Origin of the sequence: Kitasatospora sp. CM 4170 (assembly GCF_032110285.1) — a bacterium.
Lineage (GTDB): Bacteria > Actinomycetota > Actinomycetes > Streptomycetales > Streptomycetaceae > Kitasatospora > Kitasatospora aburaviensis.
The window spans coordinates 2,968,268-3,023,906 of record NZ_CP134877.1 but is presented as its reverse complement, the minus strand read 5'-3'; the positions used below and the strand labels follow the sequence as shown (position 1 = coordinate 3,023,906).

Below are 55,639 nucleotides of genomic sequence, written 5' to 3'. Positions count from 1 at the left end.
CGTCACCGGCATCGGCCGGGACAAGGCCGCCGCGATCTGGTACCGCGCGCTGACCACCTACATGACCTCCACCACCAACTACGCCGCGGCCCGCACCGCGACGGAGAAGGCGGCTACCGACCTCTACGGCGCGGGCAGCGCCGAGCTCACCGCGGTCGGCACCGCCTGGGCGGGCGTCAACGTGGGCACCGCGCCGAACCCGGGCGGCGTCACCGTCACCAGCCCGGGCAACCAGAGCACCAAGGTCGGCACCGCGGTCAACCTGGCCATCAAGGCCAGCGGCGGCTCCGCCCCGCTCAGCTACTCGGCCACCGGCCTGCCGGCCGGCCTGTCGATCAACGCCTCCACCGGCGTGATCACCGGCACGCCGACCACCGTCGGCACCTCCAACGTCACCGTGACCGCGAAGGACTCGGCGAACAAGACCGGGACCACCAGCTTCACCTGGGCGGTCACCGACACCAGCAGCACCTGCACCCCGGCGCAGCTGCTCGGCAACGCGGGCTTCGAGTCGGGCGCGGCCACGCCGTGGACGGCCACCAGCGGCGTCGTCGACAACAGCTCCTCGCAGGCCGCGCACGGCGGTTCGTGGAAGGCCTGGCTGAACGGCTACGGCTCGACCCACACGGACAGCCTCTCCCAGACGGTCACCATCCCGTCCGGCTGCAAGGCCACCCTCAGCTTCTACCTGCACATCGACACCGGTGAGTCCGGCTCGACCGTGTACGACAAGCTGACCGTGACCGTCAACGGCACCGCGCTGAAGACCTACTCCAACGTGGACGCCGCCGCCGGCTACCAGCTGCGCACCTTCGACCTGTCGGCCTACGCCGGCCAGACCGTCACCCTGAAGTTCAACGGCACCGAGGACTCCTCGCTGCAGACGAGCTTCGTGATCGACGACACCTCGATCGCCACGAGCTGAACCCGGCCGGCAGGACCGGCTGAAACCAGGTGAGACAGGGAGCAGGGCCCGGCAGCACGGCTGCCGGGCCCTGTGTCGTGCGCTCCCGCCCTCGGCCCCTCGGCCCGGGTCCGGCCCGGGTCCGGCCGGCCCGGGCCGGCTCCGGACGGATTCCGTTCGGTGCCGCGCTGCGTCGTCCTCGTCCGGCCCGCCGGGGCGGCGTACGATCACGGCGTCCTCGGACACGGCACGACCCGCCCACGCCACCGCCCGCGCCACCGCCCACGCCACCGCCACCGTGCACCTGCACCCGTCCGACAGGGCCTCCCCATGAAGCTCATCACCGCGATCGTCAAGCCGTTCAAGCTGGACGAGGTCAAGAACGCGCTGCAGGCCGTCGGCGTGCACGGACTGACCGTCACCGAGGCCAGCGGGTACGGCCGGCAGCACGGGCACACCGAGGTCTACCGGGGTGCCGAGTACCGGATCGACCTGGTGCCCAAGGCCCGGATCGAGGTGGTGGTGGAGGACGAGGACGCCGAGCGGGTGATCGAGGCGATCGTCCGCGCCGCCCGCACCGGGAAGATCGGCGACGGCAAGGTCTGGTCGGTGCCGGTGGAGACCATCGTCCGCGTCCGCACCGGCGAGCACGGCCCGGACGCCGTGTAGTCCGAAGGGCGGGTCGGACATCGCGTAACGCGAGGGGCGGGTCGCCGCCGGTCGCCGCCCGTGCCCACGCTCCGGGTCCACCGCTCCGGCCGGAGAAAGAGTCCGCATACGAGCTACCGGAGCTGCAGAAACGTTGCTTCCAAGGCCTTGACGGGCCCGGGTGCCGACCCTAGGTTCAGCGCTGCAAGTTTCCCGCAAGTTTCAGCAAGCTTTCACGCGCGGTACCCCAGGCTGCCCCCACCCCAGCCCCCAGGAGACAACGTGGTCACCACCGCCCCCACCCGCCGGCCTGCCAGAGTGGCCGGTGCGCTGACCGCCTCCGCGGCGCTCGCGCTCTCGCTCACCGCGGCCCTCGGCGCCGCCCCCACCGCCCAGGCCGCCCCGCCGGCCAACGGAAAGGACGTCACGGCGACCCTCTTCGAGTGGCGTTTCGACTCCGTCGCCAAGGCCTGCACCGACACCCTCGGCCCCAAGGGCTACGGCTTCGTCGAGGTCTCGCCGCCCCAGGAGCACATCCAGGGCAGCCAGTGGTGGACCTCATACCAGCCGGTGAGCTACAAGATAGCCGGGCGCCTCGGCGACCGGACGTCCTTCAAGAACATGATCGACACCTGCCACGCGGCCGGCGTCAAGGTGATCGCCGACTCGGTGGTCAACCACATGTCGGCCGGCTCCGGCACCGGGACCGGCGGCACCGTCTACAGCAAGTACAACTACCCCGGGTACTACCAGGACTGGGACTTCCACTCCTGCCGCACCGCGATCAGCAACTACGGCGACCGCGCCAACGTGCAGAACTGCGAGCTGGTCAACCTCTCCGACCTGGACACCGGCAGCGCCTACGTCCAGCAGACCATCGCGAAGTACCTGGACGACCTGGCCTCGCTCGGCGTCGACGGTTACCGGATCGACGCGGCCAAGCACATCGCCGCCGCCGACCTCGCCGGCATCAAGGCGAAGACGGCCAACCCGAACGCCTACTGGGTGCAGGAGGTCATCTACGGCGCCGGCGAGCCGGTCCAGCCCTCCGAGTACACCGGTACCGGCGACGTGGACGAGTTCCGCTCCGGCACCTGGCTGAAGAGCGCCTTCCAGGGCGGCCGGATCGCCGACCTCGCCTCCTGGGGCTCCGGGCTGCTGCCCACCGACAAGGCCCGCACCTTCGTCGACAACTGGGACACCGAGCGCAACGGCTCGACCCTGACCTACCGGGACGGCTCCGCCTACACGCTGGCCAACGTCTTCATGCTGGCCCACCCGTACGGCGCGCCCAACGTCTACTCCGGCTACGCCTTCACCGGCCACGACGACGGCCCGCCGAACGGCGGCACCGTCAACGCCTGTTACAGCGACGGCTGGAACTGCACCCACGCCTGGCGGCAGGTGGCCAACATGGTCGGCTTCCGCAACGCGGTGGCGGGCACCGGCATCACCAACTGGTGGTCCAACGGCAACAACGCGATCGCCTTCGGCCGCGGCGGCAAGGGCTTCGTGGCGATCAACCGCGAGTCCGGACCGGTCACCCAGACCTTCCAGACCTCGCTGCCGGCCGGCTCGTACTGCGACGTCCAGCACGGCGACCCGGCCGCGGGCGGTTGCACCGGCGCGTCCTACACGGTCGGTTCGGACGGGCGGTTCACCGCCACCGTCGGCGCGGGCGACGCGGTGGCCCTCTACGTCGGCGCGCCCGGCGGCTCCGGCACCCCGGTGACCGGCGGCGCCTCCTTCGCGGTCAACGCGACCACCGCGTTCGGGCAGAACATCTACGTGGTGGGCAACAACGCCGCGCTCGGCGGCTGGGACACCAACAAGGCCCTGCTGCTCTCCTCGGCCTCGTACCCGGTCTGGAAGCTCAACGTCTCGATGGCCGCCGGCACCGCCTTCGAGTACAAGTACATCCGCAAGGACGCCTCGGGCGCGGTGACCTGGGAGTCCGGTGCCAACCGGGCCGCGACGGTGCCGGCCTCCGGCTCGGTGGCGCTGAACGACACCTGGCGCAGCTGACCCGCCCCGGGCCCGCGGACCGGGCCCGGCCGACGGCCGCCCCCGCACACGACGGGGGCGGCCGTCAGCGTGTTGCGCGGGAGGTTCGCTCGGGCGAGTGGCTTCGCGGGGTTCAAACCCCCGGGTCGGGTGAACGCTGCCAGCATCGCGGCATGAGCACCACCCCCGTCGTCCTCGACATCGAACTCTGCGGCGGCCGCTGGGACGGCCACCGCAAGCGTGTGAACGCCGCCGCGCCGCCGCCCTCCCTGCGGATGGTGCTGCGGGCCGAGCTGCCCGTCACAGAGGCGGGCGAGTACTGGCCGACCACCAGCGTCTACCTGCTCGACGTGGAGGGCGGCCGGCGGCGCTACCGCCACTCGCACGACGACTAGGTCGTCCTCCCTCGGCGCCCGCTGGCACGGCGCCTCAGCCCCGGCCGATGTACGGCATGGCGGTGGCCATCACGGTGGCGAACTGCACGTTGGCCTCCAGCGGCAGCCCGGCCATGTGCCGGACGGTGCGGGCGACGTCGGCGACGTCCATGGTGGGCTCCACCGCGACCCGCCCGTCCGCCTGCCGCACGCCGACGCTCATCGCCGCCGTCATGTCGGTCGCGGCGTTGCCGATGTCGATCTGCCCGCAGGCGATCCGGTACGGGCGGCCGTCCAGCGACAGCGACTTGGTGAGCCCGGTGACGGCGTGCTTGGTCGCGGTGTAGGCGATCGACTGCGGGCGCGGCACGTGCGCCGAGATCGAGCCGTTGTTGATGATCCGACCGCCCTGCGGGTCCTGGGCCTTCATCTGCCGGAACGCGGCCCGGGCGCAGAGGAACGCCCCGGTCAGGTTGAGGTCGACCACCGCGCGCCACTCGGCGACGTCCAGCTCGTCCACCGGGGTCGGCGCGCCGAAGGTCCCGGCGTTGTTGAACAACAGGTCGACCCGGCCGAACCGCCCCGCGGCCGCGGCGAAGAGCGCGTCCACCGCCGCCGGGTCGGTGACGTCGGTCGGCACCGCGGCGGCCTCCGCGTCCGGAGCGGCCGCCCGGCAGTGGCCGGCGGTCTCGGTCAGCGGCTCCTCGCGCCGCCCGGCGAGCACCAGCCGCCAGCCGGCGGCGGCCAGCTCCACGGCCACGGCGCGGCCCACCCCGCTGCCGGCTCCGGTGACGACGGCGATCTGCTGGGGCATGGCGGTCTCCTCGGACGTGGTGCGACGGGCGAGCCGATCGTGCCCGATCCGGGGCGGCGCGTCACTGGTGCGAGGGCCCAAACCGTGGCGGCCCCGGCAGCGGTCCGGCTGTGCTCCCCGCCGTCCGGCGGGGTCCGGGCCCCGTCGGACGGCGGGCCGCGCCACACCCTTTACCGGATCGGGAACAAACATTGGAATGCCGCTGGCGGTAGCGCAACCGGCTTGACGCGACTCACGTCATAAGATCGCAGGGCGGCGCGCCCCCACGAGGGACGGCGCGCCGGTCCCCGGGGCCGCGGACGACGTCGCGCCCCGGTCATGTCCGGCCCCACCCGGGGGCCGCCGTCCGGCTCCCGAGGGGAGCGGGCGTGACACCGGTCGGAGAGTCCTCACCGTGCAGCCGCAGTCCACCCGAATCCGCGCCGTGCTGACCGGCGCCGCCGCCTTCACCCTGGCCGCCTCGCTGGCGGCCTGCGGCAGCACGGACGGCAGTGGGAAGGGGGACTCCGCCAAGGGCGGCGGCGCGGCGAGCGCGACCGGCGCTGCGGCCTCCGGCGCCCCGGCGGCGGGCGGCAGCAGCTCCGCCGCGGCACCGACCGCCACCCCGACCCCGACCCCGACGGCGAACCCGGCGAGCAAGGTGCTGATGCCGACCGGTCCGGACGCGCCGATGACCAAGGCCCGGGACACCGCCGCCGGAGCGATCATGACGACCACGCTGAACGGGCTCAAGTCCGGCGTGTCCGGCAAGGTCTGGGTCTGGCTGCCGCCCGAGTACAACGACCCGAAGTACGCCAAGACCGGCTTCCCCGTCCTCACCCTCTACGCGGGCGGCCAGAGCAACGGCTACAACACCTGGACCGACAACCAGCTGCCGATCCAGGAGGAGAACGTCGCGCTGGTCAAGGCGGGCAAGGCGCACCCGTTCATCATGGTCATGCCGGTGCAGAACTTCACCGCCGACGAGAAGAACGCCCTCGACTGCTCCGACATCCCGGGTCAGCCCAAGATGGGCACCTGGATGGCCGAGGACATCCCGGACTTCGTCCGGGCCAACTTCCGCACGATCAAGGGCCGCGACGGGTGGGGCGTGATGGGCGCCTCCACCGGCGGGTTCTGCAGCGCGAAGCTCGCGCTCCAGCACCCGGACAAGTTCAAGGCCGCCGTGCCGATCGACGGCTACTTCAACCCGGACTCGGGGCTCTGGAAGGGCCACGAGGCCGAGCGCCAGGCCAACAGCCCGGACGTGATGGTCAGCCAGGGCAAGGCCGACGTGAAGATGCTGGTCACCGCCGGCGGTGCCAACCCGTACGAGACCAAGCTGGTCAAGGCCTGGGTCGCCAAGGCCGCGCCGCCGCTCGCGCTGGAGTACTACGAGCAGCCCGGTGGCAAGCACCTCACCAGCGACTTCAAGAAGATGATCCCGGACACGTTGCAGTGGCTGTCCAAGAACCTGGCGGGTCCGCAGAGCGACTGACCCCCCTGCTGTGCGGTGCCACCGGCACCGCGTGCGACGCCCCGGTGGCCGGGCCCTGCATGGGCCGGCCACCGGGGCGTCGGCGTTCTCGGGGCGTCGGCGTTCCCGGGGCGGCGCCCGGGCGTCGGGAGGGGGGGCGGTGCCGGGGGTGCGGGGGCGTCCGGCGGAGTGCAGCGGGATGCACCGCCGGAAGGGCGGGCGCGGGGCTCCGCAACGCGCTGACCTGCACGTCAATCGGACATTGATTCATGCCTGATCGACTGTGGCCACTGTGGTGGGACTGCAATCCGCCGCCGCGCAGTCGTCCGTGGCGATGCCGCCAGCCGTGCCAAGTCGTGAAGAGAGTGCCATGCCGAGCCACCTGCTGCCCGTAGCGTCCCCGTCCGTTCCCACCCAGGGCGAGCCCTCGTGCGACCGGGCCGCCGACGGGGAGCCGCACGCCCTCCGGTTCGCCGGGCTGCGCCTGGTGCACGCCGCGCTCCGCCGCGACCTGGCGCGGCTGCCCAACTCACTGCGGCTGATCCAGCCGGGCGAGGACGAGAAGGGCGCGGCGCTGCTGCGGCACTGGACCTTCGTCACCGCGATGCTGACCTGCCACCACGAGCAGCAGGACACCCGGCTCTGGCCGCTCGTCCGCCGCTTCGCCCCGGAGCTTCGACTGCTGCTCAACTGGCTGGAGGCGGACCACCACAACCTCGACCACTCGTTCACCCGGGTCACCACACTGGTCCGGATCGCCAGCCGGGACGCCGGCAGCGCCTGGCCGGTCGCCTACGCGATGGAGGACCTGGCCGCCCGGCTGGAGACCCACCTGCGGATCGAGGAGCGCCAGCTGCTGCCCCGGATGGAGCTGGTCTTCGCCGGCTCCTCCCGGCTCGGCAGCCTGCCCGAGCTGCTGGACCTGTTGCGCGCCGCCGACGGGCCCGGGACGGCCGACGCGCTCGCCTGGCTGCTGGACGGCGTCGAGCCGGCGGTGGTCGAGCAGCTGATCGCGGAGTGCGACGACGACGTGGCCCGCAACTGGCCGCACTGGCAGGCCACCTACCAGCGCTGCACCGCCCCGCTCTGGGGCCCCGCCGACGTCCGGGAGCACCTCGCCGACTGACCGCCGGCCCTTTTGCGGGCCGTCGATCTACGCGCGTGGCATATGCCGCTCGACTATGCCGCGGCCCGGGGGGCGACGGGCGCCGGCCGGGCCGGGCGCCGGGCCGCTAGCGGATCCCCAGCCGGGCCAGGTAGCCGGGCAGGTCGGCCGGATCGTCGGTGGCCAGCCCCAGGTAGCCGTCGGGCCGGACGACGAACAGCCCCCGGCCGTACGCTTCGGCCGCCACCCCGCCGTCCACCCGGTGCGCCCGCACCCCGGCCGGCACGGCGGGCAGCTCACGGCCGACCGCCAGCACCGTGACGTGCGGCCCGCGGAACAGCTCGAAGAGCCGGGTGCCGGCGCCGTCCAGCGGTGCGTCGGGTGCGCGCTCGCCCGCGCGCAGCGCGTCCTCCGGCAGGTCCGTGCGGGCCTCGACGGTCAGCGGGCCGTCCTCGTAGCCGAGCCCGAGCTGCTCGGTCCACGGGCCGCGCCGCAGCCTGCCGTCCCGCACCCCGCCCGCGCGGTGCAGCCGGGTGGAGATCTCCAGCACGTCCGCGGCGACCGGCAGCCGCTCCGCCTCGTAGCTGTCCAGCAGTTCCTCCGCGGCGCCGTGCCGCAGCACCTGGCCGAGCTTCCAGCCGAGGTTGTAGGCGTCCTGGACGCTGGTGTTGAGGCCCTGTCCGCCCGCGGGGGAATGGACGTGCGCGGCGTCGCCGGCCAGGAAGACGCGGCCCTCCCGGAACCGCTCGGCCAGCGCCGCCCGCGGCCGGAACGCCGAGGCCCAGTGCACCTCGCCGATCGCCTCGGCGGGCAGGTGGGTGCGGGCCGCGATCACCCCGCGGACCGCCTCCGGCGAGGTGTCCGGCTCCACCTCCTCGCCGAACTGGGCGAAGAGCTGGAACGCGGTGGTGCCCGGCAGCGGGCAGAGCAGCAGGGCCCCGCCGGGCGCGTGCTGCCAGACGTGCCAGTTGCCCCGGTCGAGGCCCGCGACCTCGACGTCGGCGACCAGCGCGGGCTTGGGGTCGACCCGCTCGCCGGCCATCGGCACGCCCGCCGCGCGGCGGACGGTGCTGCGCCCGCCGTCGGCGGCCACCAGGTACCGGGCGGAGACGGTCCGCCCGGTGCCGTCCGGCCCGGTCAGCCGGGCGTCGACCCGGTCGGGGTGCTGCTCCAGCCCGGTGAGGGCGGTGCCGAAGCGGATCCGGCCGCCGAGCTCCGCCAGCCGGTCGGCGAGGAGCTGCTGGGTGCGCCACTGCGGGAGCATCCAGATGTTCGGGTGGGGGACGGTCGGGTGGGGCTCGTTCGACCGGATGAGGTCCCACTCGCCCTTCCGCTCGCCGTCCTGCCAGTTGAGCATCCGGGGGTAGCCGCCGCCGGCCGCCAGGACGGCGGGCAGGACGCCGAGGTCCTCGAACACCTCCAGGGTGCGGGGCTGCAGGCCCTTGCCGCGCGAGCCGGGGAAGAGCTCCCCGGCGCCCTCGACCAGCAGGGCGTCCACGCCGCGGCGGGCGAGGTCGACGGCCAGGGTGAGGCCGGTCGGCCCGGCTCCGACGATCAGGACGTCGGCGCGCTCCGGGATCCGCTCCGAGGGCTGGGTGTGCCGCATGAGGACTCTCCTTAACGACGTTAAGTTGGCCGATGTCCCGAGCATGGGCTTAACGGTGTTAAGTTGTCAAGGGAGAGGTCGCCCGAGGACCTGACGGATCGGAGAGGAGTCGGACATGCCGTCGAAGCTGGACCGCGCCCAGGTCGTCGACACCGCCCTGCGGCTGCTCGACGAGACCGGCCTGGAGGGCCTCACCCTGCGCCGGATCGCCACCGAGCTGGACGTCAAGGCGCCCGCGCTGTACTGGCACTTCGCCAACAAGCAGGCGCTGCTGGACGAGATGGCCACCGAGATGCTCCGCCGGATGACCACCCGGCCCGCCCTCGCGCCGGACAGCTGGCAGGAGGCGCTCGCCGGCACCTGCCGCGTCCTGCGCAGGGCCCTGCTCGGCTACCGCGACGGCGCCAAGGTCTTCAGCGGCACCCGGCTCACGGACCACGGCCATGCCGAGGGGCAGCACGCGGTGCTCGGCGCGTTCACCCGGGCCGGGTTCGAACTCGGCGACGCCGTCCAGGCGTTCACCACCGGCTACGCGTACACCATCGGCTTCGTGATCGAGGAGCAGGCCGTCCAGCCGATGCCGGGGGAGCGGGCCCCGGGCTACGACGCGGGGGAGCGGGCCGCCGCCATCGACCCGGCGTACGAGCTGGCCGCCGCGGCCGGACAGGACCTCTTCGGCGGCTTCGAGCAGCGCTTCGAGCGCGGCCTCGCCATCCTGGTGGCCGGTGTCGAGGCGGTGCTCCTGCCGCCGACCCGCCTGTCCCCCTAGGGGGTTGTCCCTGGGCCCGGTCTAGCCGGGCAGGCGGTTGAGCCAGGTCAGCGGGGTGACGTGGATCGCCTTGTCCGGCGAACCGTTCCACTCCACCGGCAGGCCGACCGCCTCCAGCGCCGCGACCACCTCGCGGCCGATCTCCACCGTCCGCCGTTCCGCCGACTCCTTCGGCTCGCCCGCGCCCCGGAACCCGCCGTACCGGAGCATCAGCCCGGCGCCGGCGGCCGCGCTCTCGGTGTCCTGCTGGTGGAAGAAGACGAAGCCGCGCGAGCCCTCCTCGGCCTCGCCGCCGATCTCCGCGTAGCCGCAGCTCGCACAGCAGGTGAAGTCCATGGCGGCCACGACGCCGCCCTCCTCCAGCGCGTCGAACGCCGCCGCCAGCCGGTCCACGTCGGTGGTCTCCGGCCAGGACGCCTGCTCGGCCAGCCGCTCCCGCCAGAGCGGGCCGACCACGGCCGCGGCGTCCTCCGCCGTGAGCCCCTCCTCCTCGAACTCGTCGACCAGCGACTCGGCTATCTCGTCCGATTCCTGGAAGCCGCAGCGGATGAGCTCGCGGGCGCGCTCCTCGGCCTCGCTCCGCACGTCGGAGGCGGGTTCGGGCGCGGTGGTCACGGTCTCCTGGTCCATGGCCGCATCCTCGCACCGGCCACCGACAGTCCCGCCGCCGGGCCCCGCGCTGCGCGCGGCCGCCGGCCTCAGCCCGAGGCGAGCCGGAACTCCAGGTTGCCGAACCGCACCTGGTCGCCGGGCCGGACCCGTACCCCGCCCGCGATCCGCAGGCCGTTCACATGCGTCCCGTTGGTCGAGCCGAGGTCGTACAGCACCCAGTCGTCGCCCTCCCGCCGCAGCTCGGCGTGGTGGCGCGAGACGGATATGTCGTGCAGCCGCAGCCCCGATCCGGGGACCCGGCCGATCGTCAGCTGCCGCTCGCCGCCCTGCGGCAGGCTCAGCCCCGGCAGCCGTTCGAGCCGCCACGCGCCGCGCAACCGCACGCCGAACGCCGAGACCTGACCGACCGTCCGCAGTACGAACCGCCCGATCGGGTTCCCGGCCGGCAGGTCCGCCAGCGCCGAGTCCAGCTCGGACCGGCTGTTGGCGTGCAGCACCAGCTCCATCCGTCCGAGGAAGGTGTCGTGCGAGAGCCGGCCGCTGCCCGCGCCTTCCCGCAGCACGTCGAGCGCGTGGTCCCGCTCGGCCTCGGACGGCCGGACCACGTGTGTCCGGATTTCAGGAGAGCTCATGGCCCGATTGTCGGCGCACCCGGCCCCGGCTGTCCAGAATCCCCCCGCGGCTGTCGACGACCCGTATCAGGACGGTTTCCGGGCCGCGGCCAGGATCTTGACGGTGGTGTGCAGGAAGCGGGCCGTGGCCGAGCCGCGGTAGGACTTGCCGAAGAGGTTGGCGGGGGCCGTCCAGCGGCCGTCCCGGAGATGGACCACCACGTACGCGGTGCCGGCGTCGGCGCCGATGACCTCGTAGTCCCCCTTGGGCGAGGTGTACGGGACGGGGAAGTCCGCCGGGAGCGGCTCGGTGAGGAAGTTGACGACCAGTCGGACGTCCGGGGTGGCCTCGATGCCCGCGAAGGGCTCGGCGGCGAGCACCGCCCCGACCTCCTCGACGGTGCGCAGCAGCACCGGCACCGGGAAGCCGAGCGCCTCCTCCAGGTGCTCCTCGATCCGCCGGGTGAGCGCGGCGCGGTCCGGCTCGTCGGTGGTGAAGAAGACGTTGCCGCTCTGGATGTACGAGCGGACGCCGTCGAGCCCGAGCTCGCCGAAGAGGGCCCGCAGCCGCTCCATCTTCACCGTCCGGCCGGCGACGTTGACGGCCCGGAGGAAGGCGATGTACGTGGTCGTGGTGGTCACCGGGCCAGTCTGGCACCAGCCTCCGACACGGCGCCGCGCGCCGGACCGCGGCCGTCGGTGCCGGGTGCCAGACTGGCGCCATGGCGACCTGGCAGGACTTCGAGTACGAGGCCCCGGATCTGGCCCCCGCCGTACGGGCGCGCTTCGAGGCCAACAAGCACCACGTCCTGGCGACGCTGCGCAAGGACGGTTCGCCCCGGGTGAGCGGCATCGAGGTGGACTTCACCGGCGCCGACCTCACCTTCGGGTCCATGTACGGCGCGATGAAGGCGCTCGACCTCCGGCGGGACGCCCGCTTCGCGCTGCACGCCCACCCGGGCGACGAGACCCTGGCGGGCGGCGACTCCAAGATCTCCGGCCGGGCCGTGGAGATCACCGACGAGGTCGAGATCGCCGCCTGGGTGGCCGAGCTGCCGGAGCCGCCGCCGGGTCCGTTCCACGCCTTCCGGCTGGAGCTGGAGCAGGTGGTGCACACGACGGTGGAGGACGAGCACGTCTGGATCACGTCCTGGCGGCCGGGGCAGCCGGTGCAGCGCGTCCGGCGGGAGTGACCGCGGCCCGCGGGCCCCGGCCGCTCGTCCGGCCGGGGCCGCGAGGCCGGGGCTGCGGGTCCGGACCGGGGGGCCGGGCCCACGGGTCCGAGCCCGGCCGGGCCCACGCGTCCGACGGTCGGACGCGCCCTACGGCAGAACGGACTTGAGTGCGTCCGGGGTGCGGGCCACCACGGCGTGGCCGTCGTCGGCGGTGATGATCGGGCGCTGGATCAGGATCGGGTGCTCGGCCATCGCCGCGATCCAGCGCGCCCGGTCGCCCGGCTCGCGGGTCCACTGCTTCATGCCCAGGTCCTTCGCGGCCTGCTCGTCGAGCCTGGTGATGTCCCACGGCTCCAGTGCCAGCCGCTCCAGGACCTGCTCCAGCTCGGCGGCGGTCGGCGGGTCCTCCAGGTAACGCCGCACGGTGTACTCGGCGCCGACGGACTCCAGCGCCCCCAGCGCCGACCGGCACTTCCCGCAGCGCGGGTTGATCCAGATCTCCATGCCGCCAGCCTACCGACCGCCCTTCCCGGCCGCCCCCTTCCGCCGTGCGTGCCCGACAGACCGGCCCGACGGGCCTCGCCGACGGGCGAACCGGCCACCCGTGAACGCCGTCCGGGGCGTCCGACGGGAACTCCGGACGGGACGGCGGCGGTTCACGGTGCAGGACGCGGGGTCTCGGGAGGGGAGAGCCGGATGGACGGCGAAGCGATCATCGGACAGCTGATGACCACCGAGGGCCGGGCCGACCCGTACCCGCTGTACGCCCGGGCGCACGAGCTCGGCGCCGCCGCCCCGGCCGGGCCCGGCGTCGTCCTGGCGATCGGCCACACCGCCGCCAACCAGGTGCTGCGCAGTCCGGCCTTCGTCATGGAGGACATCGAGGCCCGGCTGCGGGCCGACCCCCAGCTCGCCCGGCACACCTCGGTCACCCTGTTCGGCCGCTCGATGCTGCAGCGCAACGCGCCCGACCACGCCCGCGTCCGCTCGCTGGTCGCCTCCGCGTTCAACGCCCGCCGGGTGGCCGCGCTCCGGCCGGCGGTGGAGGCGGCGGTCGGCCGACTGCTGGACGGCCTGGCCGAGCAGGGCGCGGACGGCTCGCCGGTCGACTTCATGGACGCCTTCGCCTTCCGGCTGCCGGTCGAGGTGATCTGCGAGCTGCTCGGCGTGCCCCCGCAGGACCGCTACCGCTTCCGCACTCTCGCGGGGGACCTCGCCGTCGCCCTGGAACTGGTCCAGGACCTCGACGAACTCGGCGCCGCCGACCTGGCCGCCGACGAGCTGACCGGCTACTTCACCGCCCTCGTCGCCGAGCGCCTGGCCCGGCCCCAGGACGACCTGGTCGGCGACCTCGCCCGGATCGCCGCCGACGCGCCCGAGCGGATCTCCGGCGCGGAACTGCTGGCCAACCTGGTGCTGCTGCTGGTGGCCGGCTTCGAGACCACCACCAACCTGCTGGGCAACGGCCTCGCGCTGCTCTTCCGGCACCCGGAGGTGGCGGCCGGGCTGCGCACCGGTGCCGCGGACCCCGCGGCGTTCACCGACGAGGTGCTGCGCTTCGACTCGCCGGTCCAGCTCACCACCCGGATCGCCGCCGCCGACGGGCTGGACGTGGCCGGCGTCCCGGCCCCGGCGGGCACCATGGTGCTGGTCCTGCTGGGCGCGGCCAACCACGACCCGGCCCGCTACCACCGGCCGGAGCTGTTCGATCCCGCCCGCACCGACGTCCAGCCGCTCAGCTTCGGCGGCGGCGCGCACTTCTGCCTCGGCTCCCGGCTGGCCCGGACGGAGGCCGAGGTCGCCTTCCCGGCGCTGCTCGACCGCTTCCCCCGGCTCGCTCCCGGCGGCGTGCCCACCCGTCGGGACCGCCTGGTCCTGCGCGGCTACGACACCCTGCCGATCACCGTCCGCTGACCCGGCCGGCCACCGCCGCGCCGAGGCCGACCATCGAGTACGGCCCGGGGAGCGGCCCGTCCGCCTCGACGTCCACCGAGATGCACACGGTCGGGGTGGTCTTCGTCCTGCTCGCCAGGGCGCCGATTCGGCACGCCGAAGCCCCCGCCCCGGCAAGCGAATTCGGGACGGGGGCCGCGGTGCGCGGAACCGGCGCTGGGCCGATGGGCGGTACGGCCTACAGGTCGTAGTAGAGCTCGAACTCGTGCGGGTGCGGGCGCAGGGCGATCGGGGCGATCTCGTTGGTGCGCTTGAAGTCGATCCAGGTCTCGATCAGGTCCGGAGTGAAGACGTTGCCCGCGAGCAGGTACTCGTGGTCGGCCTCCAGCGCCTCCAGCACGGCCGGCAGCGAGGACGGCACCTGCGGGACGTTGGCGTGCTCCTCCGGAGCGAGCTCGTAGAGGTCCTTGTCGACGGGCTCCAGCGGCTCGATCTTGTTCTTGATGCCGTCGAGGCCGGCCATCAGCATCGCCGAGAAGGCCAGGTACGGGTTGGACGACGGGTCCGGCGCGCGGAACTCGATGCGCTTGGCCTTGGCGTTCGAGCCGGTGATCGGGATGCGGATCGCGGCCGAGCGGTTGCGCTGCGAGTACACCAGGTTGACCGGCGCCTCGAAGCCGGGCACCAGCCGGTGGTAGGAGTTCACCGACGGGTTGGTGAAGGCCAGCAGCGACGGGGCGTGCCGGAGCAGACCGCCGATGTAGTAGCGGGCCGTGTCGGAGAGCCCGGCGTAGCCCTGCTCGTCGTAGAAGAGCGGGGATCCCGCGCTCCAGAGCGACTGGTGGACGTGCATGCCCGAGCCGTTGTCGCCGAAGATCGGCTTCGGCATGAAGGTGGCGGTCTTGCCGTTGCGCCACGCGACGTTCTTGATGATGTACTTGAACAGCATCAGGTCGTCGGCGGCGTGCAGCAGGGTGTTGAACTTGTAGTTGATCTCCGCCTGGCCGGCCGTGCCGACCTCGTGGTGCTGGCGCTCGACCTCCAGGCCGGCCGCGGCCAGCTCCAGGGACATCTCGGAGCGCAGGTCGGCGAAGTGGTCGACCGGCGGGATCGGGAAGTACCCGCCCTTGTACTTGACCTTGTAGCCGCGCACGTCGCCCTCGGCGGCGCCGGTGTTCCACGCGCCGGCCTCGGAGTCGATGTGGTAGAAGGACGCGTTGGCGCTGGTCTCGAAGCGGACCGAGTCGAACACGTAGAACTCGGCCTCGGGGCCGAAGAACGCGGTGTCGGCGATGCCGGAGGAGGCGAGGTAGGCCTCGGCCTTCTTGGCGACGTTACGCGGGTCGCGGCTGTAGGCCTCGCCGGTGACCGGGTCCTGGATGAAGAAGTTGATGTTGAGGTGCTTGTCCTTGCGGAACGGGTCGAGCCGGGCCGTGGCCAGGTCGGCGACGAGCGCCATGTCGGACTCGTGGATGGCCTGGAAGCCGCGGATCGACGAGCCGTCGAACATCAGCGTGTCGGCCGGGTCGAAGGTCGCGGCGGGCACGGAGAAGTGCTGCATGACGCCCGGGAGATCGCAGAACCGGACGTCGATGAACTTCACATCGTTGTCCTGGATGAACTGCTTCACTTCGGCGGCGTTGTTGAACATCCATCCTCCTCGGCGTGCGAATGGGGCTCACCCTAGGAATGGCCCGTTTCCAACCGGTGACCCGGTCGTTTCCTGAATGTTAACCGCCGTCGTTGGACGGGTGGCAAAGCCGTACGCTCCGGGGCAAATCGCTTCGCCCGCCCAGGCGGCGCTTCCGAAGTGGTCTGGACCACTTGGCAGCCTCGGTGGAAAGCCCGGGGCGGCCCGATTCACCCTCCGGGGGAGTCGGTGGCGGTTCCCGGTGTACGCCCGGTTAGTGTGGATTCGTGGACACCAGAGAAGCGTTGGGATCGTGGATCGACGGCCCGAAGGCGGCCGCCGAGAAGATGGGCGCCGACTTCGGCTACCGCGGTGAGCGCCTCGGGCTGCCCAAGGAGGGCACCGGTTCGGTCGCCGGACCGGGCCGCCGGCTGGGCGCGCTGTTCGTCGACGGCTGGCTGGTCGCCCTGGTCGCCTACGGGCTGATCACCAAGGGCTCCGCGGGCACGGCCAACCTGTGGACCACCCCGCTCCTCTTCGCCGTCACCGTGGTGCTGCTCGCCACGACGGGGACCACGGTCGGCAAGCGGCTGTTCGGCCTGCGGGTGGTGCGCCTGGACGGCAGCCGCGCCACCATCCCGCAGGTGATGCTGCGCACCGTGCTGCTCTTCCTGCTGGTGCCGGCCCTGGTCTGGGACCGGGACACCCGCGGCCTGCACGACAAGGCGGTCGGCACCGTCGAGGTCCGCATCTAGGGAGCGCTCTGGCTCCCGTTGGCGCGGCGGTACCCGAGCGGGCGCCCCACCCGGGCGAGCGTGGCCCTGAGTGGCCCTGAGTGGCCCCACCCGGCCCGGCCGCCCGGCCCCCGAAACACCGAACGGCCCCGCCGCGGAGGATCCGCGGCGGGGCCGTCTCGTCTCGATGGGGAGGGGGGTCAGCGGGCCTGGCCGCCCTTGGGCATCCGGGCACCCTTGGGCATCGGGCCCTTGGGGATCGGCGCCTTGGAGAGCAGGTCGCCCAGCGCGCGCAGCCGGTCGTTGGTCTCGGTGACCTGGGCCGGGGTGATGGCGCGCGGCAGCCGCATCAGGTGGATCTGCAGCTTCTTCAGCGGGACCTCGTCCTCGCCGTCGCCCACGACGATGTCGTAGACCGGGACGTCGCCGACGACCCGGGACATCTTCTTCTTCTCGGAGGCCAGCAGCTGGCGCACCCGGTTCGGGTTGCCCTCACCGATCAGCGCGATGCCGGCCCGGCCCACGGCGCGGTAGACCGCGTCCTGGTTGCGGGTCACCGCCACCGGGGTGGAGCTGGCGCTCCAGCCGCGGCGGATGTTGTTCAGCACCGCCGCGACGGCCCCCGGCTGGCCCTCCATCTGCCCGAACGCGGCGCGCTCGGCCCGGCGCCCGAAGACGATCGCCATGGCCAGGAAGGCCACGATGAAGCCCAGGATGCCCAGGTAGACGGGGTGGTCGATCGCGAAGCCGATGGCGAGGAACACGCCGAAGGTCAGCAGGCCGACGCCGGCGATGATCAGGCCGATCTTGGTGTCGACCTTCTTGGTCATGGTGTACGCCAGGCGGATCTGCTTCAGTCGCCCGGGGTTCTCGGATGTTTCCCTCGCCATAACGCTCATGGTACGTGCCGTGGGTACGGGATATCCAAGCCCGGGTACCCGTTCGCCCCGAACGTGACCCTGGTGAACCCGCGCGGTCGCGCAGCGGTACAGCCTCTCAGCGCCGCGCGGCCTCCGCGGCCGGCCCGGCGGGCAGCGCGTCGCGCTCCCGGGCCGCCGCGTACCGTCGGTTCTCGCAGACCGCGGCCCAGGCGTTGCGCCGCGCCTGGCGCTGGCCGCCCGCCAGCAGAACGCTCTCGGCCAGCCGCAGCGCGGTGCCCACCGACCGGATGCCGACCTGCATGTCGAACAGCTCCCCTCGTGGTGGAAATGCTTCGAACGCCCCCATCGTCACCACCCCGTGTTACCAGGCCGTGACCTGCCAGTCAAAGCCCGATGAACCGGAAGGGGCGGAGCCGTGGCTCCGCCCCTTCGGATGGCTCAATCCGGCCGCTGCGAACGGACCGGCCGGCCCTGCGGCCGTCAGACCGCGGTCTGCGCCCGGTGGTCCAGCGCCTGCCGGTACAGCCGCCCGGCACGGTACGAGGAGCGCACCAGCGGGCCGGACATGACCCCGGCGAAGCCGAGCTCCTCGGCCTCCTGCTGCAGCTCGACGAACTCCTGCGGCTTCACCCAGCGCTCCACGGGGTGGTGGCGCAGCGACGGGCGCAGGTACTGGGTGATGGTGATCAGCTCGCAGCCGGCCCCGACCAGGTCGGCCAGCGCCTGGCTGACCTCCTCGCGGGTCTCGCCCATGCCCAGGATCAGGTTGGACTTGGTGACCAGCCCGGCCGCGCGGGCCTGGGTGATGACGTCCAGCGAGCGCTCGTAGCGGAACGCGGGCCGGATCCGCTTGAAGATCCGCGGCACGGTCTCGACGTTGTGCGCCAGCACCTCGGGGCGGGACGAGAAGACCTCGGCCAGCTGCTCCGGCACCGCGTTGAAGTCGGGGATGAGCAGCTCGACGCCGGTGCGGCCGGCGGCGCGCCCGGCCGTCATCTCGTGGACCTGGCGCACCGTCTCGGCGTACAGCCAGGCGCCGCCGTCCTCCAGGTCGTCGCGGGCGACGCCGGTGATGGTGGCGTAGTTGAGGTCCATGGTCACGATGGACTCGGCGACGCGGCGCGGCTCGTCCCGGTCGAACTCGGCGGGCTTGCCGGTGTCGATCTGGCAGAAGTCGCAGCGGCGGGTGCACTGGTCACCGCCGATGAGGAAGGTCGCCTCGCGGTCCTCCCAGCACTCGAAGATGTTCGGGCAGCCGGCCTCCTGGCAGACCGTGTGCAGCCCCTCCTTCTTCACCAGCGACTGGAGGGCGTTGTACTCCGGGCCCATCTTCGCGCGGGTCTTGATCCACTCGGGCTTCCGCTCGATGGGGGTCTCGCTGTTGCGGACCTCCAGGCGGAGAAGCTTCCTGCCGTCGGGCGCGACAGCGGACACGTGCGACTCCTAGAGAACTAGACGGGGTACCCCCAGGGTACGCCTGTGCTTGTACGGCCTTCGCCGGGCCTGCGGCCCGCAATCGCAGGGCAACAGAGCTACCGGCGGGTAGATTCCCCGGACCCGGCCGGGGACCGGGCCCGGAGGCCCGGGGCTCGGCGGCGGCTCAGCGGCCGGGCGCCGGCTCCGGCAGCTCGGCGAAGACGCCCGCCAGGTGCTTCTCGACCGCGGTCAGCGCGTCCCCGACCGGGAAGTCCCGGCCCAGTTCGCCGGAGAGCGAGGCCACGCCGGCGTCCCGGATGCCGCAGGGCACGATCCGGTCGAACCAGGTCATGTCGGGGTCGCAGTTGAGCGCGAAGCCGTGCATCGTCACCCCGCGCGAGACCCGCACGCCGATCGCGGCGAGCTTGCGGTCGTCGCCGCGCTGCCCGGCGTTGGAGGGCGCGTACTCGGGGCCGGCCAGCCGCGGGTCGATGCCCAGCGGCAGGCCCATCCGCAGGGTCAGCTTGCCGATGTCGACGACCTGCGACGGGTCCACCACCGCGTCCGGGATGGTCTCGCCCAGCACCCAGACGCCGCTGCGGCCCTCGACCCGGGTGGTCTCCACGCCGAACTCGCCGCAGGCCCGGATCAGCGCCTCCTCCAGCCGCCGCACGTACGCCACGACGTCCATCGGCTCGGGCAGCTTCACGATCGGGTAGCCGACCAGCTGGCCGGGGCCGTGCCAGGTGATCTCGCCGCCCCGGTTGACCTCGACCACCGGCGTGCCGTCCAGCGGGAGGTCGGCCGGGTTGGTGCGCCGGCCCATGGTGTAGACGGGCGGGTGCTCCAGCAGCAGCACCGTGTCGGGGATCTCGTCGGCGACCCGGAGCGCGTGCAGCCTTTGCTGCTCCTCCCAGGCCTCCTGGTACGGGACCGCGCTCTCGCCCATGCCCATGCGCACGAACCGTATGTCCTTGCTCATGCGCCCACCTCGTTGCGCTCCGTGGTCACTGCTGCTCCTTGCCAGGCGTTCGAGACCAACCTCGCCACTGTACGCCTCGGCCGGTGGCGCCGTTCAGGCGCCCGAGAGCAGCTGCAGCCGGAGCGCGAGCTGGAGTTCCAGCGAGCGCTCGGGGTGGTTCCAGTCCTGGCCGAGCAGCACCTCGACCCGGTCCAGCCGCTGCACCACGGTGTTCACGTGGACGTGCAGCTCGTCCTTGGCCCGGGTCAGGCTGCCGCCGCAGTCGAAGTAGGCGCGCAGGGTGCGGACCAGCTCGGTGCCGCGCCGGGCGTCGTAGTCCAGCAGCGGGCCGAGCGTCGCGCCGACGAAGCCGTCCACGTCGTGGCCGTCGCCGAGCAGCACGCCGAGGAACCCGAGCGCCCGGGCCGAGGCGCCCTCGCCGGACCTGCCGAGCACCCGCAGCGCCCGGACGCAGCGCAGGCCCTCGGCGTGGGCGGCGGCCAGCGCCACCGGGCCGGCGGCCGGGCGGCCGGCGCCCACGGTGACCGGGAACCCGGCCAGCCGGGCCAGCCGCTCGGCGGCCCGCTCGGCCGCCAGCCGGGCGGAGTCCGTGCCGTCCGGCCCGTCCGGTCCGTCGGGCCCGCGGCCGCCGGGCGGGGCGTCCTCGGCCGGGACGAGCAGGACGACGGTCTCGCCGTGCTCGGCGCCGATCCCGCGCGAGCCGAACAGGTACCGCTCGGCCGCGCCGGCCAGCCGGCAGCGGTCGGTGGCGGCGGTGCCGGGGGCGCCGGCCGGTTCGGCGACCAGCACCACGTGCGGGCGGCCGAGGTCGACGCCGAGCCGGCGGCCGCGCGCGGTCAGCCCGGCCGGGTCGCGGTCGGGCGCGGTGAGCAGGTCGGCGAGCAGCTCGCCGCGGACCCTGTTCTCGGCCTCGGCCACCGAACGGCGCAGCAGCAGGAGCAGCGCGGTCACCACGCTCGCCCGCTCGAACAGCCGCCGGTCGGCGTCGCCGAGGTCCGGGCGGCCGCGCAGCACCAGGGTGCCGAGCGGCTCCTGGCCGGCCAGCACCGCGCAGACCCAGGCCTCGCCGTGCCGGACCGAGCGGCCCTCGGTCCGGGACGCGGCGACCGCCTCGGCCAGCCCCTCGGCGGCCGCCGCCCGGCCGGCCAGCGGCTCGCCCCCGGTGTCCAGCACGGCTATCTCGCCGCCGAGCAGGGCGGCCACCGCGGCGGCCACGTCCGGCACCTCGGCCCCGCGCAGCACCAGGTCGGTGAGCCGGTCGTGCCCCTGTTCGGCGCGCTGGACGGCCGCCGAGTGGGCCCGGATCAGCTCGTTGGCGGAGTTCAGCTCGGCCAGTGCGGCCCGGGTGTCGGCCAGCGACTTGGCGGTGTCCAGGGCGATCGCGGCGTGCGCGGCCAGCGTGCAGAGCAGCGCGACCTCGTCGGGGGAGAAGGCCCGGGGGGAGCGGTCGGCGGCGAAGAGCACCCCGATCACCTGCCCGCCGAGCAGCAGCGGGACGCCGATGATCGCCACCAGGCCCTCGTCCAGGACGCCCGCGTCGATGGTGCCGGTGTGGTGGAACCGCTCGTCGGTCCGGTAGTCCGGGGTCGCGTACGGGCGGGCGGTCTGCGCGACCAGACCGCCGAGGCCGTCGCCGAGGCTGAGCCGCAGGTTCTGGAAGAGCACGGAGACCGAACCGTCCGTCACCCGCATGTAGGTGTCGCCGGCCGCCTCGTCCGGGAGGGTCAGGTAGGCGGTGTCGGTGCCGAGCAGCATCCGGGCCCGGCGGACGATGGCCTGCAGCACGGTGTCGAGCTCCCGGGAGGCGGCGAGGTCCCCGGCGGTGTCGAAGAGGGCGGTCAGCTCCGCCTCGCGGCGCCGGTGCTGACGCAGCGTCCGGTGCACCCGCAGGGCCTGCCAGGTGGCGTCGTCGATCTCGCTCAGCACCGCGGCCGGGGCCCCCTGGCGTCGGGCGTCGGCCAGCACGTCGGCGAAGTCCTCGGTGGCGGCGCCGGAGGCGAGCAGGTCGAGCAGCCGGCGCAGCGCCGGCGCCGAGCTGGTGCGGGGATCGGTCATGGTGCGGGCCGCCAATCGCAGTGAGCGGGAAGCGCGATGGTACGCCAGGGGTACGACGGGCCGGCGCCCGCGCGGGAGGCGGGCGCCGGCCCGGGTGGGCGTCGGGCCGGGGCGGGGCGAGGGGTCGTCAGGCCGTGGCGGGCTTCGCGACCGCGGCCGCCTGCTCGGCGGCCTCCGGCCCGGTCCCGACGTCCGCGAGGTCCCGGCCGCGGGTCTCCCGGGCGCAGAGCACGGCCCCCACGGTGACCAGGGCGGCGATCGCCACGTACACCGAGATCGGCGTCGAGCTGCCGTAGTCCTTCAGCAGCGCGGTGGCGATCAGCGGGGCGGGCGCGCCGGCCGCGACCGAGGCGAACTGGGCGCCGATCGAGGCGCCCGAGTACCGCATCCGGGTGGCGAACAGCTCGGAGAAGAACGCCGCCTGCGGTGCGTACATCGCGCTGTGGAAGACCAGCCCGATCGTCACCGCCAGCACCAGGCCGCCGAACGACTCGGTGTCCACCAGCCCGAAGAAGACGAAGGCCCAGATCCCGACGCCCACCGCTCCGACCAGGTACACCGGCTTGCGCCCGACCCGGTCGGAGAGCGCCCCGAAGGCCGGTATCAGCGCGAACTGGACCGCCGAGGCGATCAGCACCGCGTTCAGGGCGGTCTGCTTGGGCAGGTGAACGTGCGTCACCGCGTAGGCCAGGACGAACGTGGTCATCACGTAGTACGAGATGTTCTCCGCCATCCGGGCGCCCATCGCCACCAGCACCTCGCGCCAGTGGTGCCGGAGCACCGCGACCAGCGGCGGCTGCTCGGCCTGCGCCTGCTCGCCCTTGCGCGCCTCGGCCCGCGCCAGGGCCTCCTTGAACAGCGGCGACTCGTCCACCGCCAGCCGGATCCACATCCCGACCCCGACCAGCACCGCCGAGAGCAGGAACGGCACCCGCCAGCCCCAGGCGACGAAGGTCGCGTCCGACTGCACCGTGGTCAGCAGCGACAGCACCCCGGCCGCCAGCAGGTTCCCCGCCGGCGCGCCGCCCTGCGGCCAGGACGCCCAGAACCCGCGCCGCCGCTGGTCCCCGTGCTCCGACACCAGCAGCACCGCGCCGCCCCATTCGCCGCCGAGCGCGAACCCCTGCACCAGCCGCAGCGCCGTCAGCAGGACCGGCGCGGCCGCCCCGATCGAGTCGTAGGTGGGCAGGCAGCCGATCAGCGTGGTCGACCCGCCCATCAGCAGCAGGCTCACCACCAGCAGTTTCTTCCGCCCGATCCGGTCGCCGAAGTGCCCGAAGACCAGCGCGCCCAGCGGCCGGGCGGCGAAACCGATCGCATAGGTGAGGAAGGAGAGCAGCGTCCCGGTCAGCGGATCGCTGGTGGGGAAGAACAGCTTGTTGAAGACGAGCGCGGCGGCCGTTCCGTAGAGAAAGTAGTCGTACCACTCGATGGTGGTCCCGATCAGGCTGGCGGCCACCACTCTCGGGAGTGAGCGGCCCGCCGCCGGGGCGGGTGCGGGTGCGGAGGCGGTCATGGTTCCTCTTCCTCGTTCCTTCTGTCGCGTCGCTCAGTGCGCGGTCCAGCCGCCGTCGATGGCGAGGCTGGCGCCGGTTATGTAGGAGGCGTGGGGGGAGCAGAGCCAGACGGCGAGCCCGGCCACCTCGGCCGGCTCGATCAGGCGCTTCACGGCGGTGCGGTCGAGCATGATCTGCTCCACCACCTCGTCCTCGCGGATGCCGTGGGCCAGGGCCTGGCCGGCGATCTGCTTCTCCACCAGCGGGGTGCGGACGTACCCCGGGTTGATGCAGTTGCTGGTGACGCCGTGGGGCGCGCCCTCCAGGGCGACCGTCTTGCTCAGCCCCTCCAGGGCGTGCTTGGCGGTCACGTAGGCCGACTTGAACGCGCTGGCGCGCAGGCCGTGCACGGAGGAGATGTTGACGACCCGTCCCCAGTCCTGCCCGTACATGTGCGGGAGGGTCCGGCGCAGGATCCGGAACGGGGCCTCGACCATCACCCGCTGGATCAGGGTGAACCGGTCGATCGGGAACTCGTGCACGGGCGCGACGTGCTGGAGGCCGGCGTTGTTGACCACGATGTCGGCGTCGTCCGGCAGGGCCTCCACCGCCGCCGGGTCGGAGAGGTCCGCGACGAGCGCGGTGCCGCCGATCCGCTCGGCGAGCTCGCGGGCCGGGCCGGCCGCCAGGTCGACGACGTAGACCCGGGCGCCGGCCTCGGCGAAGGCCTCGGCGCAGGCCCGGCCGATGCCCGAGGCGGCGCCGGTGACCAGGGCCGTGCGGCCGTCCAGCGGGCGGGCTGAAGTGGTGTCCATGGCCGAGAACGGTAGGAATCCGAAGGCCCGGCTCCTATGGCGTGGTCCGCTACAGCACCCCGGTGGACTGTGGCGGTCATCGCTATGACGCCCGAACGTCGGTTCCCCCGTCCTGAGCCAAACCCATCCTGTCCTGGCTTCCCCACAATGGGCGCCGATGCTTCACCCGTTCGGAGGATTGCTCGGTCAGAACCACCCATAGCGCCCGAATGCTCGCTACATTCACGCCGATTCCCGACAGGGGGCGCCGCCACGGGCAGCCGAAGTGCTGGTGGAGCCGGTGCGGCGTCCGAGAGGTGTTGACTGACTATGCCCCAACTGCCTGCAACCGACAGCCCGGCGTACGGACCGCTCGACCCGCTCGACCAGCACCGGGGGCCGGTCGACCGGGCCTTTCCGGACGCCCCCGACGCCCCGACCGCCGACGAGTTGCGAGTGCCCGTCCAGGCCACGTCCGTCACGCCCGACCGGCACCAGGGCGCGGTGGCCGCTCCGGACGGGCCCGGCACGGCCGTGGCCGCCCCGCCCGCGCCGGCGTCCGGCCACAGCGGCCCCTCGCCGCAGAACGGCCAGCTCGCCGCGCTCATCGAGGAGGCCGGCTTCTCGCACGCCGGCCTGGCCCGCCGGGTCGACCAGCTCGGCCTGGAACACGGCCTGGACCTGCGCTACGACAAGACCTCGGTGACCCGCTGGCTCCGCGGCCAGCAGCCGCGCGGGGCCACCCCGGCGCTGATCGCCGAGGTCTTCACCCGCCGGCTCGGCCGCCGCCTCACCGCCCAGGACCTCGGCCTGGACGCCTGCGCCCCGGTCTACGCCGGCCTGGAGTTCGCCGAGACGCCGCAGGAGGCGGTGGACATCGTGGCGAGCATGTGGCGCAAGGACAACGGCCCGCAGTCCGAGCTGCGCCGGATCGCCTTCACCCCGGCCGGGCTGGTCGTCCCCAGCCGGGACTGGCTGATCGGGCGGACCGACGAACGGGTCGCCCGCGACGGCTCCACGCTGCCCCGGCCCGACGCGGCCGGCCCGCCGCCCACCGGTGCGGCTCCGGCCGGTGCGGCCCCGGTCGGTCCGCCCGGCACCTCCGCCGCGCCCCCGGTGCGCACCCCGGCGTCCGGCCAGGCCGGGGCGCCCGCCGCGCGCGGCGCCGCCGGAGCCGCCGCCGGGTCGGCCACCGGAGCTGCGGTCGGTGGGGGTGCCGGCGCCGGGGCGGCTCTGGGCCGGGTTCCGACCCAGAGCCGGCGCCCGCCGGTCGCCGTCGAGCCGCCGTACACCGACCCGGCCCGCGAGCCGCGCCCGGCGCTGCGGGTCGGCCGGGGCGACATCGCCGCGATCCGCGCGGTCGGGGACCTCTTCCGCGCGCTGGACCACGCCTACGGCGGCGGCCACGCCCGCCAGGCGCTGGTCCGCTACCTGGAGAGCGAGGCCGAGCCGATGCTGCGCGGCCGCTACGGCGAGCAGATCGGCCGGGCGCTCTTCGGCGCGGTCGCCGACCTCACCAGACTCGCCGGCTGGACGTCCTTCGACATCGCCGCCCACGGCCTGGCCCAGCGCTACTTCGTCCAGGCGCTGCGGCTCTCCCAGGCGGCGGGGGACCGCGCGCTCGGCGGGTACGTCCTGGTGACGATGAGCCAGCAGGCGGTGCACCTCGGCCACGGCCGGGAGGCCGTCCAGCTGGCCCGGGTCGCCCAGCAGGGGGTGGGCACCGCCGTGCCGCCCACCGTCCAGGCGCTGCTGCACGCCGCCGAGGCGCGCGGCCACGGCCTGCTCGGCGACGTCCGGGCCTGCACCACCGCGCTGGTGCGGGCCGAGCGATCGCTGGCAGCGGCCCGATCCGGGGACGAACTCCCCTCCTGGGCACGGTACTTCGACGAGGCCCAGCTCTCCGACGAGTTCGCCCACTGCTACCGGGACCTCCAGCAGTGGCGCACCTCGGCCCAGCACGCCGAGAAGTCGCTGCGGCTGCGCTCGCCCGCCTACGCCCGGAGCCGGATCTTCTGCCGGCTGGTGCTGGCCACCGCCCGGCTCGGCATGGGCGACCTCGACGAGGCCTGCTCGATGGCCACGGACGCGTTGCGGGCGGCGGGGGAGATGCGCTCGGCCCGCTCGCTGGAGTACGTGCGGGACTTCCACCGCCGCCTCACCCCCTACCGCGGCAGCCCGGTGGCCCGTGCCTTCGAGGAGACGGCTCGCCAGTCGGGGGTGATCTGACGACGGCGATGGCGACGGCCGCCGGGCGTGGCGGCCGGGTGCGGGGTGCGGCGGGGTGTCCGGGCGTCCGGGCGGCGGTACTGGGCGCTCGGCGCCGGCCCGCGTACGGTTGACCGTCGTGCCCGCGACGAGTGCGGCCGCGAGGAGTGCGGCCACCGGGGTCACCAGCCACGCGGAGCCCGCCCGTTCGAGCGGGCCGCCGCGCAGCTCGGCAGCCGGGCGGGCGTGCTCCCGGCCGCCGCCCGGTACGCCTTGGGCGGTCCCGAGCCGCCCCGGCAGGCGTTGGGCCCGCCCCCGGACGCTCTGGGCCTGCCCGGGATGCCTTGGGGCGCCCCCGGGCCGCTCGGGCCACCCCGGGTCACGCCGTGCCGGCCCGCTGCCCGGAGGGGCGTCAGGCCGCCGCCGCCTCCTGGGCACCGACCGGCAGACCGAGGTCGCGGACCACGGCCTCCGCCGCCCGCCGGCCCGACACCAGGGCCCCCTGCGCGCTGCTGGTGTCCCGGTGGTCGCCGCAGACGTACAGCCCGGCCAGCAGACGCACCGGACGCCGGCTGTTGTGCGGCGGCGGCATGGCCGGTACCGCGTCCGGGACGTGCCGCACGCTCAGGAACTGCCAGCCCCTGGTCGGCGTGCCGTACAGCTCCGCCAGCCGCCCGCGCACCGCCGGTTCGAGTGCGGCGGGCCCACCGGCGTCGAAGGAGCGCCGGCCGAGCACCGTGGTGGCGATCAGCGCCTGCCCGGCGGGGGCGTACGAGGGGTGCAGCTCGGTGAGCACCACCGAGTGCGAGACCAGCGCCGGCTGCCCGCCCGGTCGGTCCCCGTCCAGGAGCAGGACGGGCTCGCCGATCGGCGCCCGGTCGGCCGCGTGGTAGTACGTCGTGACGGGGTGGAAGTCCGGCACCCGCAGGCCGGGCAGCAGCTCGGCGGCGGAGCGCGCACCGGTGGCCACCACGACGGCCTGGGCGCCGATCCGCCCGTGCCCGGCGGTCTCCACGCCGTCGGCGGCGATCGCGGTGACCTCCACCCCCGTCCGCACGGTGGCGGCGGGGAGCACGGCGGCCAGCTGGGCCGGCACGGCCGCGACCCCGCCGGCGGGCAGACAGAGCCGGCCGCGCGCGTAGCAGCGCAGCACCAGGTCGGCGATCCGGCTGCTGGTGCCGAGGGCCGGGTCGCTGAGCAGGGTGGAGAGCAGCGGGCGCAGGAAGCCGTCGACGGCGCGCGGTGCCGGACCGCGCTCGGCCAGGGCGCGGGCGGTGGTGGTCTCCGGCCGGCTCTGCAGTCGCCCGGCCGGGGTGGTGGCCAGTCGGCCGAGCCAGCCGCCCAGCCGGGCCCGGTCCAGCGGGCTGCCCAGCGGCGCCCGGGTGGTGGCCTGGCGGGCCGCGGTCAGCTGGGGGTCGCCGGCGCGGTACCGGCGGCCGCCGCTGTGCACGAGTACGCCGGGCGCGAGCGGGCGCAGTTCGAGGCGGTCGAGGTCGAGGACCCGCCGCAGCTCGGGATACGCGGTGTTGAGCAGCTGGCTGCCGTGGTCGAGCCGGAAGCCGTCCAGCTCGCGGGTGGCCATCCGGCCGCCGACCCGGTCCGTGGCCTCCAGGACCTGGACGCTCAGGCCGTGGCCGGTGAGGACGCGGGCGGCGGCCAGGCCCGCGAGTCCGGCGCCTACCACGACGACGTCCGGGTCGGACTGTCGGCGGGCGCGGCGAATGAAGTCGTACGTGGGCACTGGCGTGCTCCCTCCCTGGGTTCCCGGGGCTCCGGCCGACGCGGGCAGCGGGGTGCCGGGCACGGTCCGACCATGTGATGCCCAGTCAGTGCGAGCGTCAGACAAGCACATCGGGCCGGATCCGGGGTCCGGGAAGGGTTGTGCGGCACGGCGCGGGGGCGCGGTCACGGACTGTGCGCCCAATCGGCCGGGTTCGGGGGTCGGCGGGCGCGCACGGTCACCAGGGGCGTGCGACGCGCCCACCGTGTGCTCCCGTGCGCCCCCTCCCGGAGACCCGCCCGACCCCGCTCGGCATATGCCCCTGGCCAGCGCAGATGCCGTAGCGGGCGTACGCGGGCCCGCACCGGCCGGCGCGGACACCCGCGTGGACGCGCGACGGCCGCGGCGTACACCCCGTGGCCGCCTTGACGTACGCCTCTGGGCGTCTCGGTCCGGCGCCTCTCGGTCCGGGACGCGTATCGGCCCGACGCGTGCCGGCCGCGCGAGTGCGTCGGCCCGGCCACACCGGGGCCCGGCCGCTCCGGGGCCGCCGCAGCCCGCGCCCGCCGCCGCCCGTGCCCGCAGCCCGCGCCCGGCGCTACAGTGCCGCCCGCACCGCCGCGTCGACGTCCGGGTGCTGGAAGCGGAAGCCGGCCTCCAGCAGCCGCCGCGGCACCACCCGGTGGCTGCCGATCACCTCGACGGCCAGCTCGCCGAGCACGGCCTTGAGCGCCGCCGTCGGCACCGGGAACGGCGTCGGCCGCTTCAGCACCCGGCCGAGGGCCGCCGTCAGCTCGGCGTTGGTCACCGGCTCCGGTGCGGAGAGGTTGAAGGCGCCGCTGAGGTCCTCCCGGTCGATCAGGAACCGCAGCGCCGCGACCTCGTCGGCCAGCGAGATGAAGCTCCAGTACTGCCGGCCGTCGCCGAGCCGCCCGCCGAGGCCGAGCTTGAACAGCGGGAAGAGCCGTCCGCCGGCCCCGCCCGCGGCGGACAGCACCAGCCCGGTGCGCGGGTGGACCACCCGGACCCCGGCCCGCTCGGCGGGCCGGGCGGCGGCCTCCCACTCGACGCAGACCTCGGCCAGGAAGTCGTCGCCGGCCGGGGAGTCCTCGTCGATCACCGCGTCCCCGGTCTGCCCGTACCAGCCCACCGCCGAGGCGCTGACCAGGACCTTCGGCGGTTCCTTCAGCTCGGCCAGGGCGACCGCCAGCGTCTCGGTGCCGAGCACCCGGCTCTCCCGGATCTCGCGCTTGTAGGAGTCCGTCCACCGGTGGTCGCCGACCCCGGCCCCGGCCAGGTGCACCGCCGCGTCGACGCCGGCCAGACCGTCCCGGTCGACCTGGCCGAGCAGCGGGTTCCAGCCGATCGCCGTGGTCCCGTCCGGCTGCGGGCCGGTCCTGGAGCGGTGCCGGACCAGCCGGACCACCTCGTGGCCGTCCGCCAGCAGCGAGCCGACGAGCGCCGTGCCGATCAATCCCGTGGAGCCTGTGACCGCGATTCGCATGGGGCCATCCTCGCAGCCGGGGGCCGTCCGGCCGGGCAGCCCCGGGGGCGCGCCCCGACCGATCGGGTCGGCCCGGCGGTGGCCGAAATTCCGTATCCGGCCGGGACGCCGCTGACTAGCATGGCGCGCATGCACGCCGAAGATCTGATCATCCGCCCCGCGCAGGCCGCGGACGAGAAGGAGCTCTCCGAGCTCAACCGTGCCGCCTGGTCCTGGCTGAGCGACGTCTCGCCGCAGCCCGCCGAGGACGACAGCGTGTTCGACGAGCGCCACACCCCGGACCAGTTCCTGATCGCCCGGCTCGACGGTCGGCTCGTCGGCTACATCCGGGTGGTCCCGCCCACGCCGCTGGCCAGCAACGGACACGTGCGGCAGATCCAGGGCCTCGCGGTCGGGGCCGAGGCCCGCGGCCGGGGGATCGGCCGGGCGCTGATCGAGGCCGGCTGCGCGGCGGCCCGGGCGGACGGCGCCCGCCGGATCACCCTGCGCGTGCTGGGCCACAACGCCCCGGCCCGCCGCCTCTACGAGTCCTGCGGCTTCGTCGTCGAGGGCTCGCTCGCCGAGGAGTTCCTGATCGACGGCGCGTACGTGGACGACATCTGGATGGCCCGCCCGCTGACGGCCTGAAGCCCGGGCCGCCGAGCTCGGGCCCGGCCCGCGTGCGACCAGCGCACACGACCCCCGGCCCGACCGGCGCACAAACCTCCGGCCCGGCCCGCGCACAAACCCCCGGCCCGGGCCGCGCACAAACCCCCGGCCCGACCTGCGCGCACCACCCCCGGCCCGTGCACGACCCGAACCCGGCTCGCGCACTGCCCGCACACCCTGCGCGCACCGCCCTGACACGGCACTGACAACTCGTCAGATTCGGTGTGCGGGTGGTGCAGAGTCGTGACAAACCCAACCTGTCTGGAGTAGCACCGCGCCGGGTACCGTACGGCCGTGAGCAACTCGACGCCTCCCGGGTGGTACCCGGTACCGGGAACGGACGGCACGGCCGGCCATGAGCGCTGGTGGGACGGCAGCGCCTGGACCAGCGACGTCCGCCCCGTCCAGGCGGGCGGCGGCCAGATTGCCGACGCCCCGACGCAGGTCTCCTGGCAGGCCGCGCAGCCGCCGGCCGCGCCGCCCTCCTACGGCTACGGCGCCCCGCAGCAGGGCTCGCCGGGGTACGGGTACCCCACGCAGGCCCAGCCCTCCTACGGCTACCCGCAGGGCTCCTACCCGCCGCCCCCGCAGCCCGGCCGGATGAAGGCCGGTGCGGTGGTCGGCATCGTGGTCGGCGTACTGGCCGTGGTCGGCGTGGTGGCCGCGATCGCCCTGAACAGCGGCGGCGACCCCAAGGCCGACCCGGCGCCGAATCCGACGGTCACCGTGACGACCAACCCGAGCCCGACCGCGAGCCCGAGCCCGACCCGGAAGCCCACCCCCACTCCCACTCCCACGCCCACGCCGAGCCTGCCGCCGATCCCGGTGCTCAAGGAGACCGCGACCGACAGCCAGCACTCCATCACGGTGCCGGTCTACCAGGGCTGGGACGCCTCGACCGACACCACGCACTCGACGGTCTTCCTGGGCAGCGGGCGCTACACCTGCCCGGGCGGCGGCTCCTGCATCCGCGGACAGTTCTCGATCGAGAAGGACACCATCTCGGGCACCTCCGCCCGGGCGGCCGCCGAGGCGGCGATGCCCACCTACGCGTCGGCGATCTTCAACAACGTCACCTCGCACACCGACGCCGGCTCCTCCAACACCACGGTGGCGGGTGTCTCGGGGTACGCGGTCCGCTGGCACATCACCACCTCGGACGGGACCAAGGGGTACATCCTGCTGGTGGCCGTCCCGGCGAAGGGCGGCGGCTACGTGGCCTTCGAGGGCGGCGTGGACGACGACCCGAGCGCGCCCGACCCCTCCGTGCTCGACCAGATCCTCAAGGGCATCAAGCAGGACGGCAGCGCCTCCGGCTCCGGCGCCTGAGCCGGTCCGCCCGCCCGGCCGGCCGGCGCGGAAGCAGGCCGGCCGGCGACCCGGCCGGCCCTGCCCAGCGACCGGCCCGCCAACCGGCTTGGCTGACCACCGGCCGGACCGCCCACCGGCTCGCCCGCGCTCAGTCCCCGTAGCGCTCCCAGAGCTTGGGAAACCGTTTCGCCATGGCGTCCGGGTCGTCGAAGTCCAGGGCCGGGCCGGCCGGCCGCGCGGGCTGCCGCCCGCCCACCTCGGGCAGCGGCAGCCCGGTCAGCTGCTCGTACGCCTCGTCGGCGGCGTAGCCGAGGTCCTCGGCCTCGCCGTCCTCCTCCTCGTCGAACTCGGGGAGCAGGTCGGCCAGGTCGTCCGGCTCGTGCAGCCCGCCCTCGAACACGTCCCGGCCCTGGCCGATCAGCCAGCAGCGGAAGTAGTCGAAGCTGTCGTCGGAAGCGCCGCCCAGGAGCAGGTAGGCCGCACCCCACAGGTCGGTCCGGTACGCGCGCTGGAACCGCGCCTCGAAGAGCCGGGCGAAGTCGATGACGTCGTCCGGGGTCAGTTGGACCAGCCGCTCCACCAGGCGGTCGGCCTGTTCGTCCGGGTCGCCCTCGGCGTCCTCCCGGGTGTCGTCGATGATCTGCCAGAAGTCGGTCTCGTCCATCACCGCTCCAGCATCCCCGTTCACCCGCGCCCGCGCATGCGATGGGGCCGCGAACCGCCCGTTCTACCGATCGCCCGGGCCGGGTCCGGCCCGGCCACCGCCCGGGGCCCCGGACGCGCGGAACCCCGCGCCGTCCGGGGACGACGCGGGGTTCCGGTACTTCCGGGGAGCCTTACAGGCCGAGCTCGACCTCGAACTCGCCGGCCTCCAGGATCTCCTTGACGGCCACCAGGTAGCGGGCGGCGTCGGCGCCGTCCACCAGGCGGTGGTCGTAGGAGAGCGACAGGTAGGTCATGTCGCGGATGCCGATGGCGGTGCCGCCCTCGGCCTCGATGACGACCGGGCGCTTGACGGTCGCGCCGATGCCCAGGATGGCGACCTGGTTCGGCGGCACGATGACGGTGTCGAAGAGCGCACCGCGCGAGCCGGTGTTGCTGATGGTGAAGGTCGCACCGGACAGCTCGTCCGGGCTGATCTTGCTCTCGCGGACCTTGGTGGCCAGCTCGGCGGTCTTCTTGGAGATGCCGGCGATGTTGAGGTCGCCCGCACCCTTGATGACCGGGGTCATCAGACCCTTCTCGGAGTCCACCGCGATACCGATGTTCTCGGTGTCGAAGTAGGTGATGGTGCCCTCGGACTCGTTGATCCGGGCGTTGATGACCGCGTGGCTCTTCAGGGCCTGGGCGGCGGCCTTGACGAAGAACGGCATCGGGGACAGCTTCACGCCCTCGCGGGCGTGGAAGGAGTCCTTGGCCTTGGCGCGCAGCGACATGATCTTGGTGACGTCCACCTCGACCACGCTGGTGAGCTGGGCCTGCTCGTGCAGGGCCTTCATCATGTTGTCGCCGATGACCTTGCGCATGCGGGTCATCTTGACCGTCTGGCCGCGCAGGGCGGACGGCGCGGCGGCGGCCTTCGGAGCGGCGGCGGCCGGGGCGGCGGCGACCGGGGCCGGGGCGGCCTTGGCGGCCTCGGCGGCGGCCAGGACGTCCTGCTTGCGGATGCGGCCGCCGACACCGGTACCGGTGACGGAGGACAGGGCGACGCCCTGCTCGGCGGCGAGCTTGCGCACCAGCGGGGTGACGTAGGCGTCACCGGCGTCGGCCACCGGGGCGGCCGGGGCGACCGGAGTCGGGGCGGCCACCGGAGCGACCGGGGCCGGGGCGGCGACCGGAGCCGGGGCCGGAGCGGCCGGCGCAACCGGAGCCGGAGCAGCCACCGGGGCGGCCGGGGCAACCGGGGCCGGAGCCGGGGCAGCGACCGGAGCCGGGGCGGCCGGGGCGACCGGAGCCGGGGCCGGTGCCGGGGCGGCCGGGGCGACCGGGGCCGGAGCGGCGGCGACGGCACCCGCGGCACCGATCAGCGCCAGCTGGGCGCCGACCTCGGCGGTCTCGTCCTCGCCGACCAGGATCTTCACCAGGGTGCCGGCGATCGGCGACGGGATCTCGGTGTCGACCTTGTCGGTGGAGACCTCGAGCAGCGGCTCGTCGACCTCGACGGTGTCGCCCTCGGCCTTCAGCCAGCGGGTGACGGTGCCCTCGGTGACCGACTCGCCCAGCGCCGGCAGCAGCACCGGGGTGGCGTCGGCGGCCGGAGCGGCGGCAGCGGCGGGCGCGGCCGGAGCCTCGGCGACCGGGGCCGGGGCCGGGGCGGCGGGCGCCTCGGCGACCGGAGCGGCCACCGGGGCCGGCGCGGCGGCGGGCGCGGCCTCGGCGGCCGGAGCCGGGGCGGCCACCGGGGCACCGGAGCCGTCGTCGATGATCGCCAGCTCGGCGCCGACCTCGACGGTCTCGTCCTCGCCGACCTTGATCGAGGCCAGGATGCCCGACGCCGGGGCCGGGATCTCGGTGTCGACCTTGTCGGTGGAGACCTCGAGCAGCGGCTCGTCGACCTCCACCCGCTCACCCTCGGCCTTCAGCCAGCGGGTGACCGTGCCCTCGGAAACGCTCTCGCCCAGCGCGGGCAGTGTTACTGAGACCGCCATGGTTTCAGCGACTCCTATCAAGTCTTGCGTACTGGAATGGGGAAATTGGGGGCGTGATCAGTCGTGCGCGTGCAGCGGCTTGCCGGCCAGCGCCAGGTGCGCCTCGCCCAGGGCCTCGGACTGGGTCGGGTGGGCGTGGATGAGCTGCGCGACCTCGGCCGGCAGGGCCTCCCAGTTGTAGATCAGCTGAGCCTCGCCGACCTGCTCGCCCATGCGGGCGCCGACCATGTGGACGCCGACCACGGCGCCGTCCTTGACCTGGACGAGCTTGATCTCGCCGGCGGTCTTCAGGATCTTGCTCTTGCCGTTGCCGGCCAGGTTGTACTTGAGGGTGACGACCTTCTCCTTGCCGTACAGCTCGACGGCCTTGGCCTCCGAGATGCCGACCGAGGCGACCTCGGGGTTGGAGTAGGTCACGCGCGGGACGCCGTCGTAGTCGATCGGCACGGGCTTCAGGCCGGCCAGGCGCTCGGCGACCAGGATGCCCTCGGCGAAGCCGACGTGGGCGAGCTGCAGGGTCGGGGCGAGGTCGCCGACCGCGGAGATGGTGGGCACGTTGGTGCGCATGTACTCGTCGACGAGGACGTAGCCGCGGTCCATCGCGACGCCGTTCTCCTCGTAGCCGAGGCCGGCCGAGACCGGGCCGCGGCCGATGGCGACGAGCAGCAGGTCGGCGTCGATCTGCTTGCCGTTCTCGGTGGAGACGCGGACACCGGTCTCGGTGTACTCGACGCCGGAGAAGCGGGCCTTCAGCTCGAACTTGATGCCGCGCTTGCGGAACGCGCGCTCCAGCAGCTTGGAGGAGTTCTCGTCCTCCAGCGGGACCAGGTGCGGCAGCGCCTCGACGATGGTGACCTCGACGCCGAAGGACTTCCAGACGGAGGCGAACTCGACGCCGATCACGCCGCCGCCGAGGATGACGGCCGACTTCGGGATGCGGTCGAGCTTGAGGGCGTGGTCGGAGGAGATCACGCGGTCGCCGTCGATGGTCAGACCGGGCAGCGACTTCGGGACCGAGCCGGTGGCGAGGACGATGTGGCGGCCCTCGATGCGCTGGCCGTTGACGTCCACCGAGGTCTGCGAGGAGAGCTTGCCCTCGCCCTGGATGAAGGTCACCTTGCGGGAGGCCACCAGGCCCTGCAGGCCCTTGTACAGGCCGGCGATGACGTCGTCCTTGTACTTGTGGACGCCGTTGATGTCGATGCCCTGGAAGGTGGCCAGCACGCCGAACTCGGCGGCCTCCTTCGTCTCGTCGGCGATCTCGGCCGCGTGCAGCAGTGCCTTGGTCGGGATGCAGCCGCGGTGCAGGCAGGTGCCGCCCAGCTCACCCTTCTCGACCAGGGCAACGCTCAGACCCAGCTGAGCGGCGCGGAGCGCCGCGGCGTAACCGCCGCTTCCGCCTCCGAGAATGACTACGTCGAAAACGGTGCTGGCGTCGTTCGCCACGTCACGTCCTCCATGCAATGGGGTGGGTCGCCGGGCCGGTCGCGGTCCGGTGGGTCGGAAGCCTTTGTGGGGCGCCCAGTCGTGCCGGAAATACATCTTCGCACTTGTTCGCGGCGGCTGATGTCCGGGTCCACCCCAGGGGTGTCCCACAGGGTGGTCACCGGGGTGGCCGAGGCCCCGACGGAAGGGCATCGTCGCAGCTCAAGGCGGGGTTGACAGCGGCCTGGGCGGGGCTCCGGGGGCCCTGGCACCCGACCGCTTCCGCACTGTGGAACAAAGTTTCGCCCGCAGCGAACAGGGGTGCGGGCTGCGCGTTCGTTGCCTACTCGCAGGTAACGGCGCTACCGGCGGGTAGGCGGTGCGGAAAGCCGGACGGGGTCCGGCGCACGAGCGCCGGACCCCGTCGGGGGCGGACTGCGATCAGGCCTTGTCGCCCGCCGCGGTCCGCTCCGCGAAGCGGACCAGGGTGCGCACCGCGCTCGCGGTGCCGCCCTTGGGGGTGTAGCCGAACGGCGCGCCCTCGTGGAAGGCCGGGCCCGCGATGTCCAGGTGGGCCCAGTCGATGCCCTCGGCCACGAACTCCTTCAGGAACAGGCCGGCCACCAGGCCGCCGCCCATCCGGTCGCCCATGTTGGCCAGGTCGGCGATGGTCGACTCGGTCATGCCCTTGCGCAGCTCGGCCGGCAGCGGCATCGGCCAGGACTGCTCGCCGGCCTCGCCCGCGAGGGTGTGCAGGGTCTCGCGCAGGTCGTCGTTGTTGGCCATCACACCGAAGGTGCGGTTGCCGAGCGCCAGCACCATCGCGCCGGTCAGGGTCGCCACGTCGACGATGACGTCCGGGTTCTCCTCGCCGGCCCGCACGATGGCGTCGGCCAGCACCAGGCGGCCCTCGGCGTCGGTGTTCAGCACCTCGACGGTCTTGCCGCCGTACATCTTCAGCACGTCGCCCGGACGGGTGGCCGAGCCGGACGGCATGTTCTCCGCCAGGGCGAGCCAGCCGGTGACGTTGACGGCCAGGCCGAGCCGCTTGGCGGCGACCACGGCGGCGAAGACGGCGGCGGCGCCGGCCATGTCGCACTTCATGGTCTCGTTGTGGCCGGCCGGCTTCAGCGAGATGCCGCCCGAGTCGTAGGTGATGCCCTTGCCGATGAAGGCCAGGGTGGCCTTGGCCTTCGGGTGGGTGTAGGCCACCTTCACCAGCCGCGGCGGGTTCACCGAGCCGTTGCCGACGCCCAGCAGGCCGCCGAAGCCGCCCTTGACCAGGGCCTTCTCGTCCAGCACCTCGACCTTGAGGCCGTGCTCCTTGCCGGCCGCCTGGGCGATCGCGGCGAAGCTCTTCGGGTTCAGGTCGTTCGGGGCGGTGTTGACCAGGTCGCGGGCGCGGTTCATCTCCTCGCCGACGACCGCGGCGCGCTCGACGGCGGCCTTGGCGTCCTTGCTGCCCTTGCGGGCGGCGAGCAGGACGAGCTCGCCCACCGGCTCCTTGCCGTTGCCGTTGCCCTTGTAGGTGCCGAAGGCGTACGAGCCGAGCAGGCCGCCCAGCGCGACCGCCTCGATCTCCTCGGCCGACTCGGCGGGCAGGACCAGCGCGGCCTTCTTGCTGCCGGCCAGGGTGCGGGCGGCGACACCGGCGGCGCGGCGCAGCGCCTCCAGCTCGTAGCCGTCCTCGGCGGCCTCGCCGAGGCCGACCGCGAGCACGAGCGCGGCCTTGAGGCCGGCGGCGGAGGGAACCTTGACGGTCTCGCCCTCGGCGCCGGTCGCGCCCAGGGTGCTGAGGACCTCGGCCAGCTTGCCCTCGAACGCCTCGTTCACGGCCTCGGCGCCGGGAGCCAGCACAATGCCCTTGGGGCCCTTCGCGACACCGATCACCAGGGCGTCCGCGCGCAGCGAGGCGGCGGCGGAGGTGCTCACAGACAATGCAGTCACGTAATGCGTCCTGTTCTTTCGCGGTCCACGACCGGTCGCGGCGTGGCTGCCGCACCGGCGCAGCAGGCTGCCGCGGCGGGCCTGCCGCCGGCGCGGGTCGGGTCCGGGGCCCCTGGCGCGGGCGCCCGCCGGTCGCGGCGGCCGCACACACCGGAGACCCCGGCTCCTCGACGGGGCCGGGCGGGCAGGGCCTGCGACGCTGCAGGGCTGCGGTGCTCACCGCATGGTAGTCCGCATGGTGGGATCACGCGCCGCCGGTCTCCGAGCTGGGGTCGCGGGCTTCCCGGCCTTGTGGCCGACGGGGGTTCAGCCCAGCAGGGCCAGCGTCAGCAGCGAGCCGGTCGCGGCGGTCTCCGCCATCGCCCCGAGCACGTCCCCGGTGATCCCGCCGAACCGCCGGACGCAGCGCCGCAGCAGCAGCCAGGAGCAGCCGACCCCGACCGCAACGGCCACCGGCAGCCGCAGTGCTGACCATCCGTCGGCCGCAGCGAGGGCGGCCAGGAGCAGCGCCGCACCCGCCGTCGAGGCGGCGGCCGCGGCCGGGTCGACGGTGCCCGCCACCATCGCCCCCAGACCGCCCGGCCGGGCGGCCGGCACCGACCGCAGGCAGCCCCAGCCCAGGGCGCAGCGGGCGGCCGCGGCCGCGGTCAGGACGGCGAGCCCGCCGCGCGCCGGGGAGACGTCGAACTGCCCGGTCAGCGCGGCGACCTGGGCCAGCAGCACCAGGACCAGCGTCAGTACGCCGAACGGACCGATGTCGGACTGCTTCATGATGCGCAGCGCATCCTCGGCGGGTCTGCCGCTGCCCAGCCCGTCGGCGACGTCGGCCAGCCCGTCCAGGTGCAGCCCCCGGGTCAGCGCGGCCAGGGCGGCGACGGCGGCCACCGCGCCGAGCGGAGCGCCCGCGCGCCAGCCGAACAGCGCACCCGCGCCGGCCGCGATCGCGCCGAGCACCAGTCCGACCAACGGGGCGGAGACCATCGCCCGCCCGGCCGCCGGGCGGTCCCACCGCTCGACCCGGACCCGCAGCACCGACAGCGTGCCGAACCCGAACCGCAGCCCGTCCGCCCACGACGCCGGCGCGGCCGGCGGCTCGTCCCGCATGCCCCACCGCTCCTTCGTCCCGATCACCGACCGCCGCGGTCCGGCCGGGGTCGTGCCCGGAGGCTTCGAGCGGCCCGGCCTCGACGGCCCTTCCCCGGCCGTCCGCTACGGACGGCCCAGCAGCTCCGCCGCCGTCGGCAGCTTCGCCGGCTCCTTCGGGGCCGCCGGGACGAACGCCACCGGCGCGTGCTCGGCGAGCGCGTCCGCCGCGGCCTGCAGCAGCGGCAGCGCCATCAGCGCGCCGACGCCCTCGCCCATGGTGATGCCCTGCTCCTGCATCGGCGTCAGCGTCAGCCGGTCGTACGCCTTCGCCTGGGCCGGCTCGCCGCTGGACTGCCCGGCCCGCCACCACTCCGGCGCCCGGAACGCGATCCGCTGGGCGACCAGTGCGCACGCCGCCGAGACCACGCCGTCCAGGACGACCGGGAGCTTGCGCACGGCGGCCTGCAGCAGGAAGCCGGTGATCGCGGCGAAGTCGGCGCCGCCGGTGGCGCCGAGCAGCGCCAGCTGGTCGCCGAGCACCGGCCGGGCCCGCCGCAGCGAGTCCCGGACGGTCGCGCACTTGACCATCCACACCTTGTCGTCGATGCCCGAGCCGCGCCCGGTCACCGCGGCCGCGTCCGTCCCGCAGAGCGCGCCGACCAGCACCGAGGCCACCGTCGTGGCGCCGACCCCGAGGTCGCCGAGGACCACCAGGTCGGTCCCGGCGTCGGCCTCCTCGTCGGCGACGGCCATCCCGGCCCGGAACGCCGCGGCCGTCTCCTCAGCGGTCAGCGCGTTCTCGGTGTCGATCCGGCCGGAGCCGCGCCGCACCCGGTGCGCCACGACCTCGGCGGGGAAGTCCGCGGGGTCCGCGTCCACCGCGACGTCGACCACCCGCACCTCGGCGCCGAAGCGCCGGGCCAGCAGGGCCACCGGCGCCGTGCCGTCGAGCACCGCCCGCACCCGGGCCGCGGTGCCGCCCTGCGCGGGCAGCCGGGACACACCGAGGGCCGCCACCCCGTGGTCGGCGGCGAACAGCAGCACCTTGGGCGCGGAGAGCGGGCGGACCGGGGAGCGGCCCTGCACGGAGGAGAGCCAGCTGCCCAGCTCCTCCAGCCGGCCGAGGCCGCCGCGCGGCCGGTCCAGCGCCTGCCAGCGCTCCTCGGCGGCCCGCCGGGCACTCTCGTCGGGGCGCTCGACGAGCGAGGAGAACGTATCGAGATCCACGGTCGTGTCCATCGCGTCGAAGGCTACACGCCGCCGGAGTTCAGCCCGCGGCGGGCTTGACGGTCAGCACCTGCCCGGCCACCACCAGCAGCACCCGCTCCGAGGAGTCGGCCACCGCCATGTTGAGTCGGCCCAGGGTGTCGCGGAAGCGGCGGCCCGCCGCGGTGGCCGGGACGACGCCCATCCCGACCTCGTTGCTGACCGCGACCACCCGGCGGGCCGTCCCCGCCCACGCCGCCGCCAGGGCCGCGCACCGCCGCTGCACGGCGGCCTCGCCGCCGTCCGCCCACACCGCGTCGTCCCAGGCGCCGCACTCGTCCATCACCGCGGTCAGCCAGAGGGCCAGGCAGTCGATCAGCACCGGAGCCGGGTCGGCGGTGTCGGCCAGCACCGCCTCCAGGTCGCAGGTCTCGGCGGTGCGCCAGCTCGCCGGGCGCCGCTCCCGGTGCAGCTCGACCCGCTGCGCCCACTCGGCGTCGCCGTCCCGGGTGCCGCTGGTGGCGACGTAGAGCACGTCCGGGTACGCGGCGAGCAGCTGCTCGGCCTTGGTGGACTTGCCGGAGCGCGCGCCGCCGAGGACCAGCGTGCGGGGGAGTGCGGGGTGGGGCGTCATGCGGCCATCCTGCCGGACGAGGCATACGGAAGATCGGGCCGGGCAGGCTAAGGTGCGCAGCACACAGCTCAGTACAGCGGTCGTCGGCGGGAGGAGCCGGGCATGGTCTGGACGTGGCGGTACGAGAAGGCGGACGGCACCGAGGTGGCCGCTCCGAACGGCCAGGAGGAGTTCGCGGGGCAGGGGGACGCCGAGACCTGGATCGGCGAGACCTGGAAGCAGCTGGCCGAGGACGGCGTGGACACCGCGGTCCTGCTCGACGACGGCCGGGAGATCTACTCGATGAGCCTGCACGAGGCCTGAGCGGTCCCGGGGCTTCTCCGCGGGGACGGGTCCCCGGCCGCGCCGCCCCTACTTGGCGCCGAACACGTGCAGCAGCGCGGCGACCTGCCGGTACGGGTCGGTGCGGCCGGCCCGCTCCTCGGCCTCCAGCAGCTGGGCGAGCTGCCGCCCGTCCACCGGCGGAGCCATGTTCTCGGGGGTGTTGTCGGTGAAGACCCGGACGCCGTACCAGTGCCGCAGCGGCACCGACACCTCGGAGAGGGTGACGGCGAGGTCGGAGAGCCGGTCGGCGCGGGCCGCCAGCCCGAGCCGGTTGTAGTACCGGTCGGTCTCGAAGGCGTGCAGGGCGGCCCGCCAGTCCCCGGCGGCGGCGGGCCGCAGCGCCAGGGCGTCGCGGTTGCGCACGAGCAGGGAGAGCAGCCCGCCGGGGGCCAGCAGCCGGGCCAGCGAGGCGATCATCGGGTCCGGGTCCGGCAGGTACATCAGGACGCCGTGGCAGAGCACGACGTCGAAGCTGCGCGGCCCGAACCAGCGCCCGCACTGGTGGCCGTCGCCGCTGAGCAGCTGGACGCGGTCGCGGACCTCGGGCGGCTCCTCGGCCAGCGCGGCCTGGGCGGCGCCGAGCGCGATCGCGTCGGAGTCTATGCCGGTGACGTAGTGGCCGGCCCGGGCCAGGCGCAGGGCCTGGGTGCCCTGGTCGCAGCCGATGTCGAGGACGCGCTGGGCGGTGCGGCCGGCGAGCTGTTCGGCCAGCTGCCGGGCGACCAGCTCCTGCCGGACGAGGTTGCGCAGGTCGCCGTGGCGGTCCGGCCGCGGGGCGTTGCCGCCGGCGAAGGAGCCGCTGCGCGAGGGCAGTCGGCGCTCCTGGGCGAGCCGGTCGTGCCCGCCGTCCCCCTGGCCCGGAAGCGCGTACAGGCCGGGCCCCTCCCAGGTAGGAGGGGCCCAGCCGGAGTCCACCGGTTCGGCGGTCAGGGCTTCTCCCCGCGCCGCACCTGCGGCTTGGGCAGCCGCAGCCGGCGCATCTGCAGGATGCGCATCAGGCCGTAGGCGACCGCGCCGCGGGTGTTCTGGCCGGCGAAGCGCACGCCGAGCTGCTTGCGCAGCCCGAGGCCGAGCCGGAAGAAGTCCAGGATCACCAGCACGAAGAAGAGCAGGAACAGCACGGTGGAGAGCAGCTGGAGGGCCGGCACCTTGACGATGCTGAGCACCAGGATCACCACCGCGGCGGGCAGGAAGAACTCCGCGAGCGACCAGCGGGCGTCCACGTAGTCGCGGACGAACTTGCGCACCGGGCCCTTGTCACGGGCCGGCAGGTGGCGCTCGTCGCCCTCCAGCAGCGCGGTGCGCTGCTTCTCGCGCTCGACCCGCATCTTGTCGCGGGCCTGGCGGGCGGCCTCCTTGCGGTCCTTGGGCACGGTCACGCGGGTACGCCGGTTGGCCTCGGCCTCACTGCGCTTGGGCGTGGGGCGGCCCTTCTTCGCCTGCGGGTCGCGCGGCTGGGTCGTCTGGTCCTGCTCCAGCACGGCGGCGGAGGCAGCGGCATCATCTGAACGGCGTCGGAACACACCACCAGCGTACGGGGTGCGGAGCGGCTTCTCCGGGTGCCCTTGGACCCAAACACATATCGATCGGGACCGGCCGCCGCCGCGGGCGGGCTTCCGGGGGTGTTCCCGTAGGGGATCACTCGGGTGGAGGAGAACGGGGATGAGGGGCGGATCCACCCCGGGGATGAGGCCCCCACCGGGTGCGCTGTAGCAGTCTTGTTGCAGGCAGGTGCACTGCGGCGACGGGCTCGCTGCACATACACTCGTCGTGTCTGGTAACGAGATAGAGACCGCAGGCCGGAGAAGGGGGCACCCGAGGCCCATGAGCGACGGAATCATGAAGCGTATGGGGCTGATCTTCCGCTCCAAGGCGAACAAGGCCTTGGACCGGGCGGAGGATCCGCGTGAGACGCTGGACTATTCGTACCAGAAGCAGCTCGAACTGCTGCAGAAGGTACGTCGCGGCGTCGCGGACGTGGCCACCTCGCGCAAGCGCCTGGAGCTCCAGCTGACCCAGCTGCAGCAGCAGTCCGCCAAGTACGAGGACCAGGGCCGCAAGGCGCTCTCGCTCGGCCGGGAGGACCTCGCCCGCGAGGCACTCACCCGCAAGGCCAACATGCAGTCCCAGATCACCGACCTGGAGACGCAGTACCAGCAGCTCCAGGCCGAGGAGGAGAAGCTCACGCTCGCCTCCCAGCGGCTGCAGGCCAAGGTCGACGCCTTCCGCACCAAGAAGGAGACCATCAAGGCCACCTACACCGCGGCCCAGGCGCAGACCCGGATCGCCGAGTCCTTCTCCGGCATCTCGGAGGAGATGGGCGACGTCGGCCTGGCGATCCAGCGGGCCGAGGACAAGACCGCGCAGATGCAGGCCCGCGCGGGCGCGATCGACGAGCTGCTGGCCTCCGGCGCCCTCGACGACGCCAGCGGTCTCGGCCGCAAGGACGACATCGAGGCGGAGCTGGAGCGCGTGGCCGGCGGCTCGGACGTCGAGCTGGAGCTGGCCCGGATGAAGGCCGAGCTGACGGGCGGCTCCCCGGCCTCCGGTCCGCAGGCCATCGAGCAGGGCCGGCCGCAGGACGCCGCCCCGCAGCAGGACACCCCGCGCATCAACTACAACAAGTGATCTGAGCTTCACCCGACCGACCAGGGAGACGCACGGCATGATCATGAGGGTCATGGGGGAGGGCCAGTTCGAGGTGGGCGACGCCCATCTGAACCGGCTCAACGAGCTCGACGAGGAGCTCCTCGCCGCGCTGGAGTCGGGGGACGAGGACCACTTCCGGCGGGCGCTCGGCGAGCTGCTGGGCGCCGTGAAGCAGCACGGCAGCCCGCTTCCGGACGACTCCCTGGAGCCGTCCGACCTGATCCTCCCGAATGCCGATGCGACGATCGACGAGGTCCGGCGGCTGCTGCGGGCCGAGGGTGACGGCCTGATCCCCGGCATCCCCGAGTAGCCGACGTCTCGCTCCGGACGCCAGACGACGAAAGGGCGGGCCCCCTCCACACGGAGGGGGCCCGCCCTTCGGTCGTTGCGACCGGGGGCGGGGCCGGCTACGGCAGGGCGAGCATCCGGTCCAGCGCCGCCTTGGCGTACTTCTCGGTCTCCGGGTCGACGGTGATCACGTTCGGCACCCGGCCCTCGACCAGCGACTCCAGCGCCCAGACCAGGTGCGGCAGGTCGATCCGGTTCATGGTCGAGCAGAAGCAGACCGCGCGGTCCAGGAAGACGATCTCCTTGTCCGGGTGCGCCTTGGCCAGGCGGCGGACCAGGTTCAGCTCGGTGCCGATGGCCCACTTGGAGCCGGGCTCGGCGGCGTCCAGCGCCTTGATGATGTACTCGGTGGAGCCCACCATGTCGGCGGCCGCGACGACCTCGTGCTTGCACTCGGGGTGCACCAGCACGGTGACGCCCGGGATGCGCTCGCGCACGTCGTTCACCGAGTCCAGCGAGAACCGGCCGTGCACCGAGCAGTGGCCGCGCCAGAGGATCATCTTGGCGTCCCGCAGCTGCTCGGCGGTCAGGCCGCCGTTCGGCTTGTGCGGGTTGTACAGCACGCAGTCGTCCAGCGAGAAGCCCATCTCGCGGACCGCGGTGTTGCGGCCGAGGTGCTGGTCGGGCAGGAAGAGCACCTTCTGTCCCTGCTCGAACGCCCACTCCAGGGCGCGCTTGGCGTTGGAGGAGGTGCAGATGGTGCCGCCGTGCTTGCCGGTGAAGGCCTTGATGTCGGCGGAGGAGTTCATGTACGAGACCGGGACGGTCACGTCGGCTATGCCGGCGTCGGTCAGCACGTCCCAGCACTCGGCGACCTGCTCGGCGGTGGCCATGTCGGCCATCGAGCAGCCGGCCGCGAGGTCCGGGAGGACGACCTGCTGGGCGTCGGTGGTCAGGATGTCCGCGGACTCGGCCATGAAGTGCACACCGCAGAAGACGATGTACTCGGCCTCGGGCCGGGCGGCGGCGTCCCGGGCCAGCTTGAAGGAGTCGCCGGTGACGTCGGCGAACTCGATGACCTCGTCGCGCTGGTAGTGGTGGCCGAGGATGAAGACGCGGTCGCCGAGCGCGGCCTTGGCCGCCCGGGCGCGCTCGACGAGGTTCGGGTCGGAGGCGGGGGGGAGGTCTCCCGGACACTCGACGCCGCGCTCGCTGTTCGGGTCGGCCTCGCGGCCGAGCAGCAGCAGAGCGAGCGGCGTCGGGGTGGGGTCGACGCCGTAGGTCTCGGTGGTGGTGGTCACGGGCGGGTGCCCTTCTGTGCGGCCGATCAGTCGGTGCAGCCTTCTCGTCTATCTGACGCTATCTATGATAACCGGTTAGCGTCAGACTGACGATGGCCATCCTGTCGATGTGACGAGAACCGCTCGCCGGATCGGTGCCCTCCGGTGGCCGGAGGAAAGATCCGCCGGGCCCGGCGTGGCCGGATCGATATCCACGGGCGGCCGGGTATGGCTGTGCCCCATGAAGGCAATCGCGATCCGCCGCTACGGCGGCCCCGAGGTGGTCGAGTACACCGAGCTGCCGGACCCCAAGGTCGGGCCGGACTCGGTCCTGGTGCAGGTCAGGGCGGCCGGGGTGAACCCGGTGGACTGGAAGGTCCGGGAGGGCCGGCTGGACGGCCTGATCGACGCGCACTTCCCGCTGGTGATGGGCTGGGACGCGGCCGGGGTGGTCCGCGCGGTGGGCGGCGGGGTGACCGAGTTCGAGCCCGGCGACGAAGTCTACGGCTACGTCCGCAAGGACGCCGTCGAGCACGGCACCTACGCCGAGCTGGTCGCCGCGCCCGTCCGCACCCTGGCCCACCGGCCCGCCGCCCTGGACTGGGCGCAGAGCGGCGGCCTGCCGCTGGCCGGGCTCACCGCCCTGCAGGCGCTGCGCGCGGTCCGGGTCGGTGCCGGCGACACCGTGCTGGTGCACGCCGCCGCGGGCGGGGTCGGCCACCTGGCCGTGCAGCTCGCCCGGGCCTTCGGAGCCCGGGTGATCGGCACCGCGGGCGAGCGCAACCACGACTACCTGCGCGGGCTGGGCGCCGAGCCGGTGGCCCACGGCGAGGGCCTGGCCGAGCGGGTCCGCGCGCTGGCCCCGGACGGGGTGGACGCGGCCGTGGACCTGGTCGGCGGCGGTGCCGCCGGGCTCTCGGCCGCCCTGGTGGCCGATCCGGCCCGGATCGCCTCGGTGGCCGACTACGGCGTGCGGGCGCTCGGCGGGCAGTACGTCTGGGCCAGGCCGGACGCCGCCGGGCTGGCCGAGCTGGCCGGGCTCGCCGACGCCGGCCGGCTCACCGTCACGGTCGCCTCGACCTTCCCGCTCGCCCAGGCCGCCTCGGCGCAGGCGCTGAGCGCCGAGGGCCGCACCCGCGGGAAGATCGTCCTGCTGACCGGCTGACGGCCGCGGGGGCACGGGTGGACACGGACGGTGAACGGCCCGGAACGGACCGGGAACGGGCCGCCCACCGGCCGCGGACCGCCCACCGGCCGTCGTCGGCAAGCCGTGAACTCGGTCATGGCATCCGCCAGAATGGGTGCCGAACCGTTTCGGCGGCCTACCGACCCCACCCGCCGATCCCGTACGACCTGTGGAGCCCCGCACCGATGAGCAGCAGCCGAGCGCACGAGACGGTCGGGGCCGACCTCGACGAGACCGACCGTCTCCTGCTGGCCCGGCTGGGCGCCGACGGCCGCGCCTCCTACGCCGAGATCGGCCTGCAGGTGAACCTCTCCGCCACCGCCGTCCGCCGCCGGATCGACCGGCTGCGGGCGCGCGGGGTGGTCCGCGGCTTCACCGTCGTCCTCGACCCCTCGGTGCTCGGCTGGCAGACCGAGGCCTTCGTCGAGGTCTACTGCCGCGAGCGGACCGCCCCCGAGGAGATCCTGGCCAGCCTGCGGCAGTTCCCCGAGGTGGTCGCCGCCTGGACGGTCACCGGCGACCCGGACGCCCTGGTCCACCTGCGCGCCGTCGACATGCGCCACCTGGAGGCGGTCATCGAGCGGATCCGCCGTGAGCCCGGCGTCCAGCGCAGCCGCTCCTCCGTGGTGCTCTCCCAGCTGATCGGCTGACCCTCCCGTCCGGCGGCAAGGGCCCCCGGACGGCCCAACCGGCCCCCGCGCAGGAATCCTGCGCGGACCATGCCGAAGACGCTCGAAACCTGCCTGACCAGCCGCGTTCGGACGCGCGGCACGGGCCGGGTGCTGCCTAGGCTGATCACGTCCGGCAAACGCGGTGGCGACGTCCCGCGCGGCCGGCGGCCCCCGACCCCCACAGCCGAGAGGGACACCCGTGTCCGCAGCCCCCGACCGCATGCACCGGCCCGACAGCGAGCTGGTCGACCTGGTTTTCGACTACATGCGGGAGCGGCTGCAGTACGACCCCGTCCCGCTCGACCACCCCGGTGACGGCGAGCACCTGCGCGCCCAGCTGGCCGGACTGCTCAACCCGGACGGCAACAACCCGGCCGACGTGCTCAAGCTCTACGACCACGAGCTGTCCCGCGCGGTGATCTCCGCGGACAGCCCGCGCTACCTGTCCTTCATCCCGTGCGCCCCGACCAAGGCCGCGCTGCTCTTCGACATGGTGGTCTCCTGCGCCTCGCTGCAGGGCATCTCCTGGCTGGAGGCGGCCGGTGCGATCGCCGCCGAGAACCAGGTGCTGCGCCTGATAGCGGACCGCGCCGGGATGCCCGAGACGGCCGGCGGCACCTTCGTCTCCGGCGGCTCGGCCGGCAACCTCTCCGCCCTGGTGGTCGCCCGCGACACCGCCCGCCGCCGCCTGGGCGTCGGTCCGGAGGCCCGGCTGCGGATCGCCGTGGCCGACCAGGTGCACTCCTCGGTCAAGAACACCTTCAACATCATCGGCGTCGAGGCCTTCAAGGTCCCCACCGTGGACCGCCGCTTCACCGGCGAGGCGCTGCGCGCCGCGCTGGCCGCCGATCCGAACCCGGAGACGGTGATCGCCGTCGTCGGCACCGCCGGCACCACCAACGAGGGCATCGTCGACGACCTCCAGGGCCTGTCCGAGGTCGCCCGCGAGCGCGACATGTGGTTCCACGTGGACGGCGCCTACGGCGGCGCGGGCCTCTTCGCCCCGTCCGTCCGGGCCCGCTACAACGGCATCGAGCACGCCGACTCCTTCGTGGTCGACCCGCACAAGTGGCTGTTCGCCCCGTTCGACTGCGCCGCGCTGATCTACCGCAACCCGCAGCTGGCCCGCGCCGTGCACACCCAGGACGCGTCCTACCTGGACGTCCTGCACACCGAGGGCGACGAGTGGAACCCCACCGACTACGCCTACCACCTGACCCGGCGCGCCCGCGGCCTGCCGCTCTGGTTCTCGCTGGCCGTGCACGGTACCGAGGCGTACACCGACGCCATCGAGACCGGCCTCCAGCTGGCCCGCGACACCGCCCAGCTGATCCGCGACACCGAGCACCTGGAGCTGCTGTTCGACCCGCAGCTCTCCGCGGTCTGCTTCAAGCGCACGGGCTGGACCAACGACGACTACTACCGCTGGTCGCAGCAGCTGCTCGCGGACCAGATCGGCTTCGTCACCCCGACCGGCTGGGACGGCGAGACGGTCGCCCGCTTCGCCTTCCTGCACCCGGGCACCACGATGGAGATGGTCCGGGAGATCCTGGACACCATGGCCTGAGCCGACGCGCTCCCAGAACCCCCGCCGGGCTCGCCCCGGCGGGGGTTCCGCGCGTTCACAGCAGCCCGCCGTCGGGCAGGTACGGGGCCGGCGGGCGCATCCCGCGCAGCCCCAGGTAGCCCCGGGTCTCCACGCTCAGGCCCACCTCCAGGCCGACGTCCAGCGCCCACTCCTGCTCGGCGGTCAGGTGCTCCACCCGGGCCGGGACGCCGTCCGGCACCCGGGCCAGCGCCTCGCGCAGCAGCCGGACGGCGATCCGCTTCGAGGTGGCGGCCAGCAGCCTCACCTCGCCGCCGTCGCGGTAGCAGTAGCCGCTGCCGGCCAGCGCGTCGGCGACCAGCAGCTCCTCGAAGTGGGCCAGCATCAGCTCGTGGTCCGGCCCGTGCGCGGCCCCGCGCAGCCGCCGGTCCACCGAGTCCAGCAGGTGGCGGTGGGTGGCGTTGCCCGGGTGCACCGGGATGTCGCCGGGGTCGACCAGACCGGACCGGTCCACCCGCCCGGTCAGCCGCATCGCCGGGTGCAGCGTGAAGCCGGCCCGGCGGTAGCGCCTCGCCGCCGCCGGAGACGGCGAGGCGCAGAGCATCCCGCGCAGACAGCCCCGGCCGTACGCGGCGGCCCGCTCCAGCAGCAGCCGCCCGACGCCCTTGCCCTGGGCCTCCGGCCGCACCGCGAGCAGCGCGAGGACCCACAGGCCCTCCCGGCGCAGCGACAGCACCGTGCCGACCGGCTCGCCGTCCCGCTCCGCCAGCCAGCAGCCCTGCGGATCGGTGCGGACCAGGTGTCTGGTGCGGGCCGGTTGGTACACCGACGGCGGCTCGTCCCGCGCGCCGGCGCCGGGAGCGCCGGGGGCGGCGTCGGGGAGCGCGGCGAAGGAGACGCGGGCGAGGTGCTGGACGGCCTCCGCGTCGGCGGCGGTGTCCTGGACCAGTCGCAGGATCATGCCCACCATCCTGGCCGCGGCGGCGCCCGGACGGGGCCGGTTCGTCCGGATCGGCGCACGGGGCGGTGACCGAGCCCCGCCGGTGTGCGAGCATGGGGAGCGTAGTAGGGGAGCGGGTGCAGACCCGGCCCACGGAAATTCCGCCGCAGCAGACCACCGAAGAGCAGCGCCGCCCGGGAAATGAATCCGGACGGCGATCGGTTGTCACTGGCGGCACACCGTCGTCAAGACCGGGAGAAAGCAGATGACCGTCCAGGACGAGACCACCGTCGAGAGTGGCATCCTCCTTACCGATGCCGCCGCGGCCAAGGTCAAGGGCCTGCTGGAGCAGGAGGGCCGCGACGACCTTGCGCTTCGCGTCGCCGTCCAGCCCGGCGGCTGCTCCGGCCTGCGTTACCAGCTGTTCTTCGACGAGCGTTCGCTCGACGGCGATGTGGTCAAGGACTTCAACGGTGTCAAGGTCGTCACCGACCGCATGAGCGCCCCGTACCTGGGTGGCGCGACCGTCGACTTCGTGGACACCATCGAGAAGCAGGGCTTCACGATCGACAACCCGAACGCCACCGGCTCCTGCGCCTGCGGCGACTCGTTCAGCTAGTCGGCAGACGGCGAAGGCGGCTCCGGATCCTTCCGGGGCCGCCTTCGCCGTTCCTGCGGGCCGCGCCGCGCCGCTACCGCCCGGCGACGTCCGGGCCGGCCCCGTCCGGGTTCGGCCCGGCGGCCGCATCGGTCTCCAGCGGCACGGCCTGGCCGTTCGAGGCGTCGAACACCGTCCGCCCGGTCAGCGGCTGCTTCAGATCGGCCGCCACGGTCTGCCGCCTGGCCAGCTCGGCGCAGCTCTGGCCGGCCGGGACCGGCGCCGCCAGGGTGACCCGTACGTCCACCCGGCCCGGCTTGGACTCGTCCGCCTTCAGCGCGTAGCGCTCGCAGACCCCGCCGTAGAACCAGACCGTCAACCGGTTGCCGTCCACCCGGTAGGTGATCGCGGGGCGCACCGCGGGCTTGCCGTTCGGGTCCGGCTCGCCGACCGCGATGCCCTCGCGCGGCGGAGTGGGCGCCGGCGTCGGGGTCAGCGCCGGTACCGGCGGGACGGAGCCCGGGGTGGGGTTCGCCGGCCGCGGGTCGGGGGCGGTCACCGAGGGATCGGCCGACGGGGGCGCCACCGGGGCGGAGGCGGACGGCGCCGCCGGGGAGGCCGGGGCGGTGGGGGAGGCCGCGGTGCTCGCGGACGCCGTCGAGGAGCGGGTGGCCGACTCCGCGGCGGACTTGCCGCCGTCGCCGTCGCACCCGGCCACCGCGACGGCCGCCGCCAGCACCAGGGCGGCCACCGCCGCCGTCCGCCGCCCGCGCGGGCGGACACCGCGCGCGCCGCTCGCCTGCCGGGGCATCGGCTCCAGATCCGTCAGGTCCATCTGTCCATCCTCCCGAGGGCTCAGCGGCACCGCCTCGGCGGCCGCACCGCGCGGATGTGACGTGGCCCGGACGGATCCGGTTCCCGAGGTTCCCGCTGACCCCCGTCGAGCCCCCGTCGAGCCCCGTGGGACCCGGCCCGGAGGACCGGCCTACATCCCGTACTCGGCCATGCCCGCGACCAGGCGCTGCGCCCCGGACGGGACGCGGAAGCCGGCCGGCGCGGGGGCGCTGGGCTCGGGGCCGGTCGCCAGCAGCGGCCAGAAGCGCCGCAGCTGCCGGGAGGAGTCCACCAGCGCGTCCAGGGTCTCGACGTCGGCGTCGCCCCGCAGGGCGGCCGGAACACGCATCGGGTGGTGACTGGGCATCATCGGCAATAGCTCCGATCCACGGTGCCGCGGCGGCGCTGCCGCGGCTCGGTCGGGACCGGACCGGCCCCTGCCAGCGACCCTAGGCCGACCACCCGGCCCCCACCAGAGCTACCCGGAGGTAGTACACGTTCGAGGGCGGCGGGTGCCAGCTGCTGCGGTATTGCCGTCGTGTGCCCCGTCCCGGGTACCGTGGGTGGGTTCGCCCCCTGCTTTCCGTGGCCATGCCGCCATCCTGAGGAGACCTCCCGTGCGTATCGCCGTCGCCGGCTCGATCGCCACCGACCACCTGATGACGTTCCCCGGCCGGTTCGCCGACCAGCTCGTCGCAGAGCAGCTGCACACCGTGTCGCTGTCCTTCCTGGTCGACACCCTGGACATCCGCCGCGGCGGGGTCGCCCCGAACATCGCGTTCGGCATGGGCGTCCTCGGACTGCGCCCGATCCTGGTCGGTGCGGCCGGTGCGGACTTCTCCGAGTACCGCAGCTGGCTGGAGCGCAACAACGTGGACTGCCAGTCCGTCCACATCTCCGAGACCCGGCACACCGCCCGCTTCATGTGCACCACGGACGAGGACCACAACCAGATCGCGTCGTTCTACACCGGCGCCATGGCCGAGGCCCGCAACATCGAGCTCAAGCCGATCGCCGACCGCGTCGCCGGCCTGGACCTGGTGCTGATCGGCGCGGACGACCCGCAGGCCATGGTCCGCCACACCCAGGAGTGCCGGACCCGCGGCTACGCCTTCGCCGCCGACCCGTCCCAGCAGCTGGCCCGCCTGGACGGCGACGACATCCGGGAGATCGTCGACGGCGCCGCGTACCTGTTCACCAACGAGTACGAGGCCGCGCTGATCGAGACCAAGACCGGCTGGGACGCCGAGGAGATCCTCACCCGGGTCGGCACCCGGATCACCACCCTCGGCAGCAAGGGCGTCCGGATCGACCGCAAGGGCGAGCCGCCAGTGGTGGTCGGCTGCGCCCCCGAGGAGAGCAAGACCGACCCGACCGGCGTCGGCGACGCCTTCCGCGCCGGCTTCCTGGCGGGCCTCTCCTGGGAGCTGGAGCTCGAGCGCGCGGCCCAGCTCGGCTGCATGCTCGCCACCCTGGTGATCGAGACCGTCGGCACCCAGGAGTACGAGCTGCGCCCGGCGGGCTTCCTGAAGCGCTTCGAGGCCGCCTACGGCGCCGACGCCGCCGCCGAGATCCGCGCCCACCTGGTCAAGTAGTCCGGCCGGTCCGGTCCGCCCGGGTGGTCCGCCCGGGCGGACCGGTCAGGCGGTCCGCCGGACCAGGTAGGCCGCGCCCCGGTCGGCGCCGTAGTCGGCGGCCGGGGCCTCGCCCAGGTACTCCTGGCCGCGCATCCCGCACCAGGCCGGGATGTCCAGCCGGGCCGCCTCGTCGTCGGCCAGCACCGCGACGGTGCCGCCCGGGGGGACGTCGCCGATCCGCTTGGCCAGCTCGATCACCGGCAGCGGGCACCGCTTGCCGAGCGCGTCGATCACCAGGCCGGCGGCCGGACCGGGCGCCGGCGCGGCCTCCGGCGCCGCCTCGGGCTCCCCGGCGCCCGCCGGCGCGGGCAGGTCCAGCCCGAGCGGGGCGCGGACCCCGGCCACCACGCCGGGCAGGACGGCCAGGAACCGCTCCACGTCGGCCTCCGCCGCCCCGAACGGCAGCGACACCCGGACGTTCCCCTCGGTGAGCACGCCCATCGCCGCCAGGACGTGGCTCGGCGTCAGGGTGGAGGAGGTGCAGGAGGAGCCCGAGGAGACGGCGAAGCCGGCCCGGTCCAGCTCGGTCAGCAGCACCTCGCCGTCCACGTACAGGCAGGAGAAGGTGACGAGGTGCGGCAGCCGGCGCACCGGGTCGCCGACCACCTCCACCTCCGGCACCAGCCGCGGCACCGCCGCCCGGATCCGTTCGACCAGGGCGTGCAGCCGGGCGTTCTCCCGCTCGGCCTCGGCCCGCACGGCGCGCAGCGAGGCGGCCGCGGCCACGATCGCGGGGACGTTGACGTACCCCGGCACCCGGCCGCGCTCGCGCTCGTCGGCCGGCAGCGGCGAGGCGTAGCGGACGCCCTTGCGCACCGCGAGGACGCCGACCCCGGCCGGCCCGCCCCACTTGTGCGCGCTCGCCGCCAGCAGCGACCAGCCGGCCGGGACGTCCACGCGCCCGGCGCTCTGTGCCGCGTCCACCAGCAGCGGCACGTCGCCGCAGCGCTCGGCGACCTCGGCCACCGGCTGGACCGTGCCCACCTCGTGGTTGGCGGACTGCAGCACGGCGAGCGCGGTGTCCGGCCGCAGTGCGGCGGCGAACGCCTCGGGGGAGACCCGGCCGTACCGGTCCACCGGGACGACCGTCACCGGGTCACCGGCCGTCTCCCCACCGGACTCCGGCCGCGGGGACGCCCACCGCTCGGCGGTGTGCAGCACGCTGGAGTGCTCGACCGCGGAGTGCACCAGGTGGGAGCCGCGGCGCCGGTTGCCGGCCAGTGCGCCGAGCATCCCGAGGTGCACGGCCTGGGTCCCGCTGGCGGTGAAGGAGATCTCGTCGGCCCGGGCGCCGAGCACCTCGGCGACCGTCTCCCGGGCGGCGTCCAGCAGCATCCGGGCCTGCCGGCCGGAGCGGTAGAGGCGGGCCGGGTCGGCCCAGCCCTCGTCCAGGGCGGCGGTGAGCGCCTGCCGCGCGACGGGGTGGAGCGGTGCGGTGGAGGCCACATCGAAGTACACGGTCACATTTAACGACACTCCCGGGGGCGTTCCGGTCCGGCCGCTCCGCTCACCGGCCGTCAGTCGATCAACCCGAATGTCCGATTCGTCCGCACCGGACGGACCGTCACCCACGTTGTCCGAGGTCATCCCCCGATCGGGCGTACGGGCCTCGAATGCCTACGATGACCTGCGGCGCAGCCCTTGCCGGGCCTGATCGGGCGACCGGGCGGCGCGTTACCGGGACCTGCCCGTCAGCAGCGCATAAGGCTGGAGTAGGGTTTGGCCCGCATAAGCATTCAAACCGTGCCCGTGGTCGGGTCGCCGGGGAGGTCCACTCCTCTCCGGGGCGACGCGAAGGCGGGCGAGACTTCGGGAAGGCGCTACGTGAGTCCCAACGGCTCCGACCGCTCGCCGCGGCGCACGATGCGGCGGAAGCTGCCTCAGGCGCTGGCACTGGGCCTCGTCATCGCGACCGCCACCGGCTGCTCGGCCAACGACCTCCCCAGGCTTGGCATGCCAAGCCCCGTCACCGAGGAAGGGCCGCTGGTCCTCCACATGTGGCAGGGGTCCTGGATCGCGGCACTGGTGGTCGGCGCACTGATGTGGGGTCTGATCCTCTGGAGCGTGATCTTCCACCGGCGCAGCCGCACCGGCGTGGAGATCCCCCCGCAGACCCGGTACAACGTGCCCATCGAGGCGCTTTACACCGCGGTCCCCATCATCATCGTCTCGGTCCTCTTCTACTTCGTCGCCCGCGACGAGACGAGGCTGACCGCCATCTCCGCCAAGCCGCAGCACACGGTCAACGTGGTCGGCTTCCAGTGGAGCTGGGCGTTCAACTACGAGAACACCGAGACGCCCGACCCGGCCAACAAGGACGCTGCCTACGACGTGGGCACGCCGGCCGAGGTGCCGACCCTGTACCTGCCGGTCAACGAGTCGGTGAAGTTCGTCCTGACCTCCCGGGACGTCATCCACGACTTCTGGCCCGTCAACTTCCTGATGAAGATGGACGTCGTGCCGGGCGTGGTGAACCAGTTCGAGGTCACCCCGAACGTCAAGGGCGAGTACATGGGCAAGTGCGCCGAGCTCTGCGGCACCGACCACTCGCGCATGCTGTTCAACGTCAAGGTCGTCGACCGCGCCGACTACGACGCGCACCTGGCGGAGCTGCGGGCCAAGGGCCAGACCGGCGCGGTGCCCTCCGGCATCACGACCATGGGAAGTGAAGAGAAGTGACCATCCTCAACGAGCCCGCCGCGGCCGGCGGGGGCGCCGGGGCCGTCACGGTCGGGGCGCAGCGGACCCGCAAGCCGGGTTCCACCATCATCAAGTGGCTGACCACCACCGACCACAAGACGATCGGCACCCTGTACCTGGGCACGTCGTTCGCCTTCTTCCTGATCGGCGGCATCCTCGCGCTGGTCATGCGCGCCGAGCTCGCTCGTCCCGGGACCCAGATCCTGTCGAACGAGCAGTTCAACCAGGCGTTCACGATGCACGGCACGATCATGCTGCTGATGTTCGCGACGCCGCTCTTCGCCGGCTTCGCGAACTGGATCATGCCGCTCCAGATCGGCGCCCCGGACGTGGCGTTCCCGCGTCTGAACATGTTCGCGTACTGGCTGTACCTGTTCGGCTCGACCATCGCGGTGGCCGGCTTCGTCACCCCGCAGGGTGCGGCCGACTTCGGCTGGTTCGCCTACTCCCCGCTGTCGGACGCCGTCCGCTCGCCGGGCGTCGGCGCCGACATGTGGATCATGGGTCTGGCCTTCTCCGGCTTCGGCACGATCCTCGGTGCGGTCAACTTCATCACCACGATCATCTGCATGCGCGCGCCCGGCATGACGATGTTCCGGATGTCGATCTTCGTCTGGAACGTCCTGCTGACCGCCGTGCTGGTCCTGCTGGCCTTCCCGGTCCTGGCCGCCGCGCTGTTCGCCCTGGAGG

53 protein-coding genes (2 of these 53 cut by a window edge) are annotated in these 55,639 nt (G+C 73.9%); 23 read left to right on the top strand and 30 right to left on the bottom strand.

Going from position 1 to position 55,639, the window contains the following annotated elements; translation table 11 throughout:
• From RMN57_RS12320 to RMN57_RS12305, 4 genes are all read left to right on the top strand, one after another.
• Positions 1-925, top strand: the 3' portion of a protein-coding gene (locus RMN57_RS12320; RefSeq protein WP_313763439.1) for a M4 family metallopeptidase. Its footprint begins 1,409 nt before the window's first position; 925 of the gene's 2,334 nt are visible here — the last part of the coding sequence; its start codon lies beyond the left edge, outside the window; the stop codon is at positions 923-925.
• A gap of 309 nt (positions 926-1,234) precedes the next feature.
• The gene (locus RMN57_RS12315; protein WP_313763438.1) at positions 1,235-1,573 is read left to right on the top strand and encodes a P-II family nitrogen regulator; all 339 of its coding nucleotides are present in this window, start codon (positions 1,235-1,237) and stop codon (positions 1,571-1,573) included.
• Between the two features lie 261 nt (positions 1,574-1,834).
• Positions 1,835-3,577 (top strand): carbohydrate-binding module family 20 domain-containing protein, encoded by a 1,743-nt coding sequence (locus RMN57_RS12310; protein WP_380237851.1) that lies wholly within the window; start codon positions 1,835-1,837, stop codon positions 3,575-3,577.
• Positions 3,578-3,729: 152 nt separating this feature from the next.
• Complete coding sequence (locus RMN57_RS12305) at positions 3,730-3,951, top strand: hypothetical protein (RefSeq protein WP_238740547.1); 222 nt, start codon at positions 3,730-3,732, stop codon at positions 3,949-3,951.
• 34 nt (positions 3,952-3,985) lie between these two features.
• Here RMN57_RS12305 and RMN57_RS12300 read toward each other — a convergent pair whose 3' ends face one another.
• Positions 3,986-4,744, bottom strand: coding sequence for an SDR family oxidoreductase (locus RMN57_RS12300; protein ID WP_313763437.1), 759 nt, complete (start codon positions 4,742-4,744; stop codon positions 3,986-3,988).
• Positions 4,745-5,138: 394 nt separating this feature from the next.
• Between RMN57_RS12300 and RMN57_RS12295 the strand changes: the two genes are divergently transcribed.
• Together RMN57_RS12295 and RMN57_RS12290 are read left to right on the top strand one after the other, a co-directional pair.
• Complete coding sequence (locus RMN57_RS12295) at positions 5,139-6,221, top strand: alpha/beta hydrolase-fold protein (protein WP_313763436.1); 1,083 nt, start codon at positions 5,139-5,141, stop codon at positions 6,219-6,221.
• 349 nt (positions 6,222-6,570) lie between these two features.
• A complete protein-coding gene (locus RMN57_RS12290; RefSeq protein WP_313763435.1) occupies positions 6,571-7,326 on the top strand; it encodes a hemerythrin domain-containing protein in 756 nt (251 codons plus the stop codon).
• 106 nt (positions 7,327-7,432) lie between these two features.
• On the opposite strand, the gene RMN57_RS12285 is transcribed toward RMN57_RS12290, so the two are convergent.
• The gene (locus RMN57_RS12285; RefSeq protein ID WP_313763434.1) at positions 7,433-8,911 is read right to left on the bottom strand and encodes an FAD-dependent monooxygenase; all 1,479 of its coding nucleotides are present in this window, start codon (positions 8,909-8,911) and stop codon (positions 7,433-7,435) included.
• Positions 8,912-9,026: 115 nt separating this feature from the next.
• On the opposite strand from RMN57_RS12285, the gene RMN57_RS12280 reads away from it, so the two are divergent.
• The gene (locus tag RMN57_RS12280; protein WP_313763433.1) at positions 9,027-9,680 is read left to right on the top strand and encodes a TetR/AcrR family transcriptional regulator C-terminal domain-containing protein; all 654 of its coding nucleotides are present in this window, start codon (positions 9,027-9,029) and stop codon (positions 9,678-9,680) included.
• 21 nt (positions 9,681-9,701) lie between these two features.
• Here the strand turns inward: RMN57_RS12280 and RMN57_RS12275 are convergent, their stop codons facing one another.
• The 3 genes from RMN57_RS12275 to RMN57_RS12265 all read right to left on the bottom strand — a co-directional run bounded on the left by RMN57_RS12275 (position 9,702) and on the right by RMN57_RS12265 (position 11,545).
• A complete protein-coding gene (locus RMN57_RS12275) occupies positions 9,702-10,310 on the bottom strand; it encodes a DUF6891 domain-containing protein (protein WP_313763432.1) in 609 nt (202 codons plus the stop codon).
• Between the two features lie 68 nt (positions 10,311-10,378).
• Positions 10,379-10,924 carry a DUF1707 and FHA domain-containing protein gene (locus tag RMN57_RS12270; protein ID WP_313763431.1) on the bottom strand — a complete coding sequence of 182 codons (546 nt, stop codon included), beginning with the start codon at positions 10,922-10,924 and terminating at the stop codon, positions 10,379-10,381.
• A gap of 66 nt (positions 10,925-10,990) precedes the next feature.
• Positions 10,991-11,545 carry a DUF1697 domain-containing protein gene (locus RMN57_RS12265; protein WP_313763430.1) on the bottom strand — a complete coding sequence of 185 codons (555 nt, stop codon included), beginning with the start codon at positions 11,543-11,545 and terminating at the stop codon, positions 10,991-10,993.
• 80 nt (positions 11,546-11,625) lie between these two features.
• On the opposite strand from RMN57_RS12265, the gene RMN57_RS12260 reads away from it, so the two are divergent.
• The gene (locus RMN57_RS12260) at positions 11,626-12,096 is read left to right on the top strand and encodes a pyridoxamine 5'-phosphate oxidase family protein (RefSeq protein ID WP_313763429.1); all 471 of its coding nucleotides are present in this window, start codon (positions 11,626-11,628) and stop codon (positions 12,094-12,096) included.
• A gap of 129 nt (positions 12,097-12,225) precedes the next feature.
• Here RMN57_RS12260 and RMN57_RS12255 read toward each other — a convergent pair whose 3' ends face one another.
• The gene (locus RMN57_RS12255; RefSeq protein ID WP_313763428.1) at positions 12,226-12,582 is read right to left on the bottom strand and encodes an arsenate reductase family protein; all 357 of its coding nucleotides are present in this window, start codon (positions 12,580-12,582) and stop codon (positions 12,226-12,228) included.
• Positions 12,583-12,774: 192 nt separating this feature from the next.
• Between RMN57_RS12255 and RMN57_RS12250 the strand changes: the two genes are divergently transcribed.
• Positions 12,775-13,992, top strand: coding sequence for a cytochrome P450 (locus RMN57_RS12250; protein ID WP_313763427.1), 1,218 nt, complete (start codon positions 12,775-12,777; stop codon positions 13,990-13,992).
• Positions 13,993-14,209: 217 nt separating this feature from the next.
• Here RMN57_RS12250 and glnA read toward each other — a convergent pair whose 3' ends face one another.
• Entirely contained in the window at positions 14,210-15,622 is a 1,413-nt protein-coding gene (gene glnA, locus RMN57_RS12245) for a type I glutamate--ammonia ligase (protein WP_313763426.1), read from the bottom strand.
• Between the two features lie 266 nt (positions 15,623-15,888).
• Between glnA and RMN57_RS12240 the strand changes: the two genes are divergently transcribed.
• Positions 15,889-16,356, top strand: a complete 468-nt coding sequence (locus RMN57_RS12240) for an RDD family protein (RefSeq protein WP_313763425.1) — start codon at positions 15,889-15,891, stop codon at positions 16,354-16,356.
• A gap of 179 nt (positions 16,357-16,535) precedes the next feature.
• On the opposite strand, the gene RMN57_RS12235 is transcribed toward RMN57_RS12240, so the two are convergent.
• The 7 genes from RMN57_RS12235 to RMN57_RS12205 form a co-directional block, all read right to left on the bottom strand.
• Positions 16,536-17,234, bottom strand: a complete 699-nt coding sequence (locus tag RMN57_RS12235; protein ID WP_380237841.1) for a DUF4191 domain-containing protein — start codon at positions 17,232-17,234, stop codon at positions 16,536-16,538.
• A gap of 97 nt (positions 17,235-17,331) precedes the next feature.
• Positions 17,332-17,517 (bottom strand): hypothetical protein, encoded by a 186-nt coding sequence (locus tag RMN57_RS12230; RefSeq protein ID WP_313763423.1) that lies wholly within the window; start codon positions 17,515-17,517, stop codon positions 17,332-17,334.
• A gap of 179 nt (positions 17,518-17,696) precedes the next feature.
• On the bottom strand, positions 17,697-18,650 hold the full coding sequence (lipA, locus tag RMN57_RS12225) for a lipoyl synthase (protein WP_313763422.1): 954 nt from the start codon (positions 18,648-18,650) through the stop codon (positions 17,697-17,699).
• A gap of 166 nt (positions 18,651-18,816) precedes the next feature.
• A complete protein-coding gene (lipB, locus tag RMN57_RS12220) occupies positions 18,817-19,614 on the bottom strand; it encodes a lipoyl(octanoyl) transferase LipB (protein ID WP_313763421.1) in 798 nt (265 codons plus the stop codon).
• A 93-nt stretch (positions 19,615-19,707) separates the two neighbouring features.
• Complete coding sequence (locus RMN57_RS12215; protein WP_313763420.1) at positions 19,708-21,669, bottom strand: GAF domain-containing protein; 1,962 nt, start codon at positions 21,667-21,669, stop codon at positions 19,708-19,710.
• A gap of 127 nt (positions 21,670-21,796) precedes the next feature.
• The gene (locus tag RMN57_RS12210; protein ID WP_313763419.1) at positions 21,797-23,185 is read right to left on the bottom strand and encodes an MFS transporter; all 1,389 of its coding nucleotides are present in this window, start codon (positions 23,183-23,185) and stop codon (positions 21,797-21,799) included.
• 33 nt (positions 23,186-23,218) lie between these two features.
• Entirely contained in the window at positions 23,219-23,980 is a 762-nt protein-coding gene (locus RMN57_RS12205) for a 3-hydroxybutyrate dehydrogenase (protein ID WP_313763418.1), read from the bottom strand.
• 309 nt (positions 23,981-24,289) lie between these two features.
• On the opposite strand from RMN57_RS12205, the gene RMN57_RS12200 reads away from it, so the two are divergent.
• On the top strand, positions 24,290-26,188 hold the full coding sequence (locus RMN57_RS12200) for a regulator (protein WP_313763417.1): 1,899 nt from the start codon (positions 24,290-24,292) through the stop codon (positions 26,186-26,188).
• A 391-nt stretch (positions 26,189-26,579) separates the two neighbouring features.
• Here the strand turns inward: RMN57_RS12200 and RMN57_RS12195 are convergent, their stop codons facing one another.
• Both RMN57_RS12195 and RMN57_RS12190 read right to left on the bottom strand, forming a co-directional pair.
• A complete protein-coding gene (locus tag RMN57_RS12195; protein ID WP_313763416.1) occupies positions 26,580-27,908 on the bottom strand; it encodes an NAD(P)/FAD-dependent oxidoreductase in 1,329 nt (442 codons plus the stop codon).
• Positions 27,909-28,485: 577 nt separating this feature from the next.
• Positions 28,486-29,391, bottom strand: coding sequence for a TIGR01777 family oxidoreductase (locus RMN57_RS12190; RefSeq protein ID WP_313763415.1), 906 nt, complete (start codon positions 29,389-29,391; stop codon positions 28,486-28,488).
• 120 nt (positions 29,392-29,511) lie between these two features.
• On the opposite strand from RMN57_RS12190, the gene RMN57_RS12185 reads away from it, so the two are divergent.
• A complete protein-coding gene (locus RMN57_RS12185) occupies positions 29,512-30,018 on the top strand; it encodes a GNAT family N-acetyltransferase (RefSeq protein ID WP_313763414.1) in 507 nt (168 codons plus the stop codon).
• Positions 30,019-30,333: 315 nt separating this feature from the next.
• Positions 30,334-31,368 carry a DUF2510 domain-containing protein gene (locus tag RMN57_RS12180; RefSeq protein ID WP_313763413.1) on the top strand — a complete coding sequence of 345 codons (1,035 nt, stop codon included), beginning with the start codon at positions 30,334-30,336 and terminating at the stop codon, positions 31,366-31,368.
• A 130-nt stretch (positions 31,369-31,498) separates the two neighbouring features.
• Here the strand turns inward: RMN57_RS12180 and RMN57_RS12175 are convergent, their stop codons facing one another.
• From RMN57_RS12175 to cobU, 7 genes are all read right to left on the bottom strand, one after another.
• Positions 31,499-32,014: a DUF4240 domain-containing protein gene (locus tag RMN57_RS12175; RefSeq protein WP_313763412.1), complete on the bottom strand. Its 516-nt coding sequence runs from the start codon at positions 32,012-32,014 to the stop codon at positions 31,499-31,501.
• Positions 32,015-32,186: 172 nt separating this feature from the next.
• Positions 32,187-33,998, bottom strand: coding sequence for a 2-oxoglutarate dehydrogenase, E2 component, dihydrolipoamide succinyltransferase (gene sucB / locus RMN57_RS12170; RefSeq protein WP_313763411.1), 1,812 nt, complete (start codon positions 33,996-33,998; stop codon positions 32,187-32,189).
• A gap of 57 nt (positions 33,999-34,055) precedes the next feature.
• Positions 34,056-35,444, bottom strand: a complete 1,389-nt coding sequence (gene lpdA, locus RMN57_RS12165; protein WP_238740491.1) for a dihydrolipoyl dehydrogenase — start codon at positions 35,442-35,444, stop codon at positions 34,056-34,058.
• Between the two features lie 420 nt (positions 35,445-35,864).
• Entirely contained in the window at positions 35,865-37,370 is a 1,506-nt protein-coding gene (locus tag RMN57_RS12160; protein ID WP_313763410.1) for a leucyl aminopeptidase, read from the bottom strand.
• A 306-nt stretch (positions 37,371-37,676) separates the two neighbouring features.
• Complete coding sequence (locus RMN57_RS12155; protein ID WP_313763409.1) at positions 37,677-38,474, bottom strand: adenosylcobinamide-GDP ribazoletransferase; 798 nt, start codon at positions 38,472-38,474, stop codon at positions 37,677-37,679.
• A gap of 105 nt (positions 38,475-38,579) precedes the next feature.
• Positions 38,580-39,695, bottom strand: a complete 1,116-nt coding sequence (locus tag RMN57_RS12150) for a nicotinate-nucleotide--dimethylbenzimidazole phosphoribosyltransferase (protein WP_313763408.1) — start codon at positions 39,693-39,695, stop codon at positions 38,580-38,582.
• A gap of 28 nt (positions 39,696-39,723) precedes the next feature.
• Positions 39,724-40,296, bottom strand: a complete 573-nt coding sequence (cobU, locus tag RMN57_RS12145; RefSeq protein WP_380233548.1) for a bifunctional adenosylcobinamide kinase/adenosylcobinamide-phosphate guanylyltransferase — start codon at positions 40,294-40,296, stop codon at positions 39,724-39,726.
• Positions 40,297-40,398: 102 nt separating this feature from the next.
• Between cobU and RMN57_RS12140 the strand changes: the two genes are divergently transcribed.
• Positions 40,399-40,599 (top strand): hypothetical protein, encoded by a 201-nt coding sequence (locus RMN57_RS12140; protein ID WP_313763407.1) that lies wholly within the window; start codon positions 40,399-40,401, stop codon positions 40,597-40,599.
• 48 nt (positions 40,600-40,647) lie between these two features.
• Here the strand turns inward: RMN57_RS12140 and RMN57_RS12135 are convergent, their stop codons facing one another.
• Positions 40,648-41,370, bottom strand: a complete 723-nt coding sequence (locus RMN57_RS12135; protein ID WP_313767798.1) for a methyltransferase — start codon at positions 41,368-41,370, stop codon at positions 40,648-40,650.
• Between the two features lie 176 nt (positions 41,371-41,546).
• A complete protein-coding gene (locus tag RMN57_RS12130) occupies positions 41,547-42,143 on the bottom strand; it encodes a DUF3043 domain-containing protein (protein ID WP_313763406.1) in 597 nt (198 codons plus the stop codon).
• A gap of 301 nt (positions 42,144-42,444) precedes the next feature.
• Here RMN57_RS12130 and RMN57_RS12125 point away from each other — a divergent pair, with 301 nt between their 5' ends.
• Both RMN57_RS12125 and RMN57_RS12120 read left to right on the top strand, forming a co-directional pair.
• The gene (locus tag RMN57_RS12125) at positions 42,445-43,248 is read left to right on the top strand and encodes a PspA/IM30 family protein (protein WP_238740479.1); all 804 of its coding nucleotides are present in this window, start codon (positions 42,445-42,447) and stop codon (positions 43,246-43,248) included.
• A 37-nt stretch (positions 43,249-43,285) separates the two neighbouring features.
• The gene (locus tag RMN57_RS12120; RefSeq protein ID WP_313763405.1) at positions 43,286-43,579 is read left to right on the top strand and encodes a PspA-associated protein PspAA; all 294 of its coding nucleotides are present in this window, start codon (positions 43,286-43,288) and stop codon (positions 43,577-43,579) included.
• Positions 43,580-43,676: 97 nt separating this feature from the next.
• On the opposite strand, the gene nadA is transcribed toward RMN57_RS12120, so the two are convergent.
• Positions 43,677-44,858, bottom strand: a complete 1,182-nt coding sequence (gene nadA / locus RMN57_RS12115) for a quinolinate synthase NadA (protein WP_313763404.1) — start codon at positions 44,856-44,858, stop codon at positions 43,677-43,679.
• Positions 44,859-45,078: 220 nt separating this feature from the next.
• On the opposite strand from nadA, the gene RMN57_RS12110 reads away from it, so the two are divergent.
• From RMN57_RS12110 to RMN57_RS12100, 3 genes are all read left to right on the top strand, one after another.
• Positions 45,079-46,002 carry an NADP-dependent oxidoreductase gene (locus RMN57_RS12110; RefSeq protein WP_313763403.1) on the top strand — a complete coding sequence of 308 codons (924 nt, stop codon included), beginning with the start codon at positions 45,079-45,081 and terminating at the stop codon, positions 46,000-46,002.
• Positions 46,003-46,208: 206 nt separating this feature from the next.
• Positions 46,209-46,673, top strand: a complete 465-nt coding sequence (locus RMN57_RS12105) for an Lrp/AsnC family transcriptional regulator (protein ID WP_313763402.1) — start codon at positions 46,209-46,211, stop codon at positions 46,671-46,673.
• A gap of 220 nt (positions 46,674-46,893) precedes the next feature.
• Positions 46,894-48,261: a pyridoxal-dependent decarboxylase gene (locus RMN57_RS12100; protein ID WP_313763401.1), complete on the top strand. Its 1,368-nt coding sequence runs from the start codon at positions 46,894-46,896 to the stop codon at positions 48,259-48,261.
• Between the two features lie 55 nt (positions 48,262-48,316).
• Here RMN57_RS12100 and RMN57_RS12095 read toward each other — a convergent pair whose 3' ends face one another.
• Positions 48,317-49,201: a GNAT family N-acetyltransferase gene (locus RMN57_RS12095; RefSeq protein WP_313763400.1), complete on the bottom strand. Its 885-nt coding sequence runs from the start codon at positions 49,199-49,201 to the stop codon at positions 48,317-48,319.
• 244 nt (positions 49,202-49,445) lie between these two features.
• Between RMN57_RS12095 and erpA the strand changes: the two genes are divergently transcribed.
• Positions 49,446-49,799 (top strand): iron-sulfur cluster insertion protein ErpA, encoded by a 354-nt coding sequence (erpA, locus tag RMN57_RS12090; protein ID WP_238740463.1) that lies wholly within the window; start codon positions 49,446-49,448, stop codon positions 49,797-49,799.
• 73 nt (positions 49,800-49,872) lie between these two features.
• Here the strand turns inward: erpA and RMN57_RS12085 are convergent, their stop codons facing one another.
• Together RMN57_RS12085 and RMN57_RS12080 are read right to left on the bottom strand one after the other, a co-directional pair.
• A complete protein-coding gene (locus tag RMN57_RS12085) occupies positions 49,873-50,613 on the bottom strand; it encodes a hypothetical protein (RefSeq protein WP_313763399.1) in 741 nt (246 codons plus the stop codon).
• A gap of 150 nt (positions 50,614-50,763) precedes the next feature.
• Positions 50,764-50,982, bottom strand: coding sequence for a hypothetical protein (locus RMN57_RS12080; RefSeq protein WP_313763398.1), 219 nt, complete (start codon positions 50,980-50,982; stop codon positions 50,764-50,766).
• A 247-nt stretch (positions 50,983-51,229) separates the two neighbouring features.
• Here RMN57_RS12080 and RMN57_RS12075 point away from each other — a divergent pair, with 247 nt between their 5' ends.
• On the top strand, positions 51,230-52,207 hold the full coding sequence (locus RMN57_RS12075) for a carbohydrate kinase family protein (protein ID WP_313763397.1): 978 nt from the start codon (positions 51,230-51,232) through the stop codon (positions 52,205-52,207).
• Between the two features lie 45 nt (positions 52,208-52,252).
• Here the strand turns inward: RMN57_RS12075 and RMN57_RS12070 are convergent, their stop codons facing one another.
• Positions 52,253-53,707 carry an aminotransferase class V-fold PLP-dependent enzyme gene (locus RMN57_RS12070; RefSeq protein WP_313763396.1) on the bottom strand — a complete coding sequence of 485 codons (1,455 nt, stop codon included), beginning with the start codon at positions 53,705-53,707 and terminating at the stop codon, positions 52,253-52,255.
• Positions 53,708-54,073: 366 nt separating this feature from the next.
• Between RMN57_RS12070 and coxB the strand changes: the two genes are divergently transcribed.
• Positions 54,074-54,928, top strand: a complete 855-nt coding sequence (gene coxB, locus RMN57_RS12065; RefSeq protein ID WP_313763395.1) for a cytochrome c oxidase subunit II — start codon at positions 54,074-54,076, stop codon at positions 54,926-54,928.
• Positions 54,925-55,639, top strand: partial view of a cytochrome c oxidase subunit I gene (gene ctaD / locus RMN57_RS12060; protein WP_380233547.1) — the 5' portion only. The gene runs 1,061 nt beyond the window's last position; the window shows 715 of its 1,776 coding nt (coding positions 1-715); it begins with the start codon at positions 54,925-54,927; the stop codon falls past the right edge of the window. Before coxB ends, ctaD begins: the two co-directional genes overlap by 4 nt.

Excerpts from the sequence above, each read along its gene's own strand:
- RMN57_RS12315 (WP_313763438.1), top strand. The coding sequence starts at position 1,235 with ATGAAGCTCATCACCGCGATCGTCAAGCCGTTCAAGCTGGACGAGGTC.
- RMN57_RS12305 (WP_238740547.1), top strand. The coding sequence starts at position 3,730 with ATGAGCACCACCCCCGTCGTCCTCGACATCGAACTCTGCGGCGGCCGC.
- RMN57_RS12300 (WP_313763437.1), bottom strand. The coding sequence starts at position 4,744 with ATGCCCCAGCAGATCGCCGTCGTCACCGGAGCCGGCAGCGGGGTGGGC.
- RMN57_RS12290 (WP_313763435.1), top strand. The coding sequence starts at position 6,571 with ATGCCGAGCCACCTGCTGCCCGTAGCGTCCCCGTCCGTTCCCACCCAG.
- RMN57_RS12285 (WP_313763434.1), bottom strand. The coding sequence starts at position 8,911 with ATGCGGCACACCCAGCCCTCGGAGCGGATCCCGGAGCGCGCCGACGTC.
- RMN57_RS12280 (WP_313763433.1), top strand. The coding sequence starts at position 9,027 with ATGCCGTCGAAGCTGGACCGCGCCCAGGTCGTCGACACCGCCCTGCGG.
- RMN57_RS12275 (WP_313763432.1), bottom strand. The coding sequence starts at position 10,310 with ATGGACCAGGAGACCGTGACCACCGCGCCCGAACCCGCCTCCGACGTG.
- RMN57_RS12270 (WP_313763431.1), bottom strand. The coding sequence starts at position 10,924 with ATGAGCTCTCCTGAAATCCGGACACACGTGGTCCGGCCGTCCGAGGCC.
- RMN57_RS12260 (WP_313763429.1), top strand. The coding sequence starts at position 11,626 with ATGGCGACCTGGCAGGACTTCGAGTACGAGGCCCCGGATCTGGCCCCC.
- RMN57_RS12255 (WP_313763428.1), bottom strand. The coding sequence starts at position 12,582 with ATGGAGATCTGGATCAACCCGCGCTGCGGGAAGTGCCGGTCGGCGCTG.
- RMN57_RS12250 (WP_313763427.1), top strand. The coding sequence starts at position 12,775 with ATGGACGGCGAAGCGATCATCGGACAGCTGATGACCACCGAGGGCCGG.
- glnA (WP_313763426.1), bottom strand. The coding sequence starts at position 15,622 with ATGTTCAACAACGCCGCCGAAGTGAAGCAGTTCATCCAGGACAACGAT.
- RMN57_RS12235 (WP_380237841.1), bottom strand. The coding sequence starts at position 17,234 with ATGAGCGTTATGGCGAGGGAAACATCCGAGAACCCCGGGCGACTGAAG.
- RMN57_RS12230 (WP_313763423.1), bottom strand. The coding sequence starts at position 17,517 with ATGCAGGTCGGCATCCGGTCGGTGGGCACCGCGCTGCGGCTGGCCGAG.
- lipB (WP_313763421.1), bottom strand. The coding sequence starts at position 19,614 with ATGAGCAAGGACATACGGTTCGTGCGCATGGGCATGGGCGAGAGCGCG.
- RMN57_RS12215 (WP_313763420.1), bottom strand. The coding sequence starts at position 21,669 with ATGACCGATCCCCGCACCAGCTCGGCGCCGGCGCTGCGCCGGCTGCTC.
- RMN57_RS12210 (WP_313763419.1), bottom strand. The coding sequence starts at position 23,185 with ATGACCGCCTCCGCACCCGCACCCGCCCCGGCGGCGGGCCGCTCACTC.
- RMN57_RS12205 (WP_313763418.1), bottom strand. The coding sequence starts at position 23,980 with ATGGACACCACTTCAGCCCGCCCGCTGGACGGCCGCACGGCCCTGGTC.
- RMN57_RS12200 (WP_313763417.1), top strand. The coding sequence starts at position 24,290 with ATGCCCCAACTGCCTGCAACCGACAGCCCGGCGTACGGACCGCTCGAC.
- RMN57_RS12190 (WP_313763415.1), bottom strand. The coding sequence starts at position 29,391 with ATGCGAATCGCGGTCACAGGCTCCACGGGATTGATCGGCACGGCGCTC.
- RMN57_RS12185 (WP_313763414.1), top strand. The coding sequence starts at position 29,512 with ATGGCGCGCATGCACGCCGAAGATCTGATCATCCGCCCCGCGCAGGCC.
- RMN57_RS12175 (WP_313763412.1), bottom strand. The coding sequence starts at position 32,014 with ATGGACGAGACCGACTTCTGGCAGATCATCGACGACACCCGGGAGGAC.
- sucB (WP_313763411.1), bottom strand. The coding sequence starts at position 33,998 with ATGGCGGTCTCAGTAACACTGCCCGCGCTGGGCGAGAGCGTTTCCGAG.
- RMN57_RS12155 (WP_313763409.1), bottom strand. The coding sequence starts at position 38,474 with ATGCGGGACGAGCCGCCGGCCGCGCCGGCGTCGTGGGCGGACGGGCTG.
- RMN57_RS12150 (WP_313763408.1), bottom strand. The coding sequence starts at position 39,695 with ATGGACACGACCGTGGATCTCGATACGTTCTCCTCGCTCGTCGAGCGC.
- cobU (WP_380233548.1), bottom strand. The coding sequence starts at position 40,296 with ATGACGCCCCACCCCGCACTCCCCCGCACGCTGGTCCTCGGCGGCGCG.
- RMN57_RS12140 (WP_313763407.1), top strand. The coding sequence starts at position 40,399 with ATGGTCTGGACGTGGCGGTACGAGAAGGCGGACGGCACCGAGGTGGCC.
- RMN57_RS12125 (WP_238740479.1), top strand. The coding sequence starts at position 42,445 with ATGAGCGACGGAATCATGAAGCGTATGGGGCTGATCTTCCGCTCCAAG.
- RMN57_RS12120 (WP_313763405.1), top strand. The coding sequence starts at position 43,286 with ATGATCATGAGGGTCATGGGGGAGGGCCAGTTCGAGGTGGGCGACGCC.
- RMN57_RS12110 (WP_313763403.1), top strand. The coding sequence starts at position 45,079 with ATGAAGGCAATCGCGATCCGCCGCTACGGCGGCCCCGAGGTGGTCGAG.
- RMN57_RS12105 (WP_313763402.1), top strand. The coding sequence starts at position 46,209 with ATGAGCAGCAGCCGAGCGCACGAGACGGTCGGGGCCGACCTCGACGAG.
- RMN57_RS12095 (WP_313763400.1), bottom strand. The coding sequence starts at position 49,201 with ATGATCCTGCGACTGGTCCAGGACACCGCCGCCGACGCGGAGGCCGTC.
- erpA (WP_238740463.1), top strand. The coding sequence starts at position 49,446 with ATGACCGTCCAGGACGAGACCACCGTCGAGAGTGGCATCCTCCTTACC.
- RMN57_RS12085 (WP_313763399.1), bottom strand. The coding sequence starts at position 50,613 with ATGGACCTGACGGATCTGGAGCCGATGCCCCGGCAGGCGAGCGGCGCG.
- RMN57_RS12080 (WP_313763398.1), bottom strand. The coding sequence starts at position 50,982 with ATGATGCCCAGTCACCACCCGATGCGTGTTCCGGCCGCCCTGCGGGGC.